This window comes from Salipiger sp. (assembly GCF_048261495.1).
GTDB lineage: Bacteria > Pseudomonadota > Alphaproteobacteria > Rhodobacterales > Rhodobacteraceae > Salipiger.
Genome location: NZ_JBLXFX010000002.1, coordinates 325,509 through 381,150 on the forward strand (window position 1 = coordinate 325,509; position 55,642 = coordinate 381,150).

The 55,642-nt window shown below is 68.6% G+C and carries 49 protein-coding genes, 1 tRNA gene and 2 pseudogenes (2 of these 52 only partly in view); 17 read left to right on the forward strand and 35 right to left on the reverse strand.

Annotated features, from left to right (window positions below):
- On the forward strand, positions 1–823 hold the 3' portion of the coding sequence (locus ACN0RJ_RS05045) for an acetyl-CoA carboxylase carboxyltransferase subunit alpha (protein ID WP_417719547.1). It extends 140 nt beyond the left edge of the window; the window shows 823 of its 963 coding nt (coding positions 141–963); the start codon falls outside the window, past its left edge; the stop codon is at positions 821–823.
- Positions 824–836: 13 nt separating this feature from the next.
- Here the strand turns inward: ACN0RJ_RS05045 and ACN0RJ_RS05050 are convergent, their stop codons facing one another.
- A complete protein-coding gene (locus ACN0RJ_RS05050; protein ID WP_417719548.1) occupies positions 837–1,490 on the reverse strand; it encodes a GntR family transcriptional regulator in 654 nt (217 codons plus the stop codon).
- Positions 1,491–1,523: 33 nt separating this feature from the next.
- Complete coding sequence (locus ACN0RJ_RS05055; protein WP_417723591.1) at positions 1,524–2,216, reverse strand: M48 family metallopeptidase; 693 nt, start codon at positions 2,214–2,216, stop codon at positions 1,524–1,526.
- A gap of 107 nt (positions 2,217–2,323) precedes the next feature.
- On the opposite strand from ACN0RJ_RS05055, the gene ACN0RJ_RS05060 reads away from it, so the two are divergent.
- From ACN0RJ_RS05060 to ACN0RJ_RS05075, 4 genes are all read left to right on the forward strand, one after another.
- Positions 2,324–2,644 (forward strand): TIGR02300 family protein, encoded by a 321-nt coding sequence (locus ACN0RJ_RS05060; protein WP_417719550.1) that lies wholly within the window; start codon positions 2,324–2,326, stop codon positions 2,642–2,644.
- A 97-nt stretch (positions 2,645–2,741) separates the two neighbouring features.
- Positions 2,742–2,817: transfer RNA gene (locus ACN0RJ_RS05065), tRNA-Ala, on the forward strand.
- 170 nt (positions 2,818–2,987) lie between these two features.
- The gene (locus tag ACN0RJ_RS05070; RefSeq protein WP_417723592.1) at positions 2,988–3,155 is read left to right on the forward strand and encodes an AAA family ATPase; all 168 of its coding nucleotides are present in this window, start codon (positions 2,988–2,990) and stop codon (positions 3,153–3,155) included.
- 209 nt (positions 3,156–3,364) lie between these two features.
- Positions 3,365–4,509 (forward strand): IS3 family transposase gene (locus ACN0RJ_RS05075; protein ID WP_417723593.1). Its coding sequence is split into 2 segments (ribosomal slippage): positions 3,365–3,617 and positions 3,617–4,509, totalling 1,146 coding nucleotides; the frame shifts between segments, so codons are not numbered across the junction.
- A 36-nt stretch (positions 4,510–4,545) separates the two neighbouring features.
- Here the strand turns inward: ACN0RJ_RS05075 and ACN0RJ_RS05080 are convergent.
- Positions 4,546–5,655: pseudogene (locus tag ACN0RJ_RS05080) on the reverse strand (IS3 family transposase).
- Between the two features lie 71 nt (positions 5,656–5,726).
- Between ACN0RJ_RS05080 and ACN0RJ_RS05085 the strand changes: the two are divergent.
- A pseudogene (locus ACN0RJ_RS05085) lies at positions 5,727–6,158 on the forward strand (transposase); the annotation flags it as partial.
- 377 nt (positions 6,159–6,535) lie between these two features.
- On the opposite strand, the gene ACN0RJ_RS05090 reads toward ACN0RJ_RS05085, so the two are convergent.
- The 15 genes from ACN0RJ_RS05090 to ACN0RJ_RS05160 form a co-directional block, all read right to left on the reverse strand.
- Positions 6,536–7,822 carry a TRAP transporter large permease gene (locus tag ACN0RJ_RS05090; RefSeq protein WP_417722587.1) on the reverse strand — a complete coding sequence of 429 codons (1,287 nt, stop codon included), beginning with the start codon at positions 7,820–7,822 and terminating at the stop codon, positions 6,536–6,538.
- Complete coding sequence (locus tag ACN0RJ_RS05095; RefSeq protein ID WP_417722586.1) at positions 7,819–8,328, reverse strand: TRAP transporter small permease; 510 nt, start codon at positions 8,326–8,328, stop codon at positions 7,819–7,821. Before ACN0RJ_RS05095 ends, ACN0RJ_RS05090 begins: the two co-directional genes overlap by 4 nt.
- A gap of 27 nt (positions 8,329–8,355) precedes the next feature.
- Positions 8,356–9,354: a TRAP transporter substrate-binding protein DctP gene (gene dctP / locus ACN0RJ_RS05100; protein ID WP_417722585.1), complete on the reverse strand. Its 999-nt coding sequence runs from the start codon at positions 9,352–9,354 to the stop codon at positions 8,356–8,358.
- A gap of 173 nt (positions 9,355–9,527) precedes the next feature.
- Complete coding sequence (locus ACN0RJ_RS05105) at positions 9,528–10,484, reverse strand: LysR family transcriptional regulator (protein ID WP_417722584.1); 957 nt, start codon at positions 10,482–10,484, stop codon at positions 9,528–9,530.
- A gap of 95 nt (positions 10,485–10,579) precedes the next feature.
- The gene (locus tag ACN0RJ_RS05110; RefSeq protein ID WP_417723594.1) at positions 10,580–11,425 is read right to left on the reverse strand and encodes an amidohydrolase family protein; all 846 of its coding nucleotides are present in this window, start codon (positions 11,423–11,425) and stop codon (positions 10,580–10,582) included.
- Positions 11,422–12,744: an NtaA/DmoA family FMN-dependent monooxygenase gene (locus tag ACN0RJ_RS05115; RefSeq protein ID WP_417722582.1), complete on the reverse strand. Its 1,323-nt coding sequence runs from the start codon at positions 12,742–12,744 to the stop codon at positions 11,422–11,424. Before ACN0RJ_RS05115 ends, ACN0RJ_RS05110 begins: the two co-directional genes overlap by 4 nt.
- Positions 12,741–13,940 (reverse strand): alpha-hydroxy acid oxidase, encoded by a 1,200-nt coding sequence (locus tag ACN0RJ_RS05120; protein ID WP_417723595.1) that lies wholly within the window; start codon positions 13,938–13,940, stop codon positions 12,741–12,743. The genes ACN0RJ_RS05115 and ACN0RJ_RS05120 overlap by 4 nt, the downstream gene beginning before the upstream one ends.
- Before the next feature lie 210 nt (positions 13,941–14,150).
- A complete protein-coding gene (locus ACN0RJ_RS05125; protein WP_417722580.1) occupies positions 14,151–15,161 on the reverse strand; it encodes a TRAP transporter substrate-binding protein in 1,011 nt (336 codons plus the stop codon).
- 44 nt (positions 15,162–15,205) lie between these two features.
- Positions 15,206–16,516, reverse strand: coding sequence for a TRAP transporter large permease (locus tag ACN0RJ_RS05130; RefSeq protein ID WP_417723596.1), 1,311 nt, complete (start codon positions 16,514–16,516; stop codon positions 15,206–15,208).
- Positions 16,513–17,079, reverse strand: coding sequence for a TRAP transporter small permease subunit (locus ACN0RJ_RS05135; RefSeq protein WP_417722578.1), 567 nt, complete (start codon positions 17,077–17,079; stop codon positions 16,513–16,515). Before ACN0RJ_RS05135 ends, ACN0RJ_RS05130 begins: the two co-directional genes overlap by 4 nt.
- Before the next feature lie 321 nt (positions 17,080–17,400).
- Positions 17,401–18,780, reverse strand: a complete 1,380-nt coding sequence (lpdA, locus tag ACN0RJ_RS05140; RefSeq protein ID WP_417723597.1) for a dihydrolipoyl dehydrogenase — start codon at positions 18,778–18,780, stop codon at positions 17,401–17,403.
- Positions 18,773–20,095: a dihydrolipoamide acetyltransferase family protein gene (locus ACN0RJ_RS05145; RefSeq protein WP_417723598.1), complete on the reverse strand. Its 1,323-nt coding sequence runs from the start codon at positions 20,093–20,095 to the stop codon at positions 18,773–18,775. The genes lpdA and ACN0RJ_RS05145 overlap by 8 nt, the downstream gene beginning before the upstream one ends.
- Before the next feature lie 3 nt (positions 20,096–20,098).
- Positions 20,099–21,112: an alpha-ketoacid dehydrogenase subunit beta gene (locus ACN0RJ_RS05150; protein WP_417723599.1), complete on the reverse strand. Its 1,014-nt coding sequence runs from the start codon at positions 21,110–21,112 to the stop codon at positions 20,099–20,101.
- A 1-nt stretch (position 21,113) separates the two neighbouring features.
- Complete coding sequence (locus ACN0RJ_RS05155) at positions 21,114–22,346, reverse strand: thiamine pyrophosphate-dependent enzyme (RefSeq protein ID WP_417723600.1); 1,233 nt, start codon at positions 22,344–22,346, stop codon at positions 21,114–21,116.
- Positions 22,339–22,560, reverse strand: a complete 222-nt coding sequence (locus tag ACN0RJ_RS05160; protein WP_417722573.1) for a hypothetical protein — start codon at positions 22,558–22,560, stop codon at positions 22,339–22,341. Before ACN0RJ_RS05160 ends, ACN0RJ_RS05155 begins: the two co-directional genes overlap by 8 nt.
- Before the next feature lie 128 nt (positions 22,561–22,688).
- On the opposite strand from ACN0RJ_RS05160, the gene ACN0RJ_RS05165 reads away from it, so the two are divergent.
- Entirely contained in the window at positions 22,689–23,165 is a 477-nt protein-coding gene (locus tag ACN0RJ_RS05165; RefSeq protein ID WP_417722572.1) for an Lrp/AsnC family transcriptional regulator, read from the forward strand.
- A gap of 8 nt (positions 23,166–23,173) precedes the next feature.
- Here the strand turns inward: ACN0RJ_RS05165 and ACN0RJ_RS05170 are convergent, their stop codons facing one another.
- The 6 genes from ACN0RJ_RS05170 to ACN0RJ_RS05195 form a co-directional block, all read right to left on the reverse strand.
- On the reverse strand, positions 23,174–23,833 hold the full coding sequence (locus ACN0RJ_RS05170) for a 3,4-dihydroxy-2-butanone-4-phosphate synthase (protein WP_417723601.1): 660 nt from the start codon (positions 23,831–23,833) through the stop codon (positions 23,174–23,176).
- Positions 23,834–23,860: 27 nt separating this feature from the next.
- A complete protein-coding gene (locus ACN0RJ_RS05175; RefSeq protein WP_417723602.1) occupies positions 23,861–24,574 on the reverse strand; it encodes a 4-carboxy-4-hydroxy-2-oxoadipate aldolase/oxaloacetate decarboxylase in 714 nt (237 codons plus the stop codon).
- Positions 24,575–24,767: 193 nt separating this feature from the next.
- Entirely contained in the window at positions 24,768–25,436 is a 669-nt protein-coding gene (locus ACN0RJ_RS05180) for a GntR family transcriptional regulator (protein ID WP_417723603.1), read from the reverse strand.
- 87 nt (positions 25,437–25,523) lie between these two features.
- The gene (locus ACN0RJ_RS05185) at positions 25,524–27,134 is read right to left on the reverse strand and encodes a GMC family oxidoreductase (RefSeq protein ID WP_417723604.1); all 1,611 of its coding nucleotides are present in this window, start codon (positions 27,132–27,134) and stop codon (positions 25,524–25,526) included.
- Positions 27,131–28,102: a flavin reductase gene (locus tag ACN0RJ_RS05190; RefSeq protein ID WP_417722567.1), complete on the reverse strand. Its 972-nt coding sequence runs from the start codon at positions 28,100–28,102 to the stop codon at positions 27,131–27,133. Before ACN0RJ_RS05190 ends, ACN0RJ_RS05185 begins: the two co-directional genes overlap by 4 nt.
- 24 nt (positions 28,103–28,126) lie before the next feature.
- Complete coding sequence (locus tag ACN0RJ_RS05195; RefSeq protein WP_417722566.1) at positions 28,127–29,431, reverse strand: NtaA/DmoA family FMN-dependent monooxygenase; 1,305 nt, start codon at positions 29,429–29,431, stop codon at positions 28,127–28,129.
- Positions 29,432–29,585: 154 nt separating this feature from the next.
- Here ACN0RJ_RS05195 and ACN0RJ_RS05200 point away from each other — a divergent pair, with 154 nt between their 5' ends.
- Complete coding sequence (locus ACN0RJ_RS05200) at positions 29,586–30,575, forward strand: ketopantoate reductase family protein (protein WP_417723605.1); 990 nt, start codon at positions 29,586–29,588, stop codon at positions 30,573–30,575.
- Between the two features lie 67 nt (positions 30,576–30,642).
- Here ACN0RJ_RS05200 and ACN0RJ_RS05205 read toward each other — a convergent pair whose 3' ends face one another.
- The 9 genes from ACN0RJ_RS05205 to ACN0RJ_RS05245 all read right to left on the reverse strand — a co-directional run bounded on the left by ACN0RJ_RS05205 (position 30,643) and on the right by ACN0RJ_RS05245 (position 40,411).
- Positions 30,643–31,653 carry an amidohydrolase family protein gene (locus ACN0RJ_RS05205; protein WP_417723606.1) on the reverse strand — a complete coding sequence of 337 codons (1,011 nt, stop codon included), beginning with the start codon at positions 31,651–31,653 and terminating at the stop codon, positions 30,643–30,645.
- Positions 31,654–31,681: 28 nt separating this feature from the next.
- On the reverse strand, positions 31,682–32,965 hold the full coding sequence (locus ACN0RJ_RS05210) for a TRAP transporter large permease (protein ID WP_417722563.1): 1,284 nt from the start codon (positions 32,963–32,965) through the stop codon (positions 31,682–31,684).
- 88 nt (positions 32,966–33,053) lie between these two features.
- Entirely contained in the window at positions 33,054–34,061 is a 1,008-nt protein-coding gene (gene dctP / locus ACN0RJ_RS05215) for a TRAP transporter substrate-binding protein DctP (protein WP_417722562.1), read from the reverse strand.
- Positions 34,048–34,575: a TRAP transporter small permease gene (locus tag ACN0RJ_RS05220; RefSeq protein ID WP_417722561.1), complete on the reverse strand. Its 528-nt coding sequence runs from the start codon at positions 34,573–34,575 to the stop codon at positions 34,048–34,050. The genes dctP (ACN0RJ_RS05215) and ACN0RJ_RS05220 overlap by 14 nt, the downstream gene beginning before the upstream one ends.
- Positions 34,576–34,782: 207 nt before the next feature.
- Complete coding sequence (locus ACN0RJ_RS05225) at positions 34,783–35,922, reverse strand: FAS1-like dehydratase domain-containing protein (protein ID WP_417722560.1); 1,140 nt, start codon at positions 35,920–35,922, stop codon at positions 34,783–34,785.
- A gap of 34 nt (positions 35,923–35,956) precedes the next feature.
- Positions 35,957–37,516 carry an acyl-CoA synthetase gene (locus ACN0RJ_RS05230; protein WP_417723607.1) on the reverse strand — a complete coding sequence of 520 codons (1,560 nt, stop codon included), beginning with the start codon at positions 37,514–37,516 and terminating at the stop codon, positions 35,957–35,959.
- A gap of 409 nt (positions 37,517–37,925) precedes the next feature.
- The gene (locus tag ACN0RJ_RS05235) at positions 37,926–39,170 is read right to left on the reverse strand and encodes a CaiB/BaiF CoA transferase family protein (protein ID WP_417723608.1); all 1,245 of its coding nucleotides are present in this window, start codon (positions 39,168–39,170) and stop codon (positions 37,926–37,928) included.
- Between the two features lie 30 nt (positions 39,171–39,200).
- On the reverse strand, positions 39,201–39,623 hold the full coding sequence (locus ACN0RJ_RS05240) for a PaaI family thioesterase (RefSeq protein ID WP_417722557.1): 423 nt from the start codon (positions 39,621–39,623) through the stop codon (positions 39,201–39,203).
- Positions 39,620–40,411, reverse strand: coding sequence for an IclR family transcriptional regulator (locus ACN0RJ_RS05245; protein WP_417722556.1), 792 nt, complete (start codon positions 40,409–40,411; stop codon positions 39,620–39,622). The genes ACN0RJ_RS05240 and ACN0RJ_RS05245 overlap by 4 nt, the downstream gene beginning before the upstream one ends.
- A 329-nt stretch (positions 40,412–40,740) precedes the next feature.
- Here ACN0RJ_RS05245 and ACN0RJ_RS05250 point away from each other — a divergent pair, with 329 nt between their 5' ends.
- Genes ACN0RJ_RS05250 through ACN0RJ_RS05280 form a run of 7 tightly spaced genes read left to right on the forward strand, consistent with a single transcriptional unit; the run spans position 40,741 to position 51,752 of the window.
- On the forward strand, positions 40,741–41,283 hold the full coding sequence (locus ACN0RJ_RS05250; RefSeq protein ID WP_417723609.1) for a papain-like cysteine protease family protein: 543 nt from the start codon (positions 40,741–40,743) through the stop codon (positions 41,281–41,283).
- Complete coding sequence (locus ACN0RJ_RS05255; RefSeq protein WP_417723610.1) at positions 41,280–42,665, forward strand: hypothetical protein; 1,386 nt, start codon at positions 41,280–41,282, stop codon at positions 42,663–42,665. The genes ACN0RJ_RS05250 and ACN0RJ_RS05255 overlap by 4 nt, the downstream gene beginning before the upstream one ends.
- Positions 42,666–42,685: 20 nt before the next feature.
- Positions 42,686–44,026, forward strand: coding sequence for a hypothetical protein (locus ACN0RJ_RS05260; RefSeq protein WP_417723611.1), 1,341 nt, complete (start codon positions 42,686–42,688; stop codon positions 44,024–44,026).
- Positions 44,026–45,081 carry a polyprenyl synthetase family protein gene (locus ACN0RJ_RS05265; RefSeq protein WP_417723612.1) on the forward strand — a complete coding sequence of 352 codons (1,056 nt, stop codon included), beginning with the start codon at positions 44,026–44,028 and terminating at the stop codon, positions 45,079–45,081. The genes ACN0RJ_RS05260 and ACN0RJ_RS05265 overlap by 1 nt, the downstream gene beginning before the upstream one ends.
- A 15-nt stretch (positions 45,082–45,096) precedes the next feature.
- Entirely contained in the window at positions 45,097–46,773 is a 1,677-nt protein-coding gene (locus ACN0RJ_RS05270) for a hypothetical protein (RefSeq protein ID WP_417723613.1), read from the forward strand.
- 25 nt (positions 46,774–46,798) lie between these two features.
- Positions 46,799–48,016, forward strand: a complete 1,218-nt coding sequence (locus tag ACN0RJ_RS05275; protein WP_417723614.1) for a hypothetical protein — start codon at positions 46,799–46,801, stop codon at positions 48,014–48,016.
- A gap of 10 nt (positions 48,017–48,026) precedes the next feature.
- Complete coding sequence (locus ACN0RJ_RS05280) at positions 48,027–51,752, forward strand: hypothetical protein (protein ID WP_417723615.1); 3,726 nt, start codon at positions 48,027–48,029, stop codon at positions 51,750–51,752.
- On the opposite strand, the gene ACN0RJ_RS05285 is transcribed toward ACN0RJ_RS05280, so the two are convergent.
- Entirely contained in the window at positions 51,653–52,630 is a 978-nt protein-coding gene (locus ACN0RJ_RS05285; protein WP_417723616.1) for a hypothetical protein, read from the reverse strand. The genes ACN0RJ_RS05280 and ACN0RJ_RS05285 overlap by 100 nt on opposite strands.
- On the opposite strand from ACN0RJ_RS05285, the gene ACN0RJ_RS05290 reads away from it, so the two are divergent.
- Together ACN0RJ_RS05290 and ACN0RJ_RS05295 are read left to right on the forward strand one after the other, a co-directional pair.
- Complete coding sequence (locus tag ACN0RJ_RS05290) at positions 52,629–53,618, forward strand: hypothetical protein (RefSeq protein ID WP_417723617.1); 990 nt, start codon at positions 52,629–52,631, stop codon at positions 53,616–53,618. The two genes, ACN0RJ_RS05285 and ACN0RJ_RS05290, sit on opposite strands and share 2 nt — an antisense overlap.
- Before the next feature lie 39 nt (positions 53,619–53,657).
- Positions 53,658–54,041: a hypothetical protein gene (locus ACN0RJ_RS05295; RefSeq protein ID WP_417723618.1), complete on the forward strand. Its 384-nt coding sequence runs from the start codon at positions 53,658–53,660 to the stop codon at positions 54,039–54,041.
- Positions 54,042–54,125: 84 nt separating this feature from the next.
- Here ACN0RJ_RS05295 and ACN0RJ_RS05300 read toward each other — a convergent pair whose 3' ends face one another.
- Positions 54,126–55,642, reverse strand: the 3' portion of a protein-coding gene (locus ACN0RJ_RS05300) for a methyl-accepting chemotaxis protein (protein WP_417723619.1). It continues 214 nt past the right edge of the window; only the last 1,517 of its 1,731 coding nucleotides appear in the window; the start codon falls outside the window, past its right edge — the gene reads right to left on this strand; the stop codon is at positions 54,126–54,128.

The following is a 55,642-nucleotide window of genomic DNA, read 5'->3' on the forward strand; positions in this document are numbered from 1 at the left end:
TCTGCGCGATCTCTATCGCAAGCTGACCCCGTGGCGGAAATGCCAGGTCGCGCGTCACCCCGACCGCCCGCATTGCAAGGATTACATCGAGGCGCTGTTCACCGAGTACACGCCGCTTGCCGGGGATCGCGGCTTTGCCGACGATCATGCCGTGATGGGCGGCCTGGCGCGCTACCAGGATCGCCCCGTGATGGTGATCGGCCACGAAAAGGGCAACGACACCCAGTCGCGGATCGAGCGGAATTTCGGCATGGCCCGTCCCGAGGGCTACCGCAAGGCGATCCGCCTGATGGAGATGGCCGACAAGTTCAACCTCCCGGTCATCACGCTGGTCGACACCCCCGGCGCCTATCCCGGCAAGGGTGCCGAAGAGCGCGGCCAGTCCGAGGCCATCGCCCGCGCGACCGAGAAATGCCTCCAGATCGGCGTGCCCCTCATCACCGTCATCATCGGCGAAGGCGGCTCCGGCGGGGCCGTGGCCTTTGCCACGGCCAACCGCGTGGCGATGCTGGAACATTCGGTCTATTCGGTGATCTCGCCCGAAGGCTGCGCATCGATCCTCTGGAAGGATGCGGAGAAGATGCGCGAGGCGGCCGAGGCGCTGCGCCTGACCGCCCAGGATCTGCTGAAGCTCGGCGTGGCCGACCGGATCATCCCCGAACCCCTCGGCGGCGCACACCGCGACCGGGCCGTGACCATCACCGAGGTCGACCAGACCATCACGGCGCTTCTGGCGGAAATGGACGGCATGAAGCCCAAGGCGCTGATCAAGGCGCGCCGGGACAAGTTCCTGAACATGGGGGCCAGGGGGCTCGCCGCCTGAGCCCGCCCCGCCGTCAGCTCGTCAGCATCTTCAAACCCTGCGTCACGTCGGAGCGCACCGCCAGCCGCAGGCCCGGCTCGTCCCCCGCCTTCAGCGCGGCGATGATGAGCCGGTGGTACTGCGGCGCTTCGGTGCGCCGCAGACGTCCGTAGAGCGCCCGCATCGTCGGTCCGAGTTGCAGCCAGACCGTTTCCGCCATTGCCAGCATCGCCGGAGCCTGCGCCCGAAGGTAGAGCGTCCGGTGAAATTCGAGGTTCGAGCGGATGTAGCCCACCGCGTCGCGCTCATCGACCACGTCGGAAATCGTCGCGTTGATCGCGTGAAGCCGGTCGATCAGCGCCATGTGCGCCCGCGGCAGGGCGCGCGAGGCCAGTTCGACCTCGATCAGCGCCCTGAGCGCCGCCAGCTCCTCGATCCGCTCGTTCGACAGTTCCGGGGTCGACACCCGCCCGGACGAGGACATCGACAGCGCCCCTTCCGCCACCAGCCGCTGCACGGATTCGCGGGCCGGAGTCATCGAGACGTCGAACTCCCGCCCTATGCCGCGCAGGGTCAGTGATTCGCCGGGGGCGATCTGGCCCAGCATGATGCGCGTCCGCAGGCCGCGATAGACGCGTTCATGCGCGGAGAGGACGGTTTCCGAAGGGCGTGTCAGGGGGGTGTTCATGGCTGCGGATCGTGATCACGAACGCCGCGCGCGTCAATCTCCGAAACGGTATCGGTGCAGCGTCGCACCCTCCTCCCGCAGCCACCGCCGCGGGGTCTGCCAGTCGCCGTAAAGCCGTTCGACCACGCTCCAGAAGGCCGCGGAATGGTTCATCTCGGCAAGATGGGCGACCTCGTGCGCGGCGACGTAATCCAGCACCTCCGGCGGCGCCAGGATCAGCCGCCACGAATACATGAGCGCGCCGTCCATCGTACAGGACCCCCAGCGCGACCGCGTATCGCGAAGCGTGAGGCGGCTGTAGGGGCGCCCGAGCGTGGCGGAATGACGGTCCGACGCCGCCGCCAGCCGCTCGCGCGCGAGCGTGCGCAGAAAGGCGCGCAGACGCACGGGGATCTGCTCCGCCTCGCCCGGCACCAGCACCGCGCCCGGCTCCAACCGGACAGAGCGCCCCGAAGAAGGTCGGATCTCTTGCAGGACCCCCTCGATCGGCAGCAGCGCGCCGGGGCCCATGGTCACATCGTCGCCGCGCGCCTCGAGGTGTCCGCGCAGCCAGTCCTCCTTTTCCTGGAGGAAACAGATCGCCTCGCGCTCGGGCAGCCGCTTGGGCAGGGTCAGCGTCACCCGCCCGTCGAGTTGCGACAGACGCAGGGACAACCGGCGCGCCCGCGCGGAGCGGCGCAGGGTCACGAAGATCGGGGGGTTGCCCGGAAGGGTGATCTGCCCCATATGCTGAGCCTCGAATAGGAATAGGCCAAAGCCTTTGACACCACCCCCCTGTTATGGCAGAGGGCGCGGATTGTCGACATGACCGGACAGCGTAAAGGGAACCACCCATGCCCAAAGAAGAATGGGGCACGAAGCGTGTCTGCCCGACCACGGGCAAGCGCTTCTACGACCTGAACAAGACCCCGATCGTCAGCCCCTACACCGGGGAAGTCCTGACGCTCGACACCGGCAAGCGCACGATGCTTGCCGCCGATTCCGCCGACGGCGCTCGCCGCACCCGGAAGGAAGAGGAAACCGAAGAAGTCGATCTGCTCGACGATGATGTCGAAGTCGATCTGGATGACGACGATGATGTGCTCGAGGACGAGGATGACGACAACGTCTCGCTCGACGAGATCACCGACGTTCCCGGAGAAGACGACGACTGAGCCCGAATAATGCCGAGGGCGGTGTTTTTTTCGCTTGAACCCGCCCACGGCTTTTCGTAGATCGTCGCGCACGGCGCCGGAAGCGGCGCCCGAGAATGGGGCCTTAGCTCAGCTGGGAGAGCGCTTGCATGGCATGCAAGAGGTCAGGGGTTCGATCCCCCTAGGCTCCACCATTCCCCTTTTTGAAAAGCATCAGATAGTTCTGCCTTTTCGTCACAGGATTTACTTCTGCCGCGCAGACGGGTGCTGTTTTCCCTGCGAAAATTTTGTGCAGCCTCGATCCATACACATCGCGTGTCGATCGTTTCGCAGCGCTTCGCTAGGTCAAATTCGCGGAAGCCCCATGAGCGACCGCTTCTTCGTCGTGACGGGCGGCCCCGGTGCGGGCAAGACCAGCCTGATCACCGAACTCGCCCGTCGCGGCTTCCACAAAATCCGCGAATCCGGCCACGCGATGATCCGCGAAGAGAGGGCCAGCGGCGGAGACGTCCTCCCTTGGACGCCCTTCTAGGAGTCAAGCGGCGATCTGGGACTGATTGATCTGCTTCTGGCGCCGCATTATGATGCCGAAGACTTCTCGGGCGATATCGCATCACGCGCCTACTTTGTCTCTGCGCAACTGGCGCTCTGACCGGATTCTTGAGCTACCCCCCGAAATTCGGACACTGACATAAGCTACGATTTGCAGTCTGCTGATCTTCGACGAGAAGGAGATCAGAGATGTCGAAACGGAAGCAGCACGCGCCTGAGTTCAAGGCGAAGGTCGCGCTGGAAGCCCTGAAAGGCGAGGAGACGGCTGCCGAACTGGCAAGCCGGTTCGGGGTGCATCCGACGATGATCCATCAATGGAAGCGAGCCCTGCTCGAAGGCGCCTCCGGTGTGTTCGAACGCGGGGGCCGCAAGAAGCCGGAGATTGACGAGGAGCAGGTGAAGGAGCTCCACGCCAAGATCGGGGAGCTGGCGGTGGCCAACTCTTTTTTGGAACGAAAGCTGAAGCCCTGGGGCGGGAAGTGAGGCGCGGCATGATCGAGCCTGACCACCTGGATCTGTCGATCGGCCAGCAGTGCAAGTTGCTGTCGATCGCGCGTTCGTCTTTCTACTACACGCCCAAGGGCGAGACCGAACAGAACCTCGGCCTGATGCGGCGGATCGACGAGCAGTTCTTGGAGACGCCGTTCTTCGGTGTCCGGCAAATGACCTGGCACCTGCGCAACGACGGCCACCTAGTGAACGAGAAGCGCATCCGGCGGCTGATGCGCCTGATGGGGCTAGTGCCGATTTACCAGAAGCCCAACACGAGCAGGCCGACGAAGGGCCACAAGACCTATCCCTACCTGCTCAGAGGTCTACGGGTGGAACGCCCGAACCAGGTCTGGTGCTCGGATATCACCTACCTGCCCATGCGGCGCGGGTTCCTATACCTCGTGGCGATCATGGACTGGCATACCCGCAAGGTCCTGTCCTGGCGGATCTCGAACACGCTGGAGGCCGACTTCTGTGTCGAGGCGCTGAACGAGGCCATCCACAAGTTCGGCCCGCCAGAGATAATGAATACGGATCAGGGATCCCAGTTCACGTCCTTTGCCTGGACGGATCGGCTCCGCCGGTCCAGCGTGCGCATATCGATGGATGGGAAGGGCCGTTTCCTCGACAATATCTTCATCGAGAGGCTGTGGCGCACCCTGAAATACGAGTGCGTTTACCTGCATGCCTGGGAGACCGGATCGGAGACGAAAGCGGCGATCCGGAAATGGATGACCTTCTACAACCACCAGCGGCCCCACGCCGCCCATGGCGGACAGCCGCCCGCCGTGGTCTACTTCAACCAAATCGAAACCGACCTGCAAGGGCAGAGAATAGCTTAAATCGCGTCAGAAACTGTCTAACCGATGGGGAGTAGCTCATTCGTTGTTGTAGGACCAGAGCCACTCGGTGGCAATCTGCTGCACCTGTTCGATGGTTTCGAAGATATGGAGGTCCAGCCATTCGTGCCGGACCGTCCGGTTGTAGCGCTCGACATAGGCATTTTGCTGCGGTTTCCCGGGCTGGATGTGGGCCAGGGCGATGCCTTTGTGTTCGGCCCTTTCCATCCACTGCCCGGCAGGGCATCACGCAGTGATGTCCCGAGAGGGAAGGTGCCGCTGATGTATTCCGGGCCGTTGTCCACCCTGATCGTCTTCGGTGGCCACGCCATTCGATGATCTGGTTCAGGGCCCGGACGACCCGTTCGGCGGGCAGCGAGAAGTCGATCTCGATGCCCAAGCCTTCACGGTTGAAGTCGTCCAGGACGTTCAGCAAGCGGAACTGGCGACCGTCCCCCAGGCGATCTGCCATGAAGTCCATGGACCAGACCTCGTTCACACCTTCCGGCACCTTCAAGGCCTCGGGCTTGTCCCGCTTCAGCCGCTTGCGCGGCTTGATCCGCAGGTTCAGCTCCAGCTCGCGGTAGACCCGGTACACGCGCTTGTGGTTCCACCCGTGCCCCTGGGCATTGCGCAAGTACAGGAAGCACAGGCCGAAGCCCCAGGTCTTCTTCGACTTCGTGAGCCCGAGCAGCAGGTAAGCGATCTGCTCGTTCTCATCGTCCAGCTTGGGGCTGTATCGATAGCACGTCTCGCTGACATCGAACGCTCTGCACGCAAGCGCGATGCTGACGCCCTTAAATGCCACTGCCTTCACGGCCAACTCTCGGCGTTGAGCTGGCCGTCACATTTTTTTCCGAGCGCCTCCTTCAGCAGGTCGTTTTGCATGCTGACATCGGCGAACGTTCGCTTCAGGCGGCGGTTCTCCTCGGCCATCGCCTTCATCTCGCTGATCAGGCTGGCATCCATGCCGCCATATTTGGCCCGCCACTTGTAGAGCGTGGCACTGCTCCTCCCATGTTCGCGGCACAGCTCGGCCGCTGGCACGCCGCCCTCCATTGACGCAGCACACCCCTCTCGGGACATTGCTGCGCAATGCCCTGCCGGGCAGTGCATGATCTGGGCTTGGGTAAATCGTGTCTTCTTCATCGGAATCTCCTCGTTCACCCTGCCGAGAAAATTCTACTTCCGCATCCCACTAAGATCGGGGGGGATTACCACATAAACACCGAAACCTGCTCGGCCATGCTCCCCAGCACCTGCATGACGAGTTGACGACGGACTACCGGGACATGAGCTATGCCGGCACCGCAGCCAAGATCGAAACACACCGCAAGGCTTTCCTGCGGAAATGGCGGCTCAAGTGCCGAGCCGTGGCCGCCAGCCTCGAAGAAGCTGGCGAGCGTCTCTTCACCTTCACCCGCCGGGACCCATGGCAATGGAAGTCAGCGAAGACCACCAACGCCATAGAACGCCTCGACGAGGAATTCCGACGCAAAATCAAGACCCGGACCGTGCAGCCCTGCGCCGAGATCGTGTCGATGCTGGTCCGGGCCTTGCTGACCTCCGGCCGTATCCAGATGTGGAAGGTCGATGGCTGGGAAACGCTCTCACAACCCATCGAGCCTATCGCGCTTTACCTCGCCGCATGATCGGACGCACCCTCACATGGCCGGAGAACGCCGCTTGGGAATTTCCACAGCATTCGCGACACGACCGGCGGCCGCTTGGGGGTAGTCCTTTATCGAACCGTTGAAACATGCGCGTGCGACTGGGGTGGTCTTCGAAAGATGTGGAACGAGGGACGGTGACATCCAGCGGCAGATGGTGGCGCGGAAAACGGTGGTGGTCGTGGGAAACATGCGGGGCACGAGGCGGATTGCCGGGACAAGCCGGTTCCAGGTCGCCGCCGGAGGGGTGGTGGCGGCACCGTCTTGCGTTCGGCGGTCGTGCGGCGCACCGGGAGCGGCCGCGCGGGCGTCGGGAGCGGCCAACCGAAACGGCCCACCCGACGCCCCGTCCCGGGGGGTCAGTCCATGAACAGCCCCGGGAGGAACAGCGACAGCGGCGGCAGGTAGGTGACGAGGGCGACGACGCCCAGTTCCACCAGGATGAGCCAGGTCAGCGCCCGTGCCACCTTGCCGAAGGGGACGTCGCTGATGGCGACGGCGGTGAACAGCGTGTAGCCGAAGGGCGGTGTCGCCAGACCGACGCCGAGGTTCACGATCAGCATGATCCCGAGATGCACCGGGTCCAGTCCGAGCTGTTGGCCGAGCTGGATCAGGAAGCCGGCAAAGACGATCATGATGGCGATGGTGTCCATCAGCATCCCGATCGCCAGCAGGAACAGGTTCATCAGCAGCAGGATCACGATGCGGTTGTCGGTCAGCCCGGTGATCGCGCTTGCCACCCGTTCGGCCAGTTGCTCGTAGGCGACGATCCAGCCGAAGACGCTCGCCAGCGCGATGACGAAGGCGATGTTGGCCGAGGTCGCCATCGACCGCTGGATGATCCCGTAGAGCGACCTCCAGTCCAGTTCGCCGTGCAGCAGCAGCCCGACCAGCAGGCCGTAGGCAATGCCCACCACACCGGCCTCGGTCGGGGTGAAGACGCCGCCGTAGATGCCGCCGAGGATGATGACCGGCGCCAGCAGCGCCCATTTCGCCTCCCAGGCGGCGGCGGCGAACTCGCGAAGGGTGGCGCGCTCCTCGACGCGGGGCAGTCGGGTCACGCGGGCATGCAGGTTGCACACGATCAGCAGCGACACGGTCATCAGCAGGCCGGGAATGATGCCGGCGAAGAACATCCGCGGCACCGAGGTGTTCGAGATCACCCCCCAGATCACCATCGGGATCGACGGCGGGATGAGGATGCCGATGGGGCCGTAGGCGGCCGCCAGCGCGGCGGCGAAGCTGCGGCTGTAGCCGCGGGCCTCCATCTCGGGGATCATCTGCCGCCCGATGGCGGCGGTGGTCGCGGGTGCCGAGCCCGAGATGGCGCCGAACATCGTGGCCGAGAGCACCGCGACCATGCCGATGCCGCCGCGGAACCGCCGCGCCACCACCATCGCCAGCTTCACCAGCCGGTCCGACAGCCCGCCGGTGTGCATGAGATCGCCCGCGATGATGAAACAGGGCAGCGCCAGCAGCGCGTAGACGTTGAGCCCGGCCACCATCTGCTGCACCGTCACCACCGGATCGACCCCGATGGCGAAGAGCGCCGCGATGCTGACCAGACCGATGGTGATGGCATAGGGCACGCCGAGGATCAGCAGCCCCACCGATCCGACGAGCAGGATCCAGTCCGCGCCGGTCATGTCGCCGCCTCCGCATCCGGGCGCGTGCCGGTCAGGTCCGCCCCGAGGCAGGCCGCCGAATGCAGCACCAGCAATCCGCCCGTCACCGGCACCGACAGGTAGAGCATCCACATCGGATAGCCGATCGCCGCCGAGGTGTTGGTCCAGACCAGTTCCGCCAGCCGCCAGCCGTCGCGCACCAGAAAGGCGCCGAAGCCCGCCGCGAGCACGTGGCGCAGCCAGCCGAGCATCCGCGCCGGGCGCCCCGGCAGCAGGTCCTCGAGAAAGGTCAGGCGCAGGTTCTGATTGAAGCGCACCGCCGTCGCCGCCGCCAGCAGCGCCGCCCAGACGAAGAGCAGCGTCGCCAGTTCCTCGGACCAGGACAGCGGGGCGTCGAGCAGGTAGCGGAACACCACCTGAAGCAGCAGCGCGAGGATGAAGCCGACGGTCATCAGCACGACGGCGAGGGAACACAGCCGGGCGAGCCAGAAGCTCGCCCGGTCGATGATGCGGAATGCGGGGGTCATGACCGGCTCAGCCTTTCGATGCGCCCGTCACTCGTTCGCGGCTTTGAGCCAGGCGTCAAGCCGTTCGCCGCCGATCTTGTCGCGGAACTCGGCATAGACCGGGGTCATCGCCTCGCGGAAGGGGGCGGTGTCGGTCACGTCGTTGATCTCGATCCTGCCGCGCTCCTTCAGGGTGGCGATGATCTCGGTCTCCTGCTGGGCGCTGCGCACCCGTTCGTTCTGGCAGGCGGTCTTGGCGGCGGTCTTGAGCGCGACCTTCTGCGTGTCCGACAGGCGGTTGAACGAGGCCTTGGAGATCATCAGCGGCGAGGCGGAATAGACGTGCCGCGTCAGCGACATGTACTTGGCCACCTCGTCGAGGTTGGCCCCCGCCACCACCCAGGCCGGCACCTCGATGCCGTCGATGGCGCCCTGCTGGAAGGCGGTGATCGTGTCGCCCCAGGCCATCGGCACCGGGTTGCCCGCGAGGCTTTCGAACATGCCGATGAAGATCGGGCTCTGCATCACGCGGTACTTCGCGCCCACCACGTCCTCGGGCGAGGTCACGGGGCGGACGTTGTTCAGCATGTGCCGGTAGCCCGCCTCGCAGAAGGCCAGTCCGACGATGCCCTTGGCGTCGAGCGTCGACAGCAGATCCTCGCCCAGCGGGCCATCGAGGATCGCGGCCGCCTTTTCCTGGCTGGAATAGAGGAAGGGCAGATCGTTCACCACGAATTCCGGCACCACGTTGGCGACGACGGAATTGGTGATCACCGCCATGTCGAGCGTGCCGAGCTGCAGCCCCTGCACCATCTCCTTTTCGTCGCCGAGCTGGCGGTTCGGAAAGAACGAGACGTCGAATTCCCCCGGCGCCAGCTCTTCGAGCGCCTTGGTCAGCTCGCGCCAGGTGATCTTGTAGACATCGGTTTCGGCATCCGCCGTGGCCGAGCCGAGGCGCAGCTTCACCGGGTCGGCCAGCGCGCCCGTGGCCGCAAGCGCCGTCAGACCGGCACAAAGTGCCAGCCGCGAAAGGGTCGTTCTCATCATGTGCTGTTCTCCTCCCATGCGGGACCGCGCCTGTGGGCGACACTCTCCTCGTATCGTCCCGCGCGTCTTTCCCTGTCCGATCCAAACATCAATGCAACTGGTATTTCAATAGTATTCTAGTCATTGGTGCCGCTCCGATACATTTTTTTTCCGCTCCGCGCGGCCCCTGCCCCCTAGGCCGCGGTCACCCGCACCTGGATTCCCAGCGGTTCGCCCAATTCGTCGATCTGCGCGCCCGACCAGCTTTCGAAACGCTGCGCCATGTCCTGCACCAGCCATTGCGCCGCCGGGCCCGGCGGGTGGTCGGCGCGATGCGCGGCATAGAGCGGAAACCACAGGTGGCGGCCGCTGTAGATCGCGAGGTCCAGTTCCACCAGGTCGCCCCGGTCGATGTGCGGGCGGGCGAGATGGCGCGGCATCAGGCTCCACCCGAAGCCGTTCAGCACGAAATCGAGGCGGCTGAACTGGTCGACGAAGCTCCAGGTGCGCGCGCCCATGATGACCCCCCTCACCCGCTTCGAGCGGTCCGACAGGATCAGTTGCACGTGCTCGTCCAGGCTCTCCTGCGTGATCGGCCCGGCACAGCGGGCCAGCGGGTGCGACGAGGCGGCGACCACGGTGATCGGCACGTTGCCGAAGAACCTCAACTGGATGCCCGCCATGCCGTCGGAAACCGGCGAATAGATCGCGGTCGAGGCGATCCCCTCCTCCAGCGACTGTTCCGGCGCACCGAGCCCGTCGCCGATCAGCGTGACGGAAACCGACGGGTAGCGGGTGTGGAAGTCCTTGAGGCTGGCAATCAGGATCTCGTTGGGAAAGACCTGTTCGATGGCCAGCCGCACCTCGGGTTCGGTTTCTTCCGAAATGCTGCGGGCGCGGGCGCGCAGGGAATCGGTGCGCGACAGGATGCGGCGCGCGTCGCCCAGGATCGCCGTGCCCGCGTCGGTAAGGCGCGGCAGCTTCTGGGAGCGGTCGAACAACTGCACCTGCAGCGCGTCCTCCAGCGACTGGATCGCCTGGCTGACCGCCGATTGCACCCGGTTCACCCGCCGCGCGGCGGCGGAAAAGCTGCCGCATTCCGCCACCGCGATCAAGGTCTGCAACTGATCCAGCGTGATGCGCGCGGCCATCTGAGTTCCTCCTCGTCCCGCATCGAGGATACCACTGGTATACCTGACGTTCAACGGGTCCGATGGATGGCGCGGCGGATGCATCGGCGGAACCGTCAGTCCACCGGGGAAAACCCGTAGAGCCGCGCCGGCGTCGCGCAGAGAACCGCCTTCACCTGCGCCGGGGTCAGATCCCAGTCGCCCAGCAGATCCAGCAGGCGCGCATCGTCGGGCCGGGTCTCGTCGGTTTCGGTCGGATGCGGCCAGTCCGATCCCCAGACCAGCCGGTCCGACACCCCGACCAGCGCGCGCGCCAGCGGGTAGAGGTCGCCGTACCCCGGCGCACCCTGCCGCGAGACATAGGAGGCCCCGGACAGTTTCACGAAGACATTGTCCCGCGCCGCCAGCCTCAGCAGCGCCCTGACCGCCGGATGATCGAGGTCGACATCCCCGGAAAACCGCCCCATGTGGTCGAGCACCACCGTACAGGGAAGCGCCGCGATGGCCTCTTCCCGTTCGGGCAGTTCCATCCCGTCGAGCTGCACCTGCACGTGCCAGTCGCTGCCCCGGATGCGATCGGCCATGACCGGCAGATCCTCCCACGTCAGCAAGCCGCCGCGCATCTGGTGAAAGCGGAAACCCCGCGCGCCCTGCCCGCGCAGATCGGCCAGCGTCTCGTCCGTCGCATCGGTCGGCACGGTGACGATGCAGCGCGCGCTGTCGCCGATGCGCGCCACCGCCTCCAGCGTGCAACGGTTGTCGAAGCCGTAGGTGACGGGCTGCACGATCACCGTCCGGTCGATCCCGAGTCGGGCGCGCATGGCAAGGTAGTCGTCGACCAGGAAATTGCGCGGGAAGAGATAGGCCCTGTCCGAGGGCGGAAAGCGGTCGTCATAGATGTGCATGTGACAATCGCAGGCCCCTGCGGGCACGGTCAGGCGGGGTTTGGTGTCGTGGCTCATGCCGCCACCTCCGGGAGTTCGAGATTTTCGCGCAGGGTGGAGCCGTCGTATTCCGTCCGGTAGATGCCCTTGGCCTGCAGGCGCGGCACCACCTCGTCGACGAAATCCTCCACGCTGCCGATGTTGGTGGTGGGGGTCACGTTGAAGCCGAAACAGCCGCTCGACCGCCAGAGACGTTCGAGTTCGTCGGCCACCTGTTCCGGCGTGCCCACGACCTGCGGCATCCCCGTGGAGCTGCCGAACATCCGCGCCGCATCGCGCACCGTGGCATCGCCGTTGCCGGTCATGTTGGCCAGCGCCATCAGCATCCCCTGCGAGGCCTGCGTGGTGTTGTCCGCCAGCCGGGAATCGAGGTCGAGCTTGCTGAAATCCAGCCCCATCGTCCCCGACATCCGGCACAGCGCCGCGTCGATCGGCACCCGTTCGGCCATCTCGGCCTGGTGGCGCCTGGCCTCGGCCTCGGTCCCGCCCAGCACGCACTGGATGCCGAAGGTCACCTTGGGCGTCTCGGCCCGGCCCTCGGCGCGGGCGGTGTCGGCCAGCTTCGCGACGAAGCGGGTCATCGCCTCGGCCCGCGGCTGGATCGAGAACACCACGTCCGCATGGCGCATCGCAAAGCTCTGCCCGCGCCCGGAGGACCCCGCCTGGAACAGCACAGGCCGCCCCTGGGGCGAACGCATGACCGGCGGAACGCCATGGCATTTCAGGTACTTGCCGTCAAAGGCAAGCTGCGCGACCCTGGCCGGGTCGGCGAACTGGCCGGTCGCGGCATCGGCCAGGATCGCGTCGGGCGCGATCCCGTCCCAGAGCTGGTAGCAGATCTCCATGTATTCGTCCGCATGGTCATAGCGTTCATCGTGGCCGAGCTGATCCAGACCCAGCGCCCGGTGTTCGCCGCGCAGATGGCCCGAGACGATGTTCCAGCCCACGCGCCCGCCGCTGAGGTGATCCATGGTCGAGATCCGGCGCACCGTCTGGTAGGGGTGGCTGCCCGAGGTCGACATCGTGACCGCCAGCCCGAGGTGCGAGGTCTCGGCCAGCATCACCCCGACCAGCGCCATCGGATCGTGGCAGGGCCAGCACACGCCCCAGCGCACGTAGTCGTCCAGGCTGTCGCGGTAGACGTCGAACCCGCCCGGCGTGTCGGCAAAGAAGGCGCCGTCGAACATGCCGCGCTCCAGCGTGCGGGCCAGCCGCTTCCACTGGTCGAACGATCCCATCGCGGCCAGCCGCCCGTCGTCGGGATCGGCCCAGCTGATCGCGGTGTGGTTGATCGGGCTGTGCATGTAGAAGCCGATCAGATGCATGTGATCCGTCATTGGTCTGCCTTCCTGTCTGTAAAGTCGGAGAGCACCGCCCCGCCCCGCGCGTCGCGCAGGCTGCCGGGTCCGGCGCAGCTGCAATCGGTCCAGCCCATCATCCCCATGACGAGCCCCAGTTCCTGGCGGTAGATCTCGAGCACGCGTTCGGCGCCCGCCGCGCCGCCCGCGGCTACGCCGAACATCGCGGGGCGCCCGAACAGCGCCGCGCTCGCCCCGAGGCACAGCGCCTTGGCAATGTCCGAGCCGCGCCGGATGCCGCTGTCGATCAGCAGCGTCATGCCGGGGCCCACCGCCTCGCGGATCTGCGGCAGCATGTCGAGCGAGGCCGGCGCCGCGTCGAGCTGGCGCGCCCCGTGGTTCGACACGATCAGGCCGTCGGCCCCGATGGCCTTCGCCCGCAGCGCATCCTCGGGATGCAGCACGCCCTTGACCACCAGCGGCCCGGTCCATTCGCGCCGGATCATCTCGAGCACCTCCCAGGTCTGGCCGGGGGCCGGGGTTTCCGAACCGTAGAGATCCGCCACCCGGTCCGCATCCGCGCCCTCGCCCGCATAGGGGCGCCAGTTCCGCATCATCGGAATGCCGCCGTTGCGCAGGTAGTCTAGCGTCCAGCCGGGGCGCGACAGCCCCTGCAGGATGACATCGGCGGTCATCTTCATCGGACGGGTGAACCCGTTGCGCATGTTGCGCTCGCGCTTGCCGATCACCGGCGTGTCGATGGTGACCACCAGCACCCGCACCTTCAGCGCCGTCGCGCGGCGGATCATGTCGCGGGTGATGTCGGGATTGCGGGTGCCGTAGACCTGAAACCAGGTGGTGTCCGGCGCGGCGGCCATGGCCTCTTCGATGGAATCGCAGCTGGCGGAGGACATGAGGTAGGGCACCCCCGCCCGCGCCGCCGCCCCGGCAAGGATGAGATCCGCGCCGGGGCGGAAGAATCCCGCGATCCCCATGGGCGAGATCCCGAACGGCGCCTTGTACTCGTGGCCGAACAGGGTCACCCGCTGGTGGCGGTGTTCGACGTCCACCAGGTAGCGCGGCAGCAGCGTGTAGCGGGCAAAGGCGTCGCGGTTGCGGGACAACCCGCCCTCGCCATCCACCCCGCCGTCGATGAAATCGAAGGCGATGCGCGGCAGGCGCCTGCGGGCCAGCACGGCCATGTCGTCGATGTTGATCGCGGTTTGTCTGGTCATCTCTCGGTCTTGTCCCGGTCCTGTGCCGGCGGCGTCGGCCCGCCGCACCTGTCTGTCTCTCTGTCACGCCGGCTTCCCGGCATTCCGATTACGCAAATACCGATACATCCCATCGGCTTGCGCGACGTTCTTCGGGTGACGGCGCAACACCGCCACCCCGCCCCGGCAGGCGCACCCGCCGGGGCCGTTGCCCTTGGCGAACCGGCGGCGCTACTTGCCGAGCGCCTCGCGCACCGCCGCCAGCGCCTCCTGCAGGGTGGCGTCCTCGCCCGCCCAGTCGGACCAGTAGCCCGCCCAGTCGGTGTTGTAGCGCGCCACGTCCTCGGGCGCGGCATCGACCACGGTCATCGCGTCGCGCAGGGTCGCCTCGGCCTCGGCGTTGGACTTGCGCCGCGCCTCGTTGATGAGGCCCTGGTGATCCGCCGCCGTCGCGTCGAGCACGCCGCGCAGATCGTCGGAAAGACCCTCGTAAAGCTCGGAATTGATCATCACGTATTCGATGGCGATGTGCGGATCGCAGAAATACGCCCAGTCGAGGAATTCCTCCCATTTCGAGCCGAGGATGTTGGGCGCCCCGGTGAACACCGCGTCGACCACGCCGCGATGCATCGCCTCGGGGACCTCGGCGGTGGTCAGCGTCACCGGCGCGCCGCCGTAGCGCTGGATGATGTCGCCCTGCTCGGGGCTGGAGCCGCGGGCGTTGCGGCCCTTGAAATCTTCGAGCCTGGTCATCGGCTCGCCCCGGCCATAGACGTTCTGCGGCCAGTTCTGGCCGGAGAAGATCAGGCTGCGGCAGCCCTGTTCGGCCAGTTTCGCATCGACGTAGGGCTTGAGCACCGGCATCGCCTTTGCCGCCTCCTCCTCGTTGCGCACGAGGAACGGCAGGCCGGTCAGCGCCGCCACCTTGGTCGTGCCCGCGATGAAGCCCTGGTAGCCGAGCGCCATCTCGACCTGGCCCTGCCCCAGCACGGTCACCGCCTCGGTGGCGCGGAACGGCAGTTCGCCCGCCGTGCGCACGGTGATGTCGAACGCGCCATCGCTGCGCGCGCGCAGATCGTCGGCAAAGGCCATGTAGAGCTGTGTCAGCGAATGGCCCGGACCGTAGTAGATCGTCAGGTTCCATTTCTGCGCAGCCGCCCCGGCCCGCCCGGCGGCGGCGGTCACCAGCCCCGTCGCGGCCATCCCGCGCAGCAGCGCGCGCCTGTTCATCTCTCCGAACATCTTGGTGTCTCCTCCCTTGGTTTCGGTTTTCGGTCGCTCGACGCTCAGCGCGTCGCGGTCATCTGGTCGGGCAGCCAGGTCGCGATGCCCGGCGCCACCCACATCAGCATCAGGAACGCCAGCATCAGGCAGACGTAGGGCAGCGCGCCGCGGGCCACTTCGGAGAACGGGGTGCGTCCGCCGATGCCGTGCAGCACGAAGAGGTTGAGGCCGATGGGCGGCGTGATCATGCCGATCTCGATCAGCACCACCACCGCGACGCCGAACCAGATCAGGTCGAACCCCGCCGCCGTGATGATCGGGAACAGCACCGGCAGGGTCAGCAGCATCATCGAGGTGCCGTCGATCAGGCAGCCCAGGAAGATGTAGAGCACGATGATCGCGAGGAAGAGCACGAAGCTCGGCAGTCCCAGCGAGATCACCCATTCGGTCAGCGACCGGCTCACCCCGGAATAGACCAGCGCGTAGGAAAACACCTGCGCCGCCACCACGATCGCCAGCACCATGCAGGTGGTGCGCACCGCCGAGACATGGGCCTGCATCAGGCTGTCCAGGGTCAGGCCCCGGTAGAGCGTCGCGATGACCAGGCTTGCCACCACCCCCAGCGCCGCCGCCTCGGTCGCCGTCGCCCAGCCGAGGTAGATCGACCCCATGACGAAGCTGATGAGCGCGAAGAGCGGCAGGATGTCCAGCAGCGAGCGCAGCCGCTGCGCCGCGGTGTATCCGGCGGTTTCGGGCGGGGCGAGGCCGGGGTCCAGCAGGCAGCGCACGGCGATGTAGCCCATGAACAGCGCCGCCAGCAGCAGCCCCGGCACGACGCCCGCGATGAACAGCTTGGCCACCGAGACCTCGACGATCGAGCAGTAGAGGATCATCACGATGGACGGCGGAATGAGGATGCCCAGCGTCCCCCCCGCGGCGAGAGAACCGAAGATCATCCGGTCGGCATAGCCGCGCTGTTTCAGTTCCGGGATCGTGACGGTGCCGATGGTGCCCGCCGTCGCCACGCTCGACCCGCAGGCGGCGGCAAAGACGCTGCAGGCCACCACGTTGCTCTGCAGCAGCCCGCCGGGCAGGCCCCGCAGCCAGATCGCCAGCGCCGCGTAGAAGCGTTCGGCCACGCCGCAGCGCAGGATGATCGCGCCCAGCACGATGAACAGCGGTACCGGGCTGAGCGTGAAGCTGTTGATGGTGTTCCAGCTTATGCTGCCGAGCGACAGGAAGGTGCGGGCTCCGCCCTCGACCCAGAGCCCGGCCATGCCGGTGCCGAGCAGCGCCAGCGCGATCCAGAGACCCGAGGCGAGCGCCACGAAGAGCGCCGCGACCAGAAGCACGGAAAAGGCGACCCAGGTCATAGCGCGCCCGCCTCTGCCGCATCGGCCGGGGCCGCTTCCTCGATCAGCGCGGGATCGACCAGCCCGCAGGCGGCCCGCAGGGTCGTGGTGAAGAAGGTCCAGGTCATCAGCGCCGCCCCCACCGGCATCACCAACTGCGGGATCCACAGCGGCGTGCGGGTGATGAAGATCGACGTGGTCCCGGCGTGATAGCTTTGCGACACGAAACCGGCGAGATACCGGGTATAGATCGCGAAGACGAGGCAGGCCACGGCGGCAAGCACCAGGTTGACCGCCGCCAGCCCCCGCCCGTGCAGGCGGCCGTGCAGCAGTTCGACCCGGATGAAGCCGCCGTCCCGGAAGGTCCAGGCAAGGCCGAGATAGACGTTCGCCGCCAGCAGGTAGCCGGCGAATTCCGCCGAGATCAGCGTCGAGATGCCGAACCCCGTACGCAGCAGCACCTCGGTGCAGACGATGAGGGTGATGGCGACGACCGACAGCGCCGACAGCACCATGGCGCCGGTTTCGATCGCGCGGGTGACGGTCTCGGCGGTCAGTGCGGCGCGGGCCAGGGGCCCGGGCACGGGGCCGCTGCCGCCGGATGATCCATCCGGTCGTGACGTCTTTTGCAAAACGGAATCCTTGTCATCGGGAGCGGCGCAAGCGCCCGCTCCGGTCCTCCCTGTCCGCCCCGGCGATGCGGCGCGGTCTCCTCCTTCGGGACGGCGGGATGACACCCGTCCGGCCCTCCCGATTGGTAACATGCCGCGCAGAAACCTGTTTACGGATTTTGATGATGTTACCCATCGGTCAGACTGATGGATGACCCCCGCAAAGCAAGACGCCCGGCGATGGGTGACATCGCCGGGCGTCCGGGAGGCCTTCGGAGATGCGGGCGGGCCGCCTCAGCCGTGGTTGGCCATAGAGACCTCGGCCAGCGCCGCCTCCTGGAAGGCCTCGCTCAGGGTCGGATGCGGGTGGATGGTGGCGGCGATGTCCTCGACCCGCAGCCCGGCCTCGATGGCCTGGGTGAACCCCGCGAGCAGTTCGGACACGCCGAGACCCGTTGCCTGCACCCCGAGGATGACGTGATCGCTGCGCCGCGCCACGATGCGCACGAACCCTTCGGTGTCGTCGAGGGTCAGCGCCCGCCCGTTGCCGCGGAAGGCGAATTCGCTCACCGCCGCCGGGCCCTGCGCCTCGGCCTCTTCGGGCGACAGGCCGACCGAGACGATCTCGGGGTCGGTGAAGCAGACGGCGGGCACGCAGAGCCGGTCCCAGGCGTTGGCATGGCCCGCGATCACGTCGGCCACCACCTCGGCCTGCGCCATGGCGCGATGCGCCAGCATCGGCCCCGGCGTCACGTCGCCGATGGCGTAGACGCCGCGCATCGAGGTGCGGCAGCGGTCGTCGATGCGCACGAAGGCGCCGTCCATGTGCAGCCGCAACTCCCCGAGGGCGAGGCCGTCGGTATTGGGCACGCGGCCCACGGTCACCAGCACGCGGTCGACCTCCAGCGCCTCGCCGCCGTCGAGCGTCAGCCGCCCGGCGGCATCGTCCCAGCCGGTGACCTTTCGCGACAACATCAGTTCCATGCCGAGCTGCCCCAGCCTGCGACGCACCGGGCGGGTCAGCTTTTCGTCATATTGCGGCAGGATGCCCGGCCCGGCCTCGATCAGCGTCACCGCGCTGCCGAGCTTGGCAAAGGCGGTGCCGAGCTCCAGCCCGATATAGCCCGCCCCGATCACCGCCAGCCGCGCGGGCGGTTCGGACAGCGCAAGCGCCGAGGTCGAATCCAGCACCTTGCCGCCGGTCGGCAGCCCCGGCAGATCGACCGGGCGCGAGCCGGTGGCGATGACCACGTTCCCGGCGCGGACGCGGGTGGTGCCGGTCTCGCCCCGCACCTCGACCGTCTTGCCGTCGAGAAAGCGCGCATGGCCGTTCAGGATCTTGACTCCGCTGCGTTCCAGCAGCCCCTGCACCCCGCCGCGCAGCCGGGCGGTGACGCTTTCCATCCAGTCCCGCGTCCTGCCGAAATCGAGCTTCGGCGCCGAAACGGAAATGCCGTGCACCCCCTCGCCCGCCTGCGCCTGCGCGGTGGCAAAGGCTCCCGCCGCGTGGATCAGCGCCTTGGACGGGATGCAGCCGACGTTGAGACAGGTTCCGCCCAGCCGGTCGGCCTCGACCAGCAGCGTATCGACCCCGAGACGCGCCGCGCGCGCGGCGCAGACATAGCCGCCGGGGCCGCCGCCGATGACCAGCAGGGAACAGTTGAGATCACTCATCGCGCCACTCCATGAACAGCATCGCCGGAACTTCCAGCAGCCGTTTCAGCTTTGCCACGAACTCCGCGGCATCCCAGCCGTCGACCACCCGGTGATCGAAGCTGCAGGACAGGTTCATCATGCGCCGGGGCACGAATTCGGTGCCGTTCCAGACCGGGCGGACCGTCATCTTGTTGACCCCGACGATGGCCACCTCCGGGTGGTTGATGATCGGCGTCGTCGCCACCGCCCCCAGTGGGCCGAGCGAGGTGACGGTGAGGGTCGAGCCGCTCAGATCCTTGGGCCCGGCCCGGCGCGACCGCGCCGCCTCGGACAGGCGCCGGATCTCCTGCGCGGTTTCCCAGAGGGTCATCGCCTCGACGTGGCGCAGCACCGGCACCATGAGACCGGAGTCGGTCTGCGTGGCCATGCCGCAATGCAGCGCGGCGTGGCGGGTGACGATGCCCGCCTCGTCGTCATAGGTCGCGTTGATCGCGGGATGGTCGCGCACCGCCTCGCTCAGGGCGCGCAGCAGGAAGGGCAGCAGCGTCAGCTTGCCCCGGCTGTCGCCGAACTGGGTGTTGAGGCTGGCGCGCAGGGTTTCCAGCGCCTCGACCTCGACCTCCTCGATGATCGAGAAATGCGGGATGCGGGATTTCGACAGCGCCATCCGCTCGGCGATGGCGCGGCGGATGCCGGTGACGCGGATCTCTTCCGTGCCGTCGCGGGGCGCGAAGGCGGTCGAGCGCACGGGGGCATCGCCGTGGGTGGCGTAATCCTCCAGATCCTCGTGCAGGATGCGCCCGGCGGGCCCGGTGCCGCGCACCCGGCGCAGGTCGATTCCGAGATCGCGGGCGCGGCCCCGGACCGAGGGCGCCGCCAGCGGCTTGCCGGTGGGGCCGAGCGTGACCGGACCCGCCGTGCGCGCCGCGCGTTTCGGCGCAGCGGCCGGGGCGACCGTGGCCGCCTGCGCGACCCGGGCCGACTGCGCGACCGGGGCGGATTGCGGGGCGGCCGCGGCGGGCGCGGCCGGTTCGGGCGCCGGGGGCGTGTCGGGCGCGGCGGCCTCCTGCTCCGCCGCCGGCGCGGCCTCGCCATCCGTTTCGATCCGGATCAGGTCGCCGCCGATGGCCAGCACCGTGCCCGGTTCGCCGGCAAGCCATGTCACCCGGCCCCCGACCGAGGCGGGGATTTCCACCGTCGCCTTGTCGGTGGTCACTTCGCAGATCACGTCGTCCTCGCGGATCACGTCGCCCACCTTCACCAGCCAGTCGGCCAGTTCCGCCTCGGCGATGCCTTCGCCGATGTCGGGCAGCTTGAATGTCTGTTCGGCCATGCCTCAGCCCTCCATCACGGTTGCGATCGCGCGGCGCACCCGGTCCGGGCCGGGGAAGTAATCCCATTCCTGCGCATGGGGATAGGGCGTGTCCCAGCCCGCGACCCGCAGCACCGGCGCTTCGAGGCTGTAGAAACACTCCCCCTGCACCAGCGCGGCGATCTCGGCGCCGTAGCCGCTGGTGAGCGTCGCCTCGTGCAGCACGATGCAGCGCCCGGTCTTCGCCACCGAGGCGGTGACCGTCTCCAGATCCAGTGGCAGCAGCGTGCGCAGGTCGATCACCTCGACATCGACGCCGCTTTCCTCGACCGCCGCCAGCGCCACGTGCACCATGGTGCCGTAGGTGACGAGCGTCGCCGCCGCGCCCTCGCGCACCACGGCGGCCTTGCCGAGCGGGATCTCGTAATAGCCCGTCTCGACCTCGCCCGCCTCGTGTTTCGACCAGGGCACCGAGGGACGGTCGAAATGCCCGTCGAAGGGCCCGTTGTAAAGCCGCTTGGGTTCGAGAAAGATCACCGGGTCCGGGTCCGCGATCGCCGCGAGCAGCAGGCCCTTGGCGTCGCGCGGGTTGGACGGCACCACGGTCTTCAGCCCCGCCACATGGGTGAACAGCGCCTCCGGGCTCTGGGAATGGGTCTGCGCGCCGAAGATGCCGCCGCCGGTGGGCATGCGCACCACCATCGGGCAGGTGAACTCCCCCGCCGAGCGATAGCGCAGGCGCGCCGCCTCGGAGACGATCTGGTCGTAGCCGGGATACATGTAATCGGCGAACTGGATCTCGGCCACGGGCTTGAGACCGTAGGCCGCCATGCCGACCGCCGCGCCGATGATGCCGAGCTCGCTGATCGGGGTGTCGAAGCAGCGCTCGACCCCGAAGCGTTTCTGCAGGCCCGCCGTGCAGCGGAAGACGCCGCCGAAAAAGCCCACGTCCTCGCCCATCACGATCACCGTGTCGTCGCGCTCCATCGCGACGGCGTGGGCGTCGCGGATCGCCTCGATCATTGTCATGCGTGCCATGTCAGAACCCCACCTCGTGCCGCTGGCGCACGAGATGCGGCGGCATCTCGGCATAGACATCCTCGAACATGTCGCGCGGGCTGGGCCGGCTGCCGCTGTGCAGGGTGCCGATGGCCTCGGCCTCCTTCTGCGCGGCGACCACCTCGGCGCGGATTTCCTCCTCGGCCTGGACGTGACGCTCCTCGGACCAGACGCCGAGCCGGATCAGGTGCGCCTTGAGCCGCAGGATCGGATCGCCGAGGGGCCAGGCCGCGCCCTCTTCCTTGGGCCGGTAGGCCGAAGGGTCGTCCGAGGTGGAATGTCCGCCCGCGCGGTAGGTGACGAATTCGATCAGCGTCGGGCCGAGATCGCGCCGCGCCCGTTCCACCGCCCATTGCGAAGCGGCATGAACGGCGAGGTAGTCGTTGCCGTCGACCCGGAGCGCCGGCAGGCCGAAGCCGTGGGCACGGGCGGCAAAGGTGCCCGCCCCGCCCCGCGCGATGCCCTGGAAGGTCGAGATGGCCCACTGGTTGTTGACGATGTTCAGGATCACCGGCGGCTTGTAGGTCGAGGCAAAGACCAGCGCGCCGTGAAAGTCGCTTTCCGCGGTCGAGCCGTCGCCGATCCAGGCCGCCGACAGCTTGTTGTCGCCCCGGATCGCCGCTCCCATCGCCCAGCCGACCGCCTGGATGTACTGCGTGGCGAGGTTGCCCGAGATCGAGAAGAACCCGTGCTCCTTGGACGAGTAGAACACCGGAAGCTGGCGCCCCCGCACCGGGTCGCCGTCGTTGGAATAGACCTGGTTCATCATCTTCACCAGCGGATAGCCCGCCGCGATCAGCAGACCCGCCTGGCGGTAGGTCGGAAAGTTCATGTCACCCTTGCGCAGCGCCCGCTGGAAGGCGCAGGAAATCGCCTCCTCGCCCAGGTGCTGCATGTAGAAGCTGGTCTTGCCCTGGCGCTGCGCCGTCATCATGCGGGTGTCGTAGAGGCGCAGTTTCATCATGTCGCGCAGGCCGCGCAGCAGCTCTTCCGGAGTCATCGACCCGGCCCAGGGGCCGACCGCCTCGCCCTTGCGGTTCAGCACGCGGATGATGGTGAAGGCCATGTCGCGCATGTCCTCGGGCGGCGTGTCGGGCGCGGGGCGGCCGACCTCTCCGGCGCGCGGGATCGTCACATGCGAGAAATCCGGCTGGTCGCCCGGGCGGATCGCCGGGGCGGGCACGTGCAGGCGGGGGGGGCGTTCGTCAGACATCGCAGGGCTCCGGCAGCAGGGTGAGAAAGGCCCGGACCCGGGCGCGGAACTGTTCGGCGGCCTCGGACTGCGGCTCCTCCAGCGCAAGCCGGATGCAGGCGCGCCCGTCCTCGGTCCGGGTCAGGGCAAGGGTTTCCAACCCCAGCCCGAGCCGCCGCGCCATGTCGATCACGCGGCAGGTCACGTTCAAAGCATCGTCGCAGACAAACATCATGGCCGGGCCTCCTCCCTTTCCCGAAGACTACTGCGGGGGGCGAGAAATTTCCTTTTGAAGACTGGTATACTTTTGGTATTTTCAGGGGTATCTTCTGCCTTGAGCGACGACAAAGAAAGATCCTTCCGGTGACACCCTACGAGACCCTAGATCGTATCGACCGCAGGATTCTGCGCGAGCTTGCGTCGGATGGCCGGATGTCCAATGCCGACCTCGCCCAGAAGGTCGGGCTCTCGCCCAGCCCGTGCTGGCAGCGGGTGCGGCGGTTGCAGGATCAGGGAATCATCCGGGGCTATGCCGCGCTGCTCGACCAGGAACAGCTCGGCGCCGCCGAGATCGTGATGATCGAGGTCATCCTGGAACGCCACGACGACGAGGTCGTCGAGGATTTCGGCCGGACCATGCAATCCATGCCCGAAGTGCTCGAGGTGCATCTGACCACCGGCGAATACGACTACCTCATCAAGGTGGCGGTGGCCGGAACCCGCGGCTACGAAGCCTTCCTGCGCGAAAAGCTGTACCGCGTGCGGGGAATTCGCCACACGCGGTCCAGCTTCGTTCTGCGCTGTCTGAAGGATGTGCAGGCCTACCTGCCCGAAGACTGACCGTCCGGTCAGCAGAGATCCGGCGCGATGTCGCGGGCGCGCGCGATGGGCAGGCCGTGGGTTTCGGCAAAGGCGACGAGATCGCCCTCGCCCGCCATGGAGCCGTCGGCGTTCATGATCGCGCAGAGCACCCCCGCCGGGCTCAGGCCCGCGTCGCGGCACAGTTCCACCAGCGCGGCGGCGGCGGTGGGACGGGCGCGGATCTCCCCCTCCTCGACGCGGATCGGAAAGACATGGCCGGGCGAGGCCAGATCCTCGGCCCGGGCATCGGGACGGATCGCGGCGGCGATGGTCAGCGCCCGGTCGCGGGCGGAAATGCCGGTCGAGACGCCCTCGCGCGCCTCGATCGAGATGGTGTAGGCGGTGGCCAGCCGGGCGCGGTTGGTCTGGGGCAGCAGCGACAGGCGCAGCCGGTCCACGATGGCCTCGTGCAGCGCCACGCAGACCAGCCCGCGCGCGTGCCGCGCCAGGTAATTGATCGCCTCGGCCCCGGCGTGATCGGCGGCGATCACCAGTTGCCCCTGCACCCCGTCGCGGGTGTCCTCGACCAGCACCGCCATGCCGCCGCCGCGGCAGGCCGCGACCAGTTGCCCGACGGGGGCCGACCCCGCGAGGCGCTCCATTGCGATGGCCGAAGCCCTGTCTGCCGAAGAAACCACCTTGTTCACCCCGTGCCCTCTGATGCCGTCATCGTTTCAGCCCTGCGCGTCCTGCCAGGTGCCCTCGATCTCGACCATGCCCGAGGCGTCGACCTCGGCCTGCAGGCCCATGATGTCGTAGATCGTCTCGCCGCCGTCGATGCGCTTGCGGATCGCGGTTTCCTTGGCCTCGCGGGCCTCGGCATTGGCGACCGCCGCTTCGATAAGATGCGGCGGAATCGCCATCACCCCGTCGGAATCCGCGACGATCAGATCGCCGGGAGTCACCGTCACCCCCGCCACGACCACCGGCACGTTGGCCGACCCCGGGCCCCGCTTTTCGGGATGCGAGACCGAGATATGCGTGGAATAGACCGGGAACCCCATTTCCGCGATGCGGTCGGTGTCGCGGGCCGCGCCGTCGATCACCGCCCCGGCAATGCCGCGGGTCTGGCAGAAGTGGGTCATCACGTCGCCCCAGAGCGCGCCGTGCGGCGTGCCGCCGTTGGTCACCACCAGCACGTCGCCCGGTTCGGCCAGCCGCGCCGCCACATGCAGCATCAGGTTGTCGCCGGGAAAGTTGTAGCAGGTCACCGCCTGCCCGCAGACCGGACGGCCCCTGTGCATCGGGCGCATCTGCACCGACATCAGGCACTGGCGGCCGGCGACGGCGCCCAGCCCTTCGTGCAGATCGGCGACGCTGATCCGCGCGGCGCGCGCGATCAGCGCCTTGTCGATCCGCGGGATGCGTGTGTAGGCGACTGGTGTCATTCGTGTTTCCCCTCCCTCGCGCTGCGGATCATGCCGTGACCACGGCTTCGGGAGCCTGCAGCGCATCTTGTATTTCAGTAGAATACATGTTGTGCAGGAACGGTCAAGCGGCGATCCGCAGGCGGGCGCCCTCCGCGCGCCGGCGGCGGCGCGGAGGGGTCGGGTCAGGGACGGAAGGAATGGGAGGGGTGGCTCAGCGCATCTGCTTCAGCAGGTGCTGTTCGCTCATCTCGCACAGGTCGAGCAGCGCCGAGCGCGCCTCCTCGGCATTGCCGAGAGCGGCGGCATGGGCCACCTTGACGTGCTGGAGAAGCGCCGCGCGCAGGGTGTCGCTGCCCTTCTGGGTCTGCCAGTAGCGCCGGATCAGGGCGTGGACCGGACGCATGGCATCGGTGAGAAAACGGTTGGCGCAGGACTCCTCGATGATGGCGTCGAACACCGCGTCGATGTCGACATAGCCCTGCAGGTCATTGAGTTCGGCGCATTTCTGCATCCCCTCGGCCAGCCGCTTGAACTCGGCCCGCTGGTCGGGGGTGGCGCGTTCGATGCCGCGCGCGATGATGCGCACCTCGATCCCGCGCCGCATGTCGAGCAATTGCAACTGCTGGCGCAGGTCGACATCGGTCACCACGATGCCCCGGCGCGGCATGATCGACACCAGGTATTCCCGTTCGAGCCGCTTCAGCGCCTCGCGCACCGGGGTGCGCGACAGGCCCAGTTCGGCGCCCAGCGAATTTTCCGAGATCAGGCTGCCCGGCGGCAGATCCAGGCGCACGATGCGGTCCCGGATCGAGGCATAGGCCGTGGAGGCGAAGGGGTCGAGATCCCGTGCGGTATCGCGTGCGGTCGTGGTTTGCGCCAAGTGCCTGTCATCCTTGCGGTCCGAAGAAGTCCCGCTCGTATACCACTGGTACGTGCAAGCTCCAAGCACCGCTTTCGTCGAGGGCGCTCAGCCGGCATCCTCCAGCATCAGCGCGGCGGCGCGCTCCCCGATCATGATCGCGGGGGCGTGCAGCGCGGCGTTGGGCAGGCGCGGCATGATGGCGTTGTCGGCCACCCGCAGCCCCTCGATGCCGCGCACCCGCAGGCGCAGGTCCAGCACCGACTCCGGGTCCGGCCCGATCGCGCACGTGCCGCACTGGTGGTACGAGGTCCCGGCGCCCCTGCGGATCGCGGCGATCAGGTCGGCCTCGGTGCGCACCTCGGGTCCGGGGGCGATCTCGTGGCTGATGTAGCGTGCGATCTCGGGGCGGCGGATCACCTCGCGGATGCGTTCGACCCCGGCGGCAAGGATCGGCAGGTCGCGCGGATCGCTGAAATAGCCGGTGTCGACCACCGGCGCGGCCAGCGGATCGGCCGAGCGCAGGCGCACCGCGCCCCGGCTGTAGGGCGTGCCCTGGTAGATGGTGAAGCCGAAGCCCTGCCGTTTCGGCAACAGGTCGCGGATGCGCGACCCTCCGCCGGGCGGCAGGGCCGAGAGCATGACCACCTGCATGTCCGCCAGATCCTTCGAGGGATCGCTGCGGAAGAACCCGCCGACCGAGGCAAAGCTTTCCGCCAGCGCGCCCTCGCGCAGCAGGACGTAGCGCATGCCCGCCCGCAGCGCCCCCAGCGGCGTCACATGGTTGCGCGCGGTGACAGGGGCCGAGGCGGCCCATTGGGGCCGGTAGCAGGGATGGTTCTGAAGGTTCCTGCCAACATTGGGCGACGCAGCCGCGACCGGTATGCCCATCTCTCGAAGATCGCGCTCGGGGCCGATCCCCGAATGAAGTAACAGCGTCGGGCTCATGATCGCGCCACCGCAAAGAACCACCTCGTGCGCGGCCTCGAAGGTCTCGCGCTGGCTGCCCTGCACCGCCTCGATGCCCGTGGCGCGGCCCTTGCCCAGCAGGACGCGCGTCACCTGCGTGCGGGTCATCACCGTGAGGTTGGGGCGCTTGCGGGCGGGGTGCAGATAGGCGCGCGCCGCGCTTAGCCGCAGGCCGCCCGAGATATTCACATCGTACCAGCCAAGGCCCGCTGGATGATCGGCGTTCAGATCCTCGACCACCGGCATCCCCGCCGCCTCCGCAGCCGCGAGGAAGGCGTCGCAGATCGGCAGGTCGGGTCGGGCGCGGCGCAGTTTCAGCGGCCCATGCGTGCCGTGATGCTGCGACTCTTCGCGGTAGCTGCCTTCGGATTTCAGGAAATAGGGCCGAAGGTCGTCGAACCCCCAACCGGTGCAGCCCATGCGTTCCCAGGCGTCGTATTCGTCGCGATGGCCACGGGTGTAGACCATGCCGTTCATGCTGCTGGACCCGCCGATCAGGCGGCCCTGCAACAGCGTCATGCGGCGGTCGGCCAGCGCCGCCACCGGTTCGGTCACGAAATTCCAGTTGTAGCGCGCCACCGCCCCGGCGGCGAACCCCAGCCCCGGCACCCGGAACAGCGGATGGGCGTCGCCGCCCCCGGCTTCGACCAGCAGCACGCGGATCGCCGGGTCTTCGGACAGGCGGGCGGCGACGACGCTGCCGCTCGCGCCGCTCCCGACGACGATGTAGTCGTACCCTCTGCGGGTCATTCCGCGCCGCCGCCTTCTTCGATGATCTGGCCAAGCACGCGCTGCACGGTCGCCAGATCCTCGGGCGGGATGTTGCGGAACATGTAATCCTCGCTGGCCCTGGCATGGTCGAGCAGCGCGTGCAGCCGTGCCTCCCCGGCCGAAGTCAGACGGATGCGGCCCGTGTCGTCCTGCGACACCAGCCCCATGGTCTCGACCGAATCCTGCGCGATCAGCGCGGCTTCGGCATCCAGCAGAAGTTCCGGCAGAAGCTGTTCCAGAGTCCGGTCGGGGAACATCTGCACCGCCTTCAATAGCCGCGCCTGCATCAGCGACAGCCCGAGGCCCGCCGTGCGTCGCCCCGCCTCGAGCCGCGCGGCCACGGCGCTGTAGGAGCGCACCAGCAGCAGCGACAGCAGGCTCTGGGTCATGCCCGGCGCGCCGTCGAGCATGTCGGCGACGGGAAAGACCCGGGTGTCGGGGTGATCGACCGCCACCGCGTAGCGCCCCTTGGAAAACAGCAGCGGCTGGCGGTTGTGGCGTCGATAGCCCAGCACCTCGCCCAGCAGGATGAGGTGGTCGCCGCCCTCGTAGGCCTTGAAGGCCCGGCATTCGAAGCTTGCCGCCGCACCGCCGAGAAGCGGCGCGCCGCCCTGCCCCCCGGACCAGTCCACGCCCTCGAACTTGCCCGGCCCGGACCTGGCAAAGCGGTTGGACAGGTCGACCTGCCCGTCCGCCAGCACGTTCACCGCGAAATGGCTGCAGCCCTCGAAGGCCGAAAAGCTGGTGCTTTCGCGCCGGATCGACCACAGCACCAGCGCCGGGTCCAGCGACACCGAGGCAAAGGAATTCGATGTCATGCCGAAGGGCTCGCCGCCCTGCTGCGTGGTGATGACGGTGACGCCGGTGCAGAATTCGCCGAGGCAGCGGCGGAATCCCTTGGGATCGCTCACCGGCACGCCCGCCTCGACCGTTTCGTTCAGTCCCATGAAAATCGCCCTCCGGTCAGTCGCTTACGAGGTGATGTTGTCGCGCAGCGTGTGGCCTTCGTACTCCCCGCGCACGAGGCCGCGCTGCTGAAGGATCGGCACCACGTGGTCGACGAACTCGGTGATCATGCCGGGCTTGGTCGGCGCGCTGAGGTTGAAGCCGAGCCCGCCGCTGTCACGCCAGTAGCGCTCGAGCTCGTCCGCGATGCGTTCGGGGCTGCCCACCACCTGCGGCAGGCCGACGCTCAGGCCCATCTGGATCGCGGCATCGCGCACGGTGACCTTCTTGCCGTCGCCCGCCATCTGGCTCAGCGCCTCGGCCATCCCGCGCGAGGCCTGGGTCGGCACGTCCTCGAGCGGCTGGTCGGGATCGAGCGTGCTGCAATCGACCCCGAGCGGCGCCGACAACCGGCTGAGCCCCGCATCCAGCGGAATGCGCGAGCGCAACCGTTCGAGCCGCGCCTGCGCCTCTTCGTCGGTGCTGCCGATGACGTATTGCAGGCCGAACAGCACGCCCACCGGGTCCTTGCCCGCCGCCGTGGCGACCCCGTCGAACTTTTCGCGGAACCGGCGCATGGCGGCAAGGTGGGGCTGGATGGCAAAGATCGCCTCGGCATGCTTGACGGCGAATTCCATCCCCCGCCCCGAGCTTCCGGCCTGGAAGATCACCGGACGACCCTGCGGCGAGGGCAGCGTCGCGGGCACCGCGTCGCAGGTGAAATACTTGCCCTTGTGGGACAGCTTGCGGATCTTGTCCGGGTCCGCCATCACTCCCGACACCTTGTCCATCGGCAGCGCGCCGGGGCCGTAGGCATCCCAGAGCGCATAGCAGATCTCCATGAACTCGTCGGCCATGTCATAGCGTTCGTCATGGGCGACCAGCCCCTGCCCGATCGCCCTGTGTTCGGAACGCATGTGCCCCGTCACCACGTTCCAGCCGATGCGCCCGCCGCTGAGATAGTCGAGCGTGCTGAGACGGCGATGCGCCAGGTACGGCGGGTTGCCGGTGACCGACAGGGTCAGCCCGATGCCCAGGTGCTGCGTCGCGGCCGTCATCACCGCGGCCAGCGGGAACGGGTCGTGCGTCGGCCAGACCACGCCATGCTCCAGCGGCGTTTCCGGCCCGCCCTTGTACTGGTCCGAGGCGGCGGGGGTGTCGGCAAAGAAGGCCGCGTCGAAGCGGCCCCGTTCGAGGGTGCGCGCGATGTCCTGCCAATAGGCATAGCTGCCCATTCCGGCCAGGTGGCCGTCCTCCTCGTCCGCCCAGCTCAGCGCCGTGTGGGTGATGGGCGAATGAAAGAACATGTGAACCAGATGCATCCGAGACATGCCGGGCCTCCCCTCCCTTTGATTGGTCGCCCCGGCGCCGGTCGGGGACCGGAACGGAGCCATTGTCCAATTGGTATACTAGAGGTACACTAGACTGCAAGCCGTTTGCCGTGCAAGCGTGCAGAATGACGAAACCGACAGGAAAGGCCCGGAAATGAAGTTCGTGATCTATGGCGTCGGCGCCATCGGAGGTGCCATCGGGGCGGCCCTGTCGCTCTCCGGGGCCGAGGTGGTCGGCATCGCGCGCGGCGCGCGGCAGGCGGCGATCGCCGAGCGGGGCCTGCTGCTGCGCACCCCAGACGACGCCCGGCGCGCGCGGTTTCCATGCGTGTCCGACCCGGCCGAAATCGCCTTCGGTCCCGAGGATGCGATCCTGCTGACGATGAAGACGCAGGATACCCTTGCCGCGCTGATGCGGCTGCGCTCGGCCGGGGTGACGGGGCAGCCGATCTTCTGCGTGCAGAACGGGGTCAGCAACGAACCGCTCGCCCTGCGCCGCTTTGCAGAGGTTCACGCGGTCACGGTGCGGATGCCGACCTTTGTCACCGCGCCGGACGATGTCTGCGCCTTCTCGGTGCCCAAGCACGGGATCTGCGACATCGGGCGCTATCCTTCGGGCAGCAACGCCCATGACGACAGGCTGGCCGAGGCGCTGCGCCGCGCCGACATCGGCGCGGACGTCTGGCCCGACGTGATGGCGTGGAAACATGGCAAGCTGTTGTTCAACCTGCACAATGCGCTGGAAGCGATCCTCGGGCGCGGGGTGGATTGCGCGCGCCTGCATGCCTGTGTCCGGGCCGAGGGCGAAGCGGTGCTGCGCGCCGCCGGGATCGCCTGGCATCCGGTCGAAAGCGTCGATCCGCGTCGCGATGCGATGATGCGGTTCCGCCCCATCGACGGCGTGAGCTACGACGGCGGGTCGACCACGCAGAGCCTCGTGCGCGGGGCGGGATCGGTCGAGACCGACTATATCAACGGAGAGATCGCCCTGCTGGGCCGGCTGCACGGGGTCGCGGCGCCGCTGAACGGCTTCCTCGCGGATCTGGTGGCCGATTTCGCCGAACGCCGGGTGCGTCCCGGCAGTCTCGGCAACGCGGAGCTCGAGGCGCGGGTCGCGGCGCGGGGCATCGCCCTGCCCGCCTGAGCCTTGCCCGTGCCCGAGACCGGACCGGACCGGACGCCGCCACGGCGCGGCGCCCGGAGACGGTCGGTTAGCCGAGATCCACGTCGAGGCCGTAGACCCGCGCCGCCGTCCCGGAATAGAGCGCCGCCTTGTCCTGCGCCGAGCAGCCCGCGGTGATCTTCTTCAGCGCATTCCACAGCGGCACGTATCCGCAGGAATGGCCGTCGGCGGGAAAGTTGCTTTCCATCATGCAGCGGTCGGGGCCGAAGACCTCGATCCCGGTCTCGACATAGGGGCGCCAGGCGGCGGCAAGCGCGTCGCTGGTCACGACCTCGTCGCGGCCGTCGAAGCCGAAGCCCCAGAACGGCATCCCCAGCCCGCCAACCTTGGTGACGATGTTGCCGCGCCGCGCGACCTCGCGCAGGGTGGCGGACCACTCGGCAAAGATCCCGGCGCGCCCGCCCTCGTCCATGCCCATGGCCAGCGGAAAGCCCATGTGGTCGAGCACGATGGTGGTGTCGGGAAAGGCATCCGCCAGCGCCATGACCTCGTCGAGCTGGGTGTGGAACACCGCCGCGTCGAAGGTCAGGCCGCGCGGCCCGAGTTCGGCAAACCCCTCGCGGAAGGTGGCGGCGGTCATCACCCCCGGCGGCGGCGGCGCGAACATGTAACGGTAGGGCTCGGGGTTGCGCGAGTACAGCGTCACCTGCCGGATGCCCCGGAACCGCCCGCCCCCGGCGACGGCATGGGCGTCGAGCGTTTCGCCCACCGCCGCGCCGAGCGCGAGATCCGCGAAGGACACGATCCCGGCGTTGACCCGGCAGCGCCCGTAGTCGCCGCTCGCGCTCATCGCGGCGATGCCGTTGGCGAACTCGGTCTCGCCCACCGGACGCAGGGCCTCGGGCCCGTCGGCGCGCATCATGGCGTGGCTTTCCACGTAGACCGTCGCGCGGATGTCATGGCCGAGCGCAACGTCCGCGGCGATCTCGTGCATCAGGTAGCGCGCGGCGGGCCGATCGAACATGTGGTGATGCGCGTCGATGATCGCCAGTTCGGGTTCGACGATCGGTTCGTCGCGGCCTTCGAAACGTTTCTTCACGGGCGGGGTCCTTTTCTCGGGGCGGTCGTCACATCATCCCCGGCAGCCAGAGGGTGATGTCGGGAAAGAACAGCAGCAGCAGGAGCACCAGCAGTTCCATCAGGATGAAGGGCATCAGGCCCCGGAACACCTCGCCCAGCCGCAGGTTGCACTGGCCGGCGGCGACATAGGCATTGAGCCCGAGCGGCGGCGTGATGAGCCCGATCTCGACGGTCTTGGTGACGACGATGCCGAACCACACCGGATCGTAGCCGAGCGCCATGGCGGCCGGAAAGGCCAGCGGCATCGCCAGCGACAGGATCGCGAGCTGATCCATGAACATGCCCATGACGAGCAGCGTCACGATCATCAGCCCCATGATCATGCCGCGCGACAGTCCGCTGGTCTCGATCAGCACCAGCAGGTCCTGCGTGACGCGGGTGAAGGACAGGTAGCTGGCGAAGATGTGCGAGCACGAGATGATGGTGACGATCATCACGGTCGAGGACACCGCCATGCTGACCGAGGGCGGCAGCGCGCGCAGCTTGAGCGTGCGCTGCGCCAGCCCGAGCACCAGCGCGCCGAGCACCCCGACCGCCGCCGCTTCGGAGGGCGAGGCGATGCCGCCGTAGATCACCCCGATCACCGCAAGGATCAGCACCACCATCGGCACCACGTGGCGCGAGGTGCGCACGGCATGGCCGAAGCGGAACGGCTCGCCCGCCGGGGCGTAATCGGTGGTGTGGGAGATGATCTTGATGACGGTCATGATGCCGAGCGCGGTCATCAGCCCCGGCACCACCCCGGCGATGAACAGCTTGCCGATCGAGGTTTCGGTGAGCACGCCGTAGACCACCAGCACGATGCTGGGCGGAACGACGACGGCCAGCGTGCCGCCGACGCTGACCACGGCGGCGGCGAGGCGTTCGTTGAAGCCGTGGCGGCGCATCTCGGGATAGGCCGAGGCGGCCATGGCGGCGGTCGAGGCGGTGGAACTGCCGATCAGCGCCGCCAGCAGGACCGAGGCGCCGACCGTGGCGATGCCGAGCCCGCCGCGCACGTGGCCGATCCACGCCTGGCAGGCCTGGATGGCGCGGCGCGTCACCTGCCCGGCGGTCAGCAGCTCGGCCATCAGGATGAACAGCGGAATGGCGACGAGGATGAAGCTCGAGGTGGAATCGATGAACACCCGCTCGAGCACCGCGAGCGCCGGGCGGGGACCGAGCTGGATCGCCAGCCCCGCCGCGCCGGCAAGGCCCATCGCAAAGGCCACGGGCATCCGCAGCATCATCAGCACGGCCAGGACCAGCACGAGTACGGCAAGCGAGATCATTCGGAACGGCTCCGGTCAGGAAGGTCTGGAAAGGTCGGAAGAGCGACCCGGCGCAGCCCGCGCCGGATCGGTCATGGTCAGCCGGGGATCACTTGGCCGCAAGCGCGCGGTAGCGTTCCAGCGTCGGCAGCGCGTCGTCGTTATGCGCGCCGATCCGGTCGAGCCAGTCCTGCGAGACCGCCGACATCGCGCCGTTGATCTTTTCCAGTTCGGCATCGGTGAAGGTATAGACGTCGACCCCCTGTGCGGCCCATTCCTCGGCCAGCTTGGCGCCCTGGTCGTCCTGCACCTCCGAGACGTTGACCGCCGCCGCGTCACCGACCTCGAGCAGCTTGGCCTGCGTGTCCGCCGGCAGGTTCTCGAACACGTCCTTGTTCATCACCAGCATCAGCAGCGAGCCGCCGAAGGAACCGTTGGTCGAGATGTGCTTGGAAACTTCCTGGAGGTTGTAACCCGGCACCGAGGGCAGCGGGAACAGCACCGCGTCGAGGCGGCCGCGCTCGACCCCGGTGTAGACCTCGGGCCCCGGCATGCTGACGCCGACCCCGCCGAGGCTCTGGGCGATGAGCGCCTGCGCCGCGCCGCTGGTGCGGATGTTCATGTTGGTCCAGTCCGAGGGATCGCCCATGCGGTGCGCCTTGGACAGCACCTGGTAGGGCGGCAGCGCCACGGCAAAGATCGGCACCACGCCGGAGGCGAGCAGCTCCTCGCGGGTCGGCCCCTCGCGGGTCATCTGCTGCAGCGCCCTGGTGCCCTGCAGGGCGGTCTCGTAAAAGCCCGGCAGGCCGACCACCGACCACAGCGGCAGCTTCTCGCTGTGATAGATCGGCTGGATCAGCGCGACGTCGAGAATGCCGTTGGCGACCGCTTCGAGCAGCGCCTTGGCCTTGGCGCCCTGTTCGGCCGGGAAGTGGGTGAAGCTCACCTCGCCGCCGGTGGCCTCCTTGACGTGGTCCATCCACCACTGGGTGCCGTTGACCGACACGATATGCGTGGTCGACTGGAAGTCCCCCAGCCGCAGATCGGCGGCGTGGGATTGCGCCGTGGTCCCGGCCAGCAGGACCGCCCCGGCGATGAGCGATTTAAACAGGTTCATGGATATCTCCTCCCTTGGATGTGTCGGGGACGCTTTGCGCGTCTCTTCTGATGATTTCGCGGATCAGACGGAGCGTCAGCACGCCGGTGCCCAGCGGCACCGGCAGGTAGGACCAGCCGAGCGGCCAGTCATGAAGTCCGAACTGGATGTCGTTGTGGGCAAAGGCATGAAAGGCATAGCGCCCCGAGACCCAGGCGACGGTGGCGAAGAAGCCCGCCGAAAGCCCGAGGATCAGCACCCTGGCCACCGGCCAGGCGCGGCCCAGCAGGCGCGGCGTGTCGACCTCGAGCGCGAGGTGGCCGCCCCTGCGGAACAGCCGCGACAGCGACAGCGTCGCCAGCGCGGGCATGAGATAGAGCTCGGTCAGCTCGAACTGAAGCCCCTGCGACCGCCCCGCGAAGAACCGCGTGAGGATGTCGCCGTTGATGAGCACCGCAATCAGCACGAGCGCGCAGCAGCCGATGGCGTGCAGCAGATCCTCGGTCCCGACGAGTGTCCTGTCGAAAGCCTTCATGTGTCCCCTCCCGATGGCGCCCGGCCCGGGCCGGCACGTCGCGTTGTGCCCTGCCCCGTTCCGCCGACGGACCGCCCTCCTCCTCCGAGGTCGATCCACCTGACACGCAATTAGTGTACCTCTAGTATACCTATACATCCCGCCATGCAACAAGGCGCTTCGCGCCGGGCCCGGGGCCGTCGCCGGCCCCGGGACACTCCGCCCGCCTCAGCGGCGCGGCAGTTCCACGATGCTCGACCCGATGGCCGAAAGCTCGTCGTCCTGGTTGACCGCGCGCTGCGAGATCTCGACCAGCCAGCGGCCGTCCTCCTCGAACTTGCGCACCACGGTGCCGTGGATCAGCACCACGTCGCCCTCGGGATTGTGCCGGCGCACCTGGCACTTGGCCTGGCGCAGGAAGCCGTCGTCGCCCATCCAGTTGGTGAGCTGGTGGGTCAGCCAGGAGTTCCGCTCGGGGCCGTAGTCATAGGCACCGGGGGCACCGACCTCGAGCGCGAAGTCCTCTTCCCAATGCACCCGCTCGGGGCAATCCGGGATGCCGAAACGGTTCTTGATCCCGGCGCCGGGATGGGCCTGCTGCAGCTTCCACGCCAGCTTGTTGGCGCGGATGTAGAGACCGCCCCAGCCCTGGGCATAGGCGATGAAGCCGGTCACGGTCATCGGACCCTTGACCATGGTCGGCAGTTCCTCGCCCTCGGTCACGTCGTCCCAGTAGAGGGTGTCGGCGCCGCGCACGGTCTCGTTCTCGTAGTGCTTGTAGAAGCCGTCGAGCTCTTCCTGCGTGTAGACGCGCGGTTCGCGGGCGCGGGCCTCGGTGTACTTGGTGCCCTGCTCGCGGGCATGGTCGCGGTCGGTGCGGAAGCACCAGGAATCCGCCGAGGCCAGCGCCTCGCCCGTTGCCGCGTCGAAGAAGTCGACATGGTAGATCTGCTGCACGGCGCGGCCCGCGAAGCGGGTGTCATGCTCGACCAGGTCCTTGAGATAGGCCTCGGTGCGGATCTCGGTGTTGCGCGGGATCGGCTTGTGCCAGGTCCAGTCGGCACCCGACCACATGGCATGCACGCCCGACAGCCCGCCGACATAGCCCGAGATGATCCGGCTGGTCGAGAACAGGAAGGACGGCAGCGCGATCACGTCGCCGTACTTGGTGGTCTTGGCATACTCGGGGTCGCACCACAGCGGATTGTCGTCGCCGATGCCGTGGGCATAGTGGCGGATGTTGTCGCGGGTCGCCTCGTAGCACCACGGCTCGACGGTCTTTTCGATCTTCTTGCCGATGCGCTCGCGCAGGGCGCTGAGCCCCTCCGGCGTGATCTTGGGAAAGCGCCTTTGCGCGATCTGGTTCATGTCTTTCACTCCTCCGATATGTGTTGTGCGTGTGTCAGGCGACGGCGTCGGCCGCGGCCTTTTCGCGGTCTCTCAGGACCTTGCGGTTGACCTTGCCCGCGGGCGTCTTGGGCAGCGCGTCGACGAAGGCGACGTGGCGCGGATATTCGTGGCGGCTGAGGCTGTCGCGGACGAGGTCCTGGATTTCGCCCGCAAGCTCCGCATGCGCGGCGTCCTTCAGCACGACGAAGGCCTTGACCACCTGCCCGCGCACCGGGTCGGGCACGCCGATGGCGGCGGCCTCGGCGACCTTGGGATGCTTGAGGATGGCGTCCTCGATCTCGACCGCGCTCATCGTCCAGCCGGCCGAGATGATGACGTCGTCCGCGCGGCCCCCGTGGTAGAAATACCCGTCCTCGTCGATGCGCCCGAGGTCCTTGGTCGGGAACCATTCGCCGCGTTTCTTCACCATCAGTTCGCCGGTCACGCCGGGCCTGGCAGGCGCGCCCTTGGCGTCCTGCACCATGACCTCGACCCCCGGCACCGGCTTGCCCAGCGATCCTTCGCGCACCTCCAGATCGGTCGCGCCGGGATAGTTGGCCAGGATCACCCCGATCTCGGTGGTGCCGTACATCGACCGCACCTCGGTGCCGAACAGTGCCGCGATGTAGCGCGCGGTTTCGGTGTCGATCGGCTCTCCGGTGAAGGACAGCTTTTCGAAGCAGTAGGAAAAGGCTTCGGCCTGCCCCGAGTTGCGCATCATCCGGTAATGCGTCGCGGCGGCCGAGAGGTTGGTGATGCGGAAATCCTGCAGCGCCTTCAGCAGCCGCACCGGATCGAAGCGCCCGGAAAAGGTGCCGGTGCCGACCCCCATCGCCAGCGGCGCCAGCGTGCCGTGCCAGAGACCGTGCCCCCAAGCCGGCGAGGACGGGCAGAAGAAGCGGTCGCCGGGGCGGATGCCGGTGGCATAGAGCGCCGCCACCATCAGCGTGACCAGCGAACGCTGGCTGTGCTTCACCGCCGCCGGCAGCAGCCGCGTGGTGCCCGAGGTATATTGCAGCACGGCAAGGTCGTCGCCATGCGTGTCGCTTTCGTAGCTGTCGGGCAGCCCGGCCAGCGCGGCGAGAAAGGCATCGTCCACGACCACGACGCGGGTGTTGCCCGCCTCGCGCGCATCGGCGGCCTTTTCGGCGTTGGTGAACAGAACGGCCGGGGTGCAATCGTCGGCCCGCAGGCGGATGCCGTCGGGTCCGAACAGCGTGAACATCGGCACCGCCACAGCGCCCGACTTGATGGCGCCGAAGATCGCACCGTAGAAGGCCGCCGTCGGTTCCAGCATCACCGCGACGCGGTCGCCCCTGGCGACGCCCTCGGCCGCCAGCCAATGGGCAAAGCGCGAGGACAGCGCCGCGAGGTCGTCGAAGCTCACGATCTCGTCACGGCCGTCCGCATGGGCGATGCGCAGCGCGGTCGCGCCGGTCCCGGCGTGCCGGTCGACGCATTCATGGGCGATGTTGAACCGCTCCCGGGTGCCGTCGAACAGCGCCCAGAGCGCGTCGGGCGAATAGTGGCGCTGGGCATCCGCGTAGGACGTGTAATCGGTCAGGCGCGACATGGCTCAGGTCTCCTCCGGTACTTGCCGCGCCCCCCTCGGCGCGGTGAAGGGCGACCGTTCGGCGGCCCGTTGGAAGAAGGCTATGTGGCGGGTGGCTTTGTTGTCAATCGACACATTCAATTGTCTATATACAATGACTTCCCGCTACTTCGCACCTTGGCAGAAGCGGGAAATATGCAATTAACCGTTCCATTTCATCGTATTGGTCGACGATCCTCACCCATTCCCTCAGACGCTGCCTCCGCGCGCCTCGCAACGCCCGCTGCGCCCACGCAATGGCCCCGGAATCGCCCCCGGGGATGCCGCCGAAATCCGTCGAATCACTGGCTAGCGCACGCCCCGGAAACGCGAAACGGCGGGCCTTTTGAGGGCCCGCCGTCCGGTCGGAAATCGAAGGGGTCGCGCTGGGTCAGGCGCGCTCGGAGAGGTCCTCCGGCAGCGGCGGCGCGCCGACCACCCCGGCGGCGACCAGGTCCGAGACCGCGTCGCTCCCCAGACCCAGAACACGGCCCAGCACCGCCGCCGCATCCTCGCCCAGCAGGCGCGGCGGCACGGCGGGCGCCGGGCCCGCGCCGTCGAACCGGATCGGTCCGCGCACCATCCGCATCGTCCCGGCCTGCGGATGTTCGACCGTTTCGACCAGACCGCGCGCCAGCACATGCGGCTGTTCCAGCGCCTCGCCCACGTCGAGGATCGGCGCATGGGGCACGTCGAAGGCGTCGAGCCGCGCCAGCCACCAGGCGGTGTCGTTGCGCACCATCCGCGCCTCGATCAGCGCCTCGAGTTCGGCGCGATGGGTCAGCCGGGTCTCGTAGCGGGCAAAGCGCGGGTCGTCGATCAGCTCCGGCGCGTCGAGGCTGCGCGCGAAGTTGTGCCAGAAGCCTTCGGTCAGGCAGGCAACGATCACGTGACCGTCGCTGGTGGGAAAGGCGCCGTAGGGCGTGAGCGATCCGTGCTTGGTGCCGACGGGCTGCGGCGCGGTGCCGGTGACGAAGTAGATCTGCGCCAGATAGCCCAGCATCCCGATCAGCGAATCCAGCATCGCCACGTCGACCTTCTGCCCGCGCCCGGTTGCACCCCGCTGCGTCAGCGCCGCGAGGATGCCGAAGACCGCAAAGATCGACCCCGCCATATCGCCCAGCGGCAGCCCCAGCTTGTTCGGCGCCTGCCCCGGTTCGCGGTTGACGCTCATCACCCCGGACAGCGCCTGCGCCACGATGTCGAAGGCGGGACGGTCGGACAGCGGACTGCCCTCGCCGAAGCCGCTGATCGAGCAGTAGACCAGCCGGGGATTGGCCGCCGACAGCGCCTCGTAGCCCAGCCCGAGGCGCTCCATCACGCCGGGGCGGAAATTCTCCAGAACCACGTCGGCCTCGGCCGCCATGCGCCGGGCAAGATCGGACCCGCGCGGCGATTTCAGATCCAGCGCGATGCTTTCCTTGTTGCGGTTCAGCGCCATGAAATAGTGGCTGAGCGGACCCTGGAAGGGCGGAAAGTTGCGCGTCTCGTCACCCTTGCCGAGGGGTTCGACCTTGATCACCTCCGCGCCCATGTCGGCCAACACCATGCTGGCGTAAGGCCCTGAAAGGATGCGTGAAAAATCAAGGACGCGCAGTCCGGCCAGCGGCCCCTTGCGCGGTGTTTCATCGGTCATGCCGGTCCCCCTCCCGTGGGCGCGCGCACCTCAGGCGCGCAGGCGTTTCAATGTCGCGGTCCCCTCGGCCACCACGCGCCCGTCGGCGCAGAGGTCGGCCGTCATGAACAGCATGGAATTCGTGGAATGGCGCAGCACCGGCGTGCTCACCAGCAGCTCTCCGGGCCTGGCCGAGGCAAAGAACCGCGTGTCCATCTGCACCGTCACGCAGGGCACGCGGCCGGCCGCGTCGAAGGCGACCAGCGTCATCGTGTGATCGAGCAGCGCCATGACGACACCGCCGTGGATCACCCCGAGCGGGTTGGCATGGACCGGCCCCGTCGCCAGCGCGTAGCGCCAGCCGGCCTCGCCGCGCTGCGCCAGCACCGGGCCGAGGCTGTCCCACATGCCGCCGAGGCGCAGGGCCTTCCAGCCCTCGGGCACGGCGGGCGCATCGGGCGCGGCGGCGGTCATGCGCGGGCCACCTTCTCGCCGACCTGCATGGCGTCGACCACGTCGCGCACCTTGAGCATGTCCTGCGCCAGCCGGTCGATGCCCGCGCCTTCGAGCCGTTCGGTGATGCCGATGGCGACCATGCTGCGCACCATGCGCCCGTTGCCGTCGAAGAACGGCACGGCCAGCACCGTCACCCCGGAGATGTAGCTGCCCCGGTCGGTGCCGAAGCCCTTTTCGCGGGTGTCGGCGACCTCGGCCCGCCAGGTGTCGAATTCGGGCGCGCGATCCCATTTCAGGCGGCGGAAGCCGTCGCGCAGATCGGCCTCGGGCAGACCGTTGAAGGCGGCAAAGCAGCGCCCCGTCGCGCTGATGAGCGCGGGAAAGCGGCTGCCCAGATCGACCTGAAGGCGGAACGGCTGCTGCACCTGGCTGAGCGCGACCACGACCATGTGGCTGACATCGGTCAGCTGCGTCGCCACCAGCGTCGCGCCGTAGCGTTCGGACAGGGAATTGAGATGCGGCTGGATCAGCGAGATGAAGGCGTTGCGCTGGATCGCCGTGCGGGCGATGGCGAGGATGCCGACATCGATGGCATAGCGCTTGGTCTGGAGATCGAAGGTCACGAGGCCCTCGTCCGTCAGCACCCGCAGGATGTGCAGGCAGGTGCTGGGCACCAGCTTCAGCTCGCGCGAGATCTGGTTCACCCCCATCGGTTCGAGGCTGCGCCCCAGCAGCCGGAGGATCGCCACCGCCCGCGTCACCGCCGGCACCGCGCGCTTCACCGTGGGTTTGTCGTCGCTGTTCATTCCGATGGTCGCTTCCCGGGCAGTTGTTGTCTATAGGAAATACCTACGTCACACATACAACAGCCTATCCCGCCCCGTGTCAATCCGGCGCGTCGCCCCTGTTCCGGCACGGCGGATCTGCCCGGGGATCGACCGCCGCGCCGCCCAAGGCACCGCGCCGCGCAGAGGGCGGAGTCAAGCGTGTTGACTTTGACGCTGCGTCAGCGTCAACTCTCCCGCAGGGCGAACGATTTGGGCCCACTACCATTTTGCGGCGCAGGACCCTTTCCCGCGTCAAACGGATACTGAAATGGATCGGCCTTCGGCCGTTCATGCCCCGGGGGGTTGGCATGAGGTTTGTCATTGACAGCGACCGTGCGCCGACAAGCACGGTCGGCACGACTTTCGAACCGCCGCAGGCGGTGGACGGGTGGCACAGGCTGAGCCTGGCACCGGATCTTCAGAGCGCGGAAAACTGGTGCTGGGCGGCGATCGCGGCGAGCGTGGCGCGGCACTACGGCGCCGCCCCAGCGGACCAGAACGAGATCGCGGCGCGGCTGACCGGTTCGCTCGACCGGGAGGCGCGGCTCGACGCCGCCCTGCGCCTGACCGGCTGCTTCGGCCACTGGACCCCCGGCAAGCCCCTGTTCGACCGCATCCGCTTCGAGATTAACGCCGGGCGCCCCTTTGCCGCGCGCATCGCCTGGCATCAGGGCGCGGGGCATTACGCGCTGGTCACCGGCTACCATGTCGATGGCACCCTGCAGATCGACGATCCCGCCACCGGGCAGAGCGTCGCGCCCTACGCCGGCTTCCCGGAGCGCTATCGCAGCGGCGGCGGCTGGACCGAGACCTTCTGGACCACGCCCCCGATCGCCGGGCGGCGGACATGAGCGGGTTCGACATCGCCGCCGGGGCCACGCTTTCCGGGTTGCGCGACCTGCTGGCCCGGCTCTACGCGGTGCCCGAGCTCCGCGCCGGGTTGTTCGCGGGCTCGCAGAGCGTCGACCTCGGCCCGATGGGCATGGCGACGGGAGGCTGGGATGTCACCGAGGTCCCTGTGCTGTCGCTGACCCCGCCGTCACCGGCGGACTGGGCCACCGCGCATGGCGCCGATCCCGACGCGCTGCCACCCCGCCCGGAGACGAATGCCTTTGCCCTCACCTGTCCCGCGGTTTCGGTGTCGCTGACCGCCTCCGGGGTGACCAGAACCGCGAAGGGCAAGGTCGTCGCCTACGGCCGCTTCACGATGACGAAGGGCGCTCCGGGGCTGGAGGTGCTGGCCGTCGGTCTCGACGAGAGCGATTTCTCGATGCTGGACGCGCTGATGGTGAACCGGCTGATCGTTCCGCGCCTTCTCGACATGACCAGGGGCATCGCGGCCGCGATCCCGCTGCCCCGGCTTCCCCGGCTGGCGGGGATCGGGTTCCAGCCGCCGGTCTTTGCGGTCGACCCCGGGGGGCTTGCCATCGCCACGAGCCGCGAGGGCGCGCCGCCCCCCGATGCCGCCGGCATCGCCCCGCCGGGGCCCGCTCTTTTCGCGCTGGTGGACCTCGCGGCGCTGAACGCGGTGATCGCGGCGGCGCTCGCCCCCTCCTACAGCGCCGAGGAGACCGGCGGCAGCGATGCCTTCACCGCCTCCGCCCGCGTCACGGCACGCGACCTGACCCTGACGCTCGCGGCCGAGGGCGCGGCCCTCGTGCTGCGCGTCACGGGCCGCTTTGCCGCCTATGGCGAGCTGAGCGGCACCGGAGTCGGGATCACCAAGGCCGTTCTCTGCCCGATCGGCGCGGCGGCGGATGCCATCGCGGACCCCGGGAAATGGGACAAGGTGGTGGCCGAGATGGACCTCGGCCACAGCCCCGATCCGCTGCCCGTCGCGGTCGCGGCAACCGTCGCCGCCCCCGCCGGAGAGCCGCCCGCGCAGGTGGTGGATCTGTCGCTGCCGGGGCAGAGCCTGCCGCCGGACCTGTCGCTGAGCTTCACGCCGAAATGGTCGGGTTCGGTCACCGGATCGGCGCTGTCGGCGGCGGCCTCCGCCTTTGCCGGGGTGGTCGCGCGCGCCTTCGAGGAAACGGTGCGCGGCATCGCCGCCGACCTTCTCGACCAAGAGGCGCGACTGTCGGTCAGCCTTCCGGTCGCGGAGATGACGACCCGCGTCTCCCTCGGCGGCGGCCTGCGGATCACCCTGACCCTCGGCGCGCCGCCGGGGCCCGTCCTCGCCCCGATCTCGTCCAGCCTCTTGTGTCAGCCGCTGACGCTGACGCTCTCCTGACCCCGCGCCCGGAGGATGCCATGACCCGACCCGACCCCACCGACCTGCCGCAGCGCACCGCCCGCGCGATGGCGGCGTACGATCCTGCCTTCCCCTTGCAATGCTTCGACTTTCCGCTGGCCTTCGGGGTCGATCTGCCGCCCGGCGCCCATGCCCCCCACGGCGACCTCGGGATGCGGTTCCACGATTTCGCCCTGACCGGCCTGTCGCGCCCGCGCCCGGTCGCGCTGCCGGGCGGCTTCGATCTGCACTTTCCCGCCCTCGGCTTTCAGGGCCGTGCCACGCTCACCGCGAAATCCTCGCCCGAAATCACGCTGGACACCGGCGGCGGGCTGATGGCCTTCGGCGACGAGGACATCGGCACCGGCGGCGGCCCGACCGACCCGCTCGACCCCGCGAGGAAGGGCGAGATGCTGGAGCAGGCGCGGCGCGAACGGGCCCGGCTGATGGACAGCGAGAACGGCCGCAAGCTGATGGGCGAGTACAACGAGCACAACGAGGTCTACAATTCGGTCTTCGTGAAAAGCGCCGCCGCGCGCAACGCCTGGACCGCCAACGGCGCGACGCGGGACATGGCCGAACACACCCACGTGGCGCTGGGCGACGAGGATCCCACCGTCACCGTGGTCAATCCCGAAGCCCGCGAGCGCACCTTCGGTACCCGGCAGGTGACCTACAACCAGAACGCCTTTGTCCAGCAGCTTCAGATCGTGGTGAACACGATCAGCCAGGACCCGACCTTCAACCCCTGGGACCCGCGCGCGAAGCTCGATCCCGAAAGCCGCTACGTGAAGGCGAGCCTGGCCGCGATGAACTTCGGCAAGGCCACCGAGAAGACCGGCAATTCCAAGACCCTGATCAAGCCGCTGACCGGCCCGGACGTACACGGAACGGTCGATGCCAGCGACGGCGAGATGCCGAAATCCTCGGTCGGAGAGCTGGAAAGCGTGATCGCCCAGGGCGTGCAGGACGGTGGCCGCGCCGCGGCCGAGGCCGGGGATCGCGGCTGGCGGGTGCTGGACGAGGAAGACCGCCAGTTGGTGCGCCGCCACCTATACCTCGGGGCGCTGGAACGCGCGGCCGAGGCGGCGAACCACCCGCGCGACCTCTGGTCCGGCGATGCCGGCGCCACCATCGCGGGGGTCGTGGCGCGGGTCCGCCCCGGCGGCGATCCCGAGGTCGAGGTGATCATCCCCGCCTTCGAATTCGACATCGACGACAGCGCCTGGACCGGCGCGGCGGGCGATACCGCGCGCGACCGGCTTTCGGAGGTGGCCTTTGCGCGGTCCTTCCTCCTCGACCGCGTCGAAACCGCGATCCGAGAGGCGGTACGCGCGGCGCTGACCCGGGCGCGCGGCTGATGCGGTGCGCCGCACCCGACACCCTGCCCGGGCGGCTGCGGCTGTCCTCGGGCACGGGCGATGCGCTGGACGAGATCACCGGCCGCCTGCTGGCCGAGGATTTCGCCCGCTACGAGGTCGAACTGTCGCGCGCTCTGAGCCCGCAGGCGCCCTATCTCGGGGCCGAGGAACAGGAACTCTACCGGCGCGGCAAGCGCATAAGGCCGATGCTGCTGATGCTGTCGGCGCGGATGATCGCGGGCGACGGGCCGCTGCCCGCCAAGGTCATCAAGGCGGCGGTGTCGCTCGAGATGCTGCACGTCGCCACCCTGATCCACGATGACATCATCGACGACGCGATGACGCGGCGGGGCATCGCCTCGGTCAATGCCCGGCACGGGACGAATGCGGCGATCCTGCTCGGCGACATGCAGTTCGTGCAGGCGATCCGCACCTTCACCGACGCCATCGAGACCGAGACCGAGATGGGCCTCGTCAAGCTGGTGCTCGACACCGCCTTCCGGATCTGCGCCGGAGAGCTGGACGAGCTGCGCAGCGATCCGGGGCGCGATCCGGTGGCGCAGCGCGAACGCTACATGGAGGTGATCGAGCGCAAGACCGCGATCATGTTCGGGCTGGCCTGCGAAACCGGCGTCGCGCTGGTCGAGGGGCGCACCGGCCAGTCGCGCCGCGCCGGGTTCTACGGGCGCCGCGTCGGGCGGGCCTTTCAGATCTTCGACGACCTCATGGACATCCTCCAGGCTCCCGAAGGCTCGGGCAAGGGGCGCGGCACCGATCTGGCGCGGCGCACCCTGTCGCTGCCGCTGATCTTCGCGATGGAGGAGCTGGGCCCCGACCACCTGGTGAGCCGCATCCTGCGCGGCGCCGAGGCGACCCCCGCCGAACTGGCGCAGGGGGTCGAGGCGGTCATCCGTTCCGGCGCCCCTGCCCGCGCCTGGGCCGAGGCGCGCCTCCAGGCGCTCGACGCCGAAACCTACCTGCGCGGCTTTGCCGAAAGCCCCTGGCGCGACGCGCTGCGCACCATCGCCCTCGTCACCGTCAATCGTGCCTTCTGATCGGACCCCCGCCCCATGACCGCCCTCCTGCCGTTCCTGCTCAACAGCCTGCTGCCGCGCGTCGCGGATCCGGGCAACCCGCGCTTCTTCCTGCCCGCGGTGCTCGAGGCCCTGCCGGGGAGCAACAGCGCCGGAAAGCTGCTGCCGCTGGAGGAGGACGCCTGGGATCTCGGGCCCATCGGCGGCAACGTGGGCGAGACGATCACCCAGAGCTTTGCCGCCAACTGGTCGACCTATCTCGAACGGATGGAGGGCGAGGATCTCGGCGGGCAGCAGGCCATCGCCCCACCCGGAAATCCCGCGCCGAGCCTGTCGCTCGGCGGGGCGCCGCGCTCCATCCGCATCGGGGGGCTGCGCAACCTGCGCATTCTCGGCGCGCCGGATTACGAGGCGGTCGCGGACGGCTATGCCATTGCTCTGACGATGGAATTCGACCACTGGGACGGGACCGGGGGCCGCCCTGACCTGCCGCGCCTCGGTCTTTCGGCGCCCTTCACCATGCGCCAGGCGCTCTGCCTCGCGGATACGGGAGGCACGGTCTGCAACGGGCGGCGCAGCACCGACATCGCGGGGCACGGCACGGTTTCCGCGCGGCTCACCGGGGCATATCTCGACCTGCTGGTGCATGTGACCGCGCCCCGCGATGCCGGCGGCGCCTTCGGCACCGGGCTCGTCGTGTCGGTCGAGCGCGTGACCATGCGCGGCGCGGATGCCGCCACCCTGCCGGGGATCGAGGTCGACGATCTGACGATAGAGGCGGATTTCCACGCATTCCTGCTCAATTTCTGGCGCAGCCAGATCACCGCCGCGCTGACCTCGCCCGACGGGGTGAGCGGAATTCTCGGCAATATCAACGCCGCCCTCGCCCGCCCCGGCAACCGTGCCGCGCTGGCCGGGGAGGTCACGAAGAACCTCGCCGCGGTGCTCGACGATCTCTTTGCCCCGGTTTCGGGCGGGCTGGCCCCCTCTTCCGCGCGGGCCTCGGTGAACGAGGCCGACCGTTATCTCTTCGACCGGCTGCGGCATGCGCTCGGGCGGCCCGCCTCGCGGCTGTTCCTGCCGCGCCTGCTGGCGCAGGGCGGATCGCCCGGGCTGGAGCCGCTGCACATCGCCAGGGTGCCGCTGCCCGACATCCGCCCCGATCCGCGGCTGACCTTCACCGACTGCCACCTCACCGGGCTGACCGTCACCGGCCTGAGCAACGCCAGGGGCGCCGAGACCGCCTTCGACCTCGACGGCGATGCCATGCGCTTCGAGGCGGAGGTGGGCGGCTGGAGCCCCGCGCCGGTCCTGCCCGGCGGTCCCGCGATCCCCGCGCCCCCGGCCCGGGGTGCGGCGGATTTCTCGATCACCCCCAAGGGCGAGCGCAGCGCCATCACCGGCAGCATCGCGATGACCGCGCAGGCGGTGCAACTCTCCGGGCGCGCCGTCGCCACCGGCACCTCGGACGGCGACCTCGTCATCACCCTGACGGGGCTGCGGCTGTCCGCCCGCGACCTCTCGCGCGCGATCCGGGTCACGGTGCGGCTGGACAGCTGGTTCGCCGAGATGATCAACGCCGGCGCCAACTCGCCCGGCGTTCTCGACGGCATTCTCGGCGCGCTCAACGACGCACTGAAGGACCAGCTTGCCGCGCTGAGCCGCGACATCACCCGCCACGCCCGCGAGGCCATCGCCTCGGAATTGCGCTGACACGACCGAAGACGGAGAGATCGCCATGCCCCACACGGACATCCGCCTGATCGCCTACGAACTGCCGACCTGTTCGTCCTACGACGCCAAGCCCAAGTCCGAGAGCGCGCTCACCGGCTATCCCGCGGGCGGGCTGGCCGCGCCGGTCGCCGCCGCCCCTGTCGACCCGCCGCCCCATGCCGGGGCGCAGGATGCACACCACCGGCTGCGGCGCCTCGCCTCCATCGTCGATCTGGCCAAGTGGGAGCTCGAGGATTCCGGGCGCGACGCGCCGACCACGCTCAAGGTCTTCATGGCCCCGGAATTCTACTTCCGTCCGCCGCTCGAAGGGCGCACCGACCGCAGGAACATGACCTACCCGCTGGAGGATCACGACTATATCGTCGAGCAGCTCGGCAAGATGTTCAGCGACCCGGGCTTCGATCACTGGCTGATCGTCGCCGGGACGATCATGGTCAACACCACCCACACGCCGGTGACCGCGCCGGGGGTCAACCCCCTCACGCGAGAGGTGTTCTCCAACGTCTGCGTGATCGCGCGGGGCGGCACCAACGACCCGGTCCGGGTGATCCACAAGCGCACGCCGTCGAACCTGGACGGGGTGCTTGCCATCGACTGCCCCGGCGCGGTGCCCGATTACCGCGATGCGCATGCGGCCTGGGACGTGCGGCGGCGCAATGTCTTCACCGTCGACGGGCTGACCTTCGGCATCGAGATCTGCCTCGATCACCGCAGCGGCGTGCTGCGCGCGATCCTCGCGGACTGGGGCAGCCACGAACCGGCCGGCACCGCCCCCGCGATCGATGCCCACCTGCTGCCGGCGGGCGGCATGAACATGCGGGTGGAAAGCATCTGTGCGAGGCAAAACGGGGTGATCTTCCGAAACGACGGCTATGCCTCCATCCCGCCCGGCCAGCCCGACACCTCGGCCCACAGCGAAAGTTACCGGGTGCGGGGGTACCAGCTTCCGGGCTCGGCAACGCTTCTCACGCAGCCGACGGGCGAGGCGCAGTGGCAGACGGTCGCCGCGCCCTCGGCCGCGAACCCGCACTGGGTGCTCGACATCCCGCAGGGCCCGATGGAGGTGCCGGACCTCAACGATCCGGACAGCTACACCTTTCCCCAGCGGCTCCGCTTCTGGCCGAGCCATCCGCTGATGCCGGCCGCGCCGCCGCCCGTCGCGGCCCCGGTTCCGGCGCCGCCGCCCCCGCAACCCCAGCCCGCCCCCGGCGGTCCGAGCTGAGGAGCCCGCCATGGACCTTTCCGCGCTGCAATCCGCCCTCGCCCTGCCCGCCTCGGGTCGGCTGAGCCTCGGCAAGGGCATCCTCGGGGCGGCTTTCGACGACCTGCTGGACGCGGGGTTCGACGGCGGGCCGCTGATCCTCGGGCAGGCGCGGACGGTCCCCGGACAGGGCGGCGACATCGTCATCGACGGGGTGATCGGCATTCTCGGAATCGCGGATGTGCCCGCCCGCGCCCGCTTCGCGCTCAATGCCTCGGGCGCGGTGCTGGCCGAGATCGCCGCAACCATGCCCCCCGGCTGGAGCTTTGCAGAGAGCTTTCCAGGGATGCCGGGGATCGTCGACTGGAGCACTGAGCCGGGCAGGCTGGTGAATCCGCTCGACGCGCTCCGCCTGTCCGATGCCCGGATCGTCGCCGCCACCCACCCGGGGCAGGACGCGACCACCGGCGTCGCGCTGAGCCCGGGCCTGACCTTTACCGCCACCTGGACGCCCGATCCCGCCGTCGCCGTCGCCCTGACGCTGTTCGGGCAAACGGCGCGGACCCGGATCTTCGGTCCGATCCGGCTGACGGGCAAGGCGCCCGCCCTCGGCATGGGGCAGATGCCCTGGATGGTCGAGGCGCCGGGAATCGCGCTCTCGGCCACGCTCGGCGGCAGCGCGCAGATCGGTCGGGTCGCACTGTCGGGCCTGGCGCTGCACGCCTATGCGCCGCTGACTGCGGCGGCGGGCGCCGTGCCCGGCTACGCGCCGCGCCTCGCGCTCGGCTCCTCCGCGACGCTGGCCGGTTCGGGTCTCGCCGCCGAGGTGACGCTGCCGATCGAACCCGGCACCGACAGCATCGAGGTCGCGACCCGGTTCACCGGGCTCGACGTCGGGACGGTCACCTCGCTGGCGGGGCTGGCCGATCTCGCCGGGACGGATGTCACGGCCCACCTGCCGAGCGGGGCCGCGGCCCCCTCGGGCGGCCTCGGCACCATCGCGCTGCGCGGCTTTGCCTTCGGCATCGCGCGCGACGCGGCGGGCAAGCCGCGGCCGAGCTGGGCCAGCTTTGCCATCGCCATGGACGAGGCCGCCTGGGAGGTGCTGCCCGACCATTTCACCGTGACCGGGCTTGCCGCCGACATCTTCGTCACCGCGCCCTTCGACGGCAGCGCGCGCCGGATCGAGGCGACGCTGCGGGGCACCATGACCATCGAGGGCATCCCGGTTTCGGTGCGCGCCGACACGCTCGACGGCTTCGCGGTCCGTGCGGAGCTCGGCAGCGGCCGGACCATTCCGCTGAAACGGCTGATGGCGACCTGGGCGCCGGGCATCGCGCCGCCGGGCGATCTGACCGTCGACCGCCTTGCGGTCGAACTGCACCCCGGCAAGGGCGCGGGCTTTGCTCTTGCCCTCGCCGCGCAGCCGCACCCGTGGGAGATCCCGCTCGGCCCCCGCACGCTGACGGTCTCGGACGTGACCTGCGCGCTCGACTGGAGCCGCGGCGGCGGCACCACCGGTTCCTTTCACGGCGTCGCCGCGCTGGGCGGGGCCTGCCTGCACCTCGGCTTCACCCTGCCGGGGAGCGCGCAGATCACCGCCCGCCTGCCCGAGATCCCCCTCACCGCGCTGTTCCGCGAGATCGGCGGCGTGGTGTCGGCGCCGCTGCCGCCGGGGTTCCCCGACGTGGTCCTGTCCCGCAGCGAGGTCGGCCTCACCCGCATGACCACCGGCACCGGCACGGCGCTTTACGCCTTCCGCCTGCGCACCACCGTGGCGGTGGGCGGCACCGAGGGGCTGAACCTGGCCGCGCAGGTGGTGCACGGCACCGGCGGCACCGGCTTTGCCGCCGCGATCTGGACCCCGAACTGGCCCTCCGGCGGGGGCTGGAGCCCCGGCAGCCTCTGGCAGCCGCTCGACGCGCTCGAGATCAACTCGGCCGGGCTGGTGATCTCCTCCATCGCGGCGGACGGCGGACACACCGCAGAGCTGGTGCCCGCCGCCGAGGTTCCCGCCTCGGCGCGCGCGGGCTTTGCCGTGGTCGAGGGCGTGACCATGTTCGCCAGCCTCACCCTGCACGGCGATCGGCTGGCGCTGTTCCGGGGCATCCTGGGCGATGTGACCTTCGACCTCTGCGCCAGCTTCGAAACCCGCAGCAGGAACACCGCGCTCGTCGCCCGTCTCGACATCGACCGGACAGCCGGGGCCTTTGTCTTCGAAGGCTTTTCCCTTGCCTGGGACAGCACCGGAACGACCCGCGCAACGATCACCGCCAGCACCTCCGGGCGCGTGCGCATCGAGGGTCGGGAGATGGCCTTCACCCTGTCCGGCGGCGTCTCGAGCGCCGGAACCGCGCGCGTCGAACTCGACATCCACGACTGGGTGCACCCCTTCGGCTACCGCCGCCTGACCGTGCGCGATTTCGGCGTGAGCCTCGCCTATGACGGCGGCGTGGTGGTGTCGGGCGCGGGCACCTTCGGCTTCGTCACGCGGTCGGGCAAGGCCTTCGATTTCTCCGTCGCCCTCGCCATCGTCGACTTCGAGGCGCCGAGCGGGATGGCCTGCGCCCTCAAGACCGACACCGGAGAGCTCATCACCGTGGGCGAGGTGCTGGAGGGCATCACCACCATCGATATCTACGACCTGCCGCCCGGCGCCGAGGTCATCCCCTGGGTCGCGCAGATCAAGCTGCTGGATCTCGTGCTGAAGTTCCGCGACCTGCGGTTCTGGGTGGTGGCCACCGATCAGATCACCATCGGGGACACGGTCCATACCGAGGGGTTCGGCTTTGTCGGCGACATCGAGATCTTCGGCAGGCACGTGACCGCCTCGCTCGACGTGAACGAGGCCGACAGGTCGTTCTTCGGCGGCGCCGAGATCCCCGAGGAGATCGTCGTCGGCAAGGTCATCCGCCTGCAACGCCCCGGGACGCCGGAGATGACACCCGACCTGCAACTCTCGCCAGCCGCCGGGGTGGTCAGGGGCAAGGGGCCGATCATGGCCGTCGCCTCCGAGATCAGCACCGAACATCCGCACTACCTCTATGTCGCGGCGCACGTGGAATTCTTCGACATCATCAAGGTCGATCTCTACGGCGAGGCGACCGACGACGGCATCCGCTACCTCTACCATCTCGCCGCGGGCCGGGCCGGCAGCGGCACCTGGGCCAGCCAGACCGTCACCCTGATGGTCGACCGGACCCGGCTCGCCTGCTCGGCGGGTCTGTCCTACGACCTCGGGATGAAGGACGTCACGCTGGGCGGCTTCCACCTGTTCAAGGTGCTCTACGTGCCCGAGGTGCACCTGCCCGATTTCCGCATCGGCGTGGCCGCCAGCATCGGCGCCGGGCTCGATCCGCCGCAGTTCCACCTTGGCGGTGCGCTCACCTTCCATGCACTCGGGCACGATCTGAATCCGGATTTCTCGATCGACCTCACGCTGGACGCCGCGCCCGAAAAGCTGGCCGAGACCGGCAAGCTGGCGCTGACCTGGATCAAGCAGGAGCTGGAAGGGCTGGTGGAGTCGGCCTTCGACCATGCCGACGATTTCGTCAAATGGCTGAAGCTGCACTGGGACTGGTTCAAGGATCAGGCCGCCGCCGTCGCCCGTGTCCTGCGCGACGTGTTCGACGCGGTGACGGATGCGCTGGTGCGCGGCTACATGCTGGTCGCGGGCTTTGCCGAGGACGTGATCGACGAAGCCATCAGCCTGCTCGAGGAGGCCTGCTCGATGACCCGCGCGGCGCTGGCGCTATGAGGCCAGCCGAGGCCCAGGAACAGGTAGATCTTGGCGCCGATGCGGCCCGACTCGACGGTGATCTTGACGTGGTTGAGCCGGCGCACCCAGACCGGCGCGCGGCCCGGCACCGGGTCGGGCACGACCTCGTCCGCGCGCAGGGCGTCGAGGCCGGGCGCCGCCCCGCACCACCGGCCGATCTGCGGCAGGTCGGGCAGGATCCCCGGCATGCAGCGCGCGACGCGGGCCAGATCCCCCGGCGTGCGCACCGGAATGTCGACGCCGATCCGCGGCCCGATGACCTCTCCCGCGTCGAGCGACAGGCGCACCGTCCCGCCGGCCGCCGCGTCCCGTATCCGGGACCAGGGCGCCACCGGCAGACCGAGCCGCTGCGCAACCCCGTCAAGCCGGTCCGGAGGCATCGACAGGCAGACCCGCACCCCGCCCTGCGCGCGGGCCGGAAACACCCCGAGAAACTCCGCCGGGCCCGGGACCGAGACCGCCTCCGCGAGATGGCCGAGACCGAAGGCCGTCAGCAGCGCCGGGCCGCCCTGCCAGAAGATCCCGGGCACCGGCCGATCCCCTTCCCATTGCGCGGCATCCACCTCGAGCCAGACGGCGCCCGCGCTGCGGTCGAGCACGGCGCGGTGCGGCCCCCAGCCCGGCGCGTCCCGCATGGCCCGCGCCACCGCCCCGCGGCGCGCATCCAGCCCGAGCGCCACATCCGCCGCGCCGCCGTTGTCGCGCAGTTCGAACAACACCTGTTCGCCGGCCGGAAGCCGCGCCTCGAGCTGGCGCGCCGCCGCCTCGACCGCGCCGACCCAGGGCACGGGTGGCAGGCCGCTCAGCGCCGCGCGCGCCCAGACCGCAGTCTTTTCAAAAGGAGGCAATGTCGCCATGGCCCAATCAAACTACGATCTCCTGACCGGAATCAGCGAGGGAAAACTGAACGAGATCGTCGCCTTCGTCTTCTCGAAGCCGCATGTGAGGACCGATGTCTTTCAGGGGTCCGACAGCGGCGAGCAGATGGGGCAGCCCTACCGGATCGACTGGCAGATCCTGACGGCCCCGCGCTTTTCGCTGGCGCCCCCGTCGGAACATGACTGGACCATCGCGTTGCACGCGGACGGCACGCCGCTGCCCCGGCGCGACGACGCGTTCCTGGTCGAGGTCGACCGGATGCACATCAAGGTCGCCGCCTTCGGCAAGAGCAACCACACCACCTTCCCGGTCCGCACCATCGCCACGGTCGCGGGCGCGGGCGGGCGGCTGCGGATCTCGACCCTCGGCATCATCGTCGATCTGAGCGGGGCCGACCAGATGGCGCGCTTCGTCATCCGGAGCGCGGTCATCCCGCAGGTGATGGCGGCGCTGGACAGAACGCTGAGCGGGATCGAACTGCCCGAGCTGCACTTTTCCGGCCAGAGCTTCACCCCGCCGGTGGTAGAGGCGCGGGACGGCTACCTTCTCACCGCGTTTAACCTCACCAAGGACGGCGCGCCCGCGATCGGCGATGCGCCGGTGGAAAGCGGGCCGTTCTTTGCCCGGATGAGCCGGGAGCTGATGCAACGGGTGGTCGATCACGAGGTCAATTCCGGGATCCGGGGCAAGACCTTCACCCAGACCGGGCGCGAGGCCGGAGGCGGGTTTGCCGCCCAATACTCGGTCTGGGGCCGCATCGACAGCCTCTCGGTCTCGACCACCGCCGATCCGCGGCAACTGACCGCCAAGGCCGGCCTGTCCATGTCGGCAAGCGCCGGGATCGACCTTCCCGTGGGTCAGGTCATCGACGCGCTGGGCAATGTCGGCAAGGAAATCGGCAAGGGCTTCGAAAAGGCCGGAAAGGCGATCATCAACCCCGACACCTGGAACCCGACGAAATGGTGACGTCGCAACACAACCTTCTGTTTTACAAGGTATTATCCCATGTCTGATATCGGAGTGAGCTACACGCTCGGCTACAACCCCAACCCCGCCCCCGTCAGCATTTCGGTGACCGCCGCCGGGCAGGGACTCTACGTGACCCTCGGCAACGTGCCGACCCTGGTGGTGGGCGCCACGCCGCGGTTTTCCCGGAACGTGCTGGCCGGGGCACTGTCCGTGATCCTGACACCGCTGGCGAACTCGATCACCCTTTCGCTGGGGCTGTTCGCGGGCAAGATCATGAACGGCCAGCGGTTTTCCATCGGCAAGGTCGATCCGCTTCCCTTCGACATCCAGGGCGTGAGCGGCTCGCTCCGGCCGGACCGTCTGAGCCTGACGGCGCGGGGCTCCGAACTGGTGATCCGCGGGGACTTCACCATGACCTGACCCCGGCTTCCGGCGCTTTCCTGCGCCGCACCCGGCGGCGAAGACCTGCCGCGGCCGGACAGGATCGGCCGCGGCAGGCTCGGATCAGGCAACCCTGCGCGGCGCGGCGGTCCGGCCGGGCGCGGCCGTCTCGAACCGCTCCATCAGTTCGGACAACCGGCTGGCATCGTTGCGCAGCATGTGGGCGGCAGCAGTGGATTCCTCGACCATCGCGGCATTCTGCTGCGTCACCCGGTCGAGATTGGTGACCCCGACGTTGATCTCGTTCAGACCCTGCGCCTGTTCCGCCGAAACCGTGGCGATATCGGTCACGAGCCCTGAGATGCTGCGCACCTGGGTGACCACCTCGTCCAGAGCCTGGCCGGCCTGTTCGACCAGTTGCGCCCCTTCCTTGACCTGGTCGGTCGAGCCGCTGATCAGGGTCTTGATCTGCTGGGCCGCGTCGGAGCTGCGTTGCGCCAGCGCGCGCACCTCGGAGGCGACCACGGCAAAGCCCTTGCCCGAGGCCCCGGCGCGGGCCGCCTCCACCCCCGCGTTCAGCGCGAGGAGGTTGGTTTGGAAGGCGATGTCGTCGATCACGCTGATGATCTCGCCGATCTGCTCGGAACTCTTCTCGATCCCGGCCATGGCGGCAACCGCCGCATTCATCACCTCGCCGTTGCGTTCGGCGTGCGACGAGGCGCTGTCGACGCTGGACTTCACCTCGCGCGCCCGTTCCGCCGCCTCCTTGACGCTCGACAACAGTTCGTCGAGCGCGGCGGCGGTCTGTTCCAGCGTCGCCGCCTGCGTCTCCGTCCGTTGCGACAGATCGTCGGAGCCGCGCGCGATCTCTTCGGCGCTGCTCGAGATGTTCTGCGCGCTCGAACTGACCTCGGCCACGGCGCTGTGCAGGCTTTCCACGGCGCGATTGTAGTTCTCGCGCAGCTCTTCGTATTCCGCCGGGAAGGGATCGGAGAGCATGTGGGTCAGCGCGCCTTCGGCGAGGCGATCGAGCGCCTTGCTGAGATGCTGGACGACGCGGGCCTGGGCCTCGTGCGCGGCAAGGCGGGCGCCCTCTGCCTGTCGGCCCTCGACCAGCGCGGCGACCAGTTCCGAAAGATGCGTCGCGAGCCTGCCGAATTCGTCCCGGCGCCCGCGCAGCGGCACTTCGGACTCGTAGTCTCCTTCGGCCACCCGTGTCATCGCCCCGTCCAGCGCCCGCATCGGGCGGGACACGATGCGCCGCATCATCAGCAAGGTCAACACCATCATCACCACGAAGGCCGCGCCGGCCGTCACGAGGATCAGCAACTTGCGGCCGGAGAGTTCGTCGAGGAAGGCCTGGTTGCTCCAGCGCATCACGTAGGCGCCGACCGGGGCCGCAAGGCCCGGCCGGGTCACCGGCGCGGCGACGACAAGCCCGCGGTCGCCGGTGACCATGGCATCCTCCTGCAGCGCCCGCGACACCAGTTCCATCATCATGGCGCGGTCGGCCTCCGGCGCGCCGCCTTCCGCGACCACGGCGCCGTCGGCGCCGATGACCAGAACCGCCCCGAGGCTTTCCTGCCCGGCCCCGAGGGTGGTTTCGACCGCAGCCGCGATGCGGTCGAGGGCCTGGAACC

Bases quoted from the DNA above. Each gene is read 5' to 3' on its own strand.
- ACN0RJ_RS05125 (WP_417722580.1), bottom strand. From the start codon at position 15,161: ATGTTCGGAGAGATGAACAGGCGCGCGCTGCTGCGCGGGATGGCCGCG.
- ACN0RJ_RS05160 (WP_417722573.1), bottom strand. From the start codon at position 22,560: ATGATGTTTGTCTGCGACGATGCTTTGAACGTGACCTGCCGCGTGATC.
- ACN0RJ_RS05190 (WP_417722567.1), bottom strand. From the start codon at position 28,102: ATGGGACTGAACGAAACGGTCGAGGCGGGCGTGCCGGTGAGCGATCCC.
- ACN0RJ_RS05050 (WP_417719548.1), bottom strand. From the start codon at position 1,490: ATGAACACCCCCCTGACACGCCCTTCGGAAACCGTCCTCTCCGCGCAT.
- lpdA (WP_417723597.1), bottom strand. From the start codon at position 18,780: ATGAGTGATCTCAACTGTTCCCTGCTGGTCATCGGCGGCGGCCCCGGC.
- ACN0RJ_RS05290 (WP_417723617.1), top strand. From the start codon at position 52,629: ATGGCCCAATCAAACTACGATCTCCTGACCGGAATCAGCGAGGGAAAA.
- ACN0RJ_RS05260 (WP_417723611.1), top strand. From the start codon at position 42,686: ATGACCCGACCCGACCCCACCGACCTGCCGCAGCGCACCGCCCGCGCG.
- ACN0RJ_RS05055 (WP_417723591.1), bottom strand. From the start codon at position 2,216: ATGGGGCAGATCACCCTTCCGGGCAACCCCCCGATCTTCGTGACCCTG.
- ACN0RJ_RS05090 (WP_417722587.1), bottom strand. From the start codon at position 7,822: ATGACCGGCGCGGACTGGATCCTGCTCGTCGGATCGGTGGGGCTGCTG.
- ACN0RJ_RS05155 (WP_417723600.1), bottom strand. From the start codon at position 22,346: ATGTCTGACGAACGCCCCCCCCGCCTGCACGTGCCCGCCCCGGCGATC.
- ACN0RJ_RS05295 (WP_417723618.1), top strand. From the start codon at position 53,658: ATGTCTGATATCGGAGTGAGCTACACGCTCGGCTACAACCCCAACCCC.
- ACN0RJ_RS05185 (WP_417723604.1), bottom strand. From the start codon at position 27,134: ATGACCCGCAGAGGGTACGACTACATCGTCGTCGGGAGCGGCGCGAGC.
- ACN0RJ_RS05250 (WP_417723609.1), top strand. From the start codon at position 40,741: ATGAGGTTTGTCATTGACAGCGACCGTGCGCCGACAAGCACGGTCGGC.
- ACN0RJ_RS05150 (WP_417723599.1), bottom strand. From the start codon at position 21,112: ATGGCACGCATGACAATGATCGAGGCGATCCGCGACGCCCACGCCGTC.
- ACN0RJ_RS05255 (WP_417723610.1), top strand. From the start codon at position 41,280: ATGAGCGGGTTCGACATCGCCGCCGGGGCCACGCTTTCCGGGTTGCGC.
- ACN0RJ_RS05235 (WP_417723608.1), bottom strand. From the start codon at position 39,170: ATGACCGATGAAACACCGCGCAAGGGGCCGCTGGCCGGACTGCGCGTC.
- ACN0RJ_RS05060 (WP_417719550.1), top strand. From the start codon at position 2,324: ATGCCCAAAGAAGAATGGGGCACGAAGCGTGTCTGCCCGACCACGGGC.
- ACN0RJ_RS05145 (WP_417723598.1), bottom strand. From the start codon at position 20,095: ATGGCCGAACAGACATTCAAGCTGCCCGACATCGGCGAAGGCATCGCC.
- ACN0RJ_RS05195 (WP_417722566.1), bottom strand. From the start codon at position 29,431: ATGTCTCGGATGCATCTGGTTCACATGTTCTTTCATTCGCCCATCACC.
- ACN0RJ_RS05120 (WP_417723595.1), bottom strand. From the start codon at position 13,940: ATGACCAGACAAACCGCGATCAACATCGACGACATGGCCGTGCTGGCC.
- ACN0RJ_RS05115 (WP_417722582.1), bottom strand. From the start codon at position 12,744: ATGACGGATCACATGCATCTGATCGGCTTCTACATGCACAGCCCGATC.
- ACN0RJ_RS05270 (WP_417723613.1), top strand. From the start codon at position 45,097: ATGACCGCCCTCCTGCCGTTCCTGCTCAACAGCCTGCTGCCGCGCGTC.
- dctP (WP_417722585.1), bottom strand. From the start codon at position 9,354: ATGATGAGAACGACCCTTTCGCGGCTGGCACTTTGTGCCGGTCTGACG.
- ACN0RJ_RS05225 (WP_417722560.1), bottom strand. From the start codon at position 35,922: ATGAACCAGATCGCGCAAAGGCGCTTTCCCAAGATCACGCCGGAGGGG.
- ACN0RJ_RS05200 (WP_417723605.1), top strand. From the start codon at position 29,586: ATGAAGTTCGTGATCTATGGCGTCGGCGCCATCGGAGGTGCCATCGGG.
- dctP (WP_417722562.1), bottom strand. From the start codon at position 34,061: ATGAACCTGTTTAAATCGCTCATCGCCGGGGCGGTCCTGCTGGCCGGG.
- ACN0RJ_RS05110 (WP_417723594.1), bottom strand. From the start codon at position 11,425: ATGAGCCACGACACCAAACCCCGCCTGACCGTGCCCGCAGGGGCCTGC.
- ACN0RJ_RS05285 (WP_417723616.1), bottom strand. From the start codon at position 52,630: ATGGCGACATTGCCTCCTTTTGAAAAGACTGCGGTCTGGGCGCGCGCG.
- ACN0RJ_RS05220 (WP_417722561.1), bottom strand. From the start codon at position 34,575: ATGAAGGCTTTCGACAGGACACTCGTCGGGACCGAGGATCTGCTGCAC.
- ACN0RJ_RS05275 (WP_417723614.1), top strand. From the start codon at position 46,799: ATGCCCCACACGGACATCCGCCTGATCGCCTACGAACTGCCGACCTGT.
- ACN0RJ_RS05210 (WP_417722563.1), bottom strand. From the start codon at position 32,965: ATGATCTCGCTTGCCGTACTCGTGCTGGTCCTGGCCGTGCTGATGATG.
- ACN0RJ_RS05175 (WP_417723602.1), bottom strand. From the start codon at position 24,574: ATGACACCAGTCGCCTACACACGCATCCCGCGGATCGACAAGGCGCTG.
- ACN0RJ_RS05070 (WP_417723592.1), top strand. From the start codon at position 2,988: ATGAGCGACCGCTTCTTCGTCGTGACGGGCGGCCCCGGTGCGGGCAAG.
- ACN0RJ_RS05240 (WP_417722557.1), bottom strand. From the start codon at position 39,623: ATGACCGCCGCCGCGCCCGATGCGCCCGCCGTGCCCGAGGGCTGGAAG.
- ACN0RJ_RS05230 (WP_417723607.1), bottom strand. From the start codon at position 37,516: ATGTCGCGCCTGACCGATTACACGTCCTACGCGGATGCCCAGCGCCAC.
- ACN0RJ_RS05245 (WP_417722556.1), bottom strand. From the start codon at position 40,411: ATGAACAGCGACGACAAACCCACGGTGAAGCGCGCGGTGCCGGCGGTG.
- ACN0RJ_RS05265 (WP_417723612.1), top strand. From the start codon at position 44,026: ATGCGGTGCGCCGCACCCGACACCCTGCCCGGGCGGCTGCGGCTGTCC.
- ACN0RJ_RS05105 (WP_417722584.1), bottom strand. From the start codon at position 10,484: ATGGCCGCGCGCATCACGCTGGATCAGTTGCAGACCTTGATCGCGGTG.
- ACN0RJ_RS05130 (WP_417723596.1), bottom strand. From the start codon at position 16,516: ATGACCTGGGTCGCCTTTTCCGTGCTTCTGGTCGCGGCGCTCTTCGTG.
- ACN0RJ_RS05280 (WP_417723615.1), top strand. From the start codon at position 48,027: ATGGACCTTTCCGCGCTGCAATCCGCCCTCGCCCTGCCCGCCTCGGGT.
- ACN0RJ_RS05095 (WP_417722586.1), bottom strand. From the start codon at position 8,328: ATGACCCCCGCATTCCGCATCATCGACCGGGCGAGCTTCTGGCTCGCC.